Source organism: Labrys okinawensis (assembly GCF_047345005.1).
Taxonomy (GTDB): domain Bacteria; phylum Pseudomonadota; class Alphaproteobacteria; order Rhizobiales; family Labraceae; genus Labrys; species Labrys okinawensis.
Window position 1 is genome coordinate 223563 of record NZ_CP178864.1, and the last position, 57671, is coordinate 281233.

The 57671-nt window shown below is 58.0% G+C and carries 46 protein-coding genes and 7 pseudogenes (2 of these 53 cut by a window edge); 26 read left to right on the forward strand and 27 right to left on the reverse strand.

The features are described from left to right. Positions 1-1383, forward strand: partial view of an aspartate ammonia-lyase gene (locus tag ACMDCR_RS01135; protein WP_413990760.1) — the 3' portion only. Its footprint begins 18 nt before the window's first position; 1383 of the gene's 1401 nt are visible here — the last part of the coding sequence; the start codon falls outside the window, past its left edge; the stop codon is at positions 1381-1383. Positions 1384-1391: 8 nt separating this feature from the next. Continuing rightward, a complete protein-coding gene (locus ACMDCR_RS01140) occupies positions 1392-1592 on the forward strand; it encodes a transposase (protein ID WP_413990761.1) in 201 nt (66 codons plus the stop codon). Positions 1593-1837: 245 nt separating this feature from the next. Here ACMDCR_RS01140 and ACMDCR_RS01145 read toward each other — a convergent pair. After that, a pseudogene (locus ACMDCR_RS01145) lies at positions 1838-2469 on the reverse strand (dihydroxy-acid dehydratase). A 214-nt stretch (positions 2470-2683) separates the two neighbouring features. Here ACMDCR_RS01145 and ACMDCR_RS01150 point away from each other — a divergent pair. From ACMDCR_RS01150 to ACMDCR_RS01170, 5 genes are read left to right on the forward strand one after another with little or no spacing between them, the layout of a single operon-like run. Continuing rightward, positions 2684-3919, forward strand: a complete 1236-nt coding sequence (locus ACMDCR_RS01150; protein ID WP_413990762.1) for an ABC transporter substrate-binding protein — start codon at positions 2684-2686, stop codon at positions 3917-3919. A gap of 12 nt (positions 3920-3931) precedes the next feature. Further along, the gene (locus ACMDCR_RS01155) at positions 3932-4666 is read left to right on the forward strand and encodes an ABC transporter ATP-binding protein (protein WP_413990763.1); all 735 of its coding nucleotides are present in this window, start codon (positions 3932-3934) and stop codon (positions 4664-4666) included. After that, the gene (locus tag ACMDCR_RS01160; RefSeq protein WP_413990764.1) at positions 4663-5385 is read left to right on the forward strand and encodes an ABC transporter ATP-binding protein; all 723 of its coding nucleotides are present in this window, start codon (positions 4663-4665) and stop codon (positions 5383-5385) included. Before ACMDCR_RS01155 ends, ACMDCR_RS01160 begins: the two co-directional genes overlap by 4 nt. Further along, positions 5385-6248 carry a branched-chain amino acid ABC transporter permease gene (locus ACMDCR_RS01165; protein ID WP_413990765.1) on the forward strand — a complete coding sequence of 288 codons (864 nt, stop codon included), beginning with the start codon at positions 5385-5387 and terminating at the stop codon, positions 6246-6248. The genes ACMDCR_RS01160 and ACMDCR_RS01165 overlap by 1 nt, the downstream gene beginning before the upstream one ends. Beyond that, positions 6248-7219 (forward strand): branched-chain amino acid ABC transporter permease, encoded by a 972-nt coding sequence (locus ACMDCR_RS01170; protein WP_413990766.1) that lies wholly within the window; start codon positions 6248-6250, stop codon positions 7217-7219. The genes ACMDCR_RS01165 and ACMDCR_RS01170 overlap by 1 nt, the downstream gene beginning before the upstream one ends. Positions 7220-7886: 667 nt before the next feature. Here the strand turns inward: ACMDCR_RS01170 and ACMDCR_RS01175 are convergent. Together ACMDCR_RS01175 and ACMDCR_RS01180 are read right to left on the reverse strand one after the other, a co-directional pair. Continuing rightward, positions 7887-9200, reverse strand: a complete 1314-nt coding sequence (locus tag ACMDCR_RS01175) for a glutamine synthetase (protein WP_413990767.1) — start codon at positions 9198-9200, stop codon at positions 7887-7889. After that, the gene (locus ACMDCR_RS01180; RefSeq protein ID WP_413990768.1) at positions 9190-10083 is read right to left on the reverse strand and encodes a MurR/RpiR family transcriptional regulator; all 894 of its coding nucleotides are present in this window, start codon (positions 10081-10083) and stop codon (positions 9190-9192) included. Before ACMDCR_RS01180 ends, ACMDCR_RS01175 begins: the two co-directional genes overlap by 11 nt. 311 nt (positions 10084-10394) lie before the next feature. On the opposite strand from ACMDCR_RS01180, the gene ACMDCR_RS01185 reads away from it, so the two are divergent. The 4 genes and pseudogenes from ACMDCR_RS01185 to ACMDCR_RS01200 form a co-directional block, all read left to right on the forward strand. Next, entirely contained in the window at positions 10395-11702 is a 1308-nt protein-coding gene (locus ACMDCR_RS01185; protein WP_413990769.1) for a M20 family metallopeptidase, read from the forward strand. 140 nt (positions 11703-11842) lie between these two features. After that, on the forward strand, positions 11843-12646 hold the full coding sequence (locus tag ACMDCR_RS01190; protein ID WP_413990770.1) for an N-formylglutamate amidohydrolase: 804 nt from the start codon (positions 11843-11845) through the stop codon (positions 12644-12646). Further along, positions 12636-13301: an isochorismatase family cysteine hydrolase gene (locus ACMDCR_RS01195; protein WP_413990771.1), complete on the forward strand. Its 666-nt coding sequence runs from the start codon at positions 12636-12638 to the stop codon at positions 13299-13301. The genes ACMDCR_RS01190 and ACMDCR_RS01195 overlap by 11 nt, the downstream gene beginning before the upstream one ends. 61 nt (positions 13302-13362) lie before the next feature. Further along, a pseudogene (locus ACMDCR_RS01200) lies at positions 13363-13797 on the forward strand (ABC transporter substrate-binding protein); the annotation flags it as partial. Between the two features lie 132 nt (positions 13798-13929). Here the strand turns inward: ACMDCR_RS01200 and istB are convergent. The 6 genes and pseudogenes from istB to ACMDCR_RS01230 all read right to left on the reverse strand — a co-directional run bounded on the left by istB (position 13930) and on the right by ACMDCR_RS01230 (position 19492). After that, entirely contained in the window at positions 13930-14688 is a 759-nt protein-coding gene (gene istB, locus ACMDCR_RS01205) for an IS21-like element helper ATPase IstB (RefSeq protein ID WP_413990772.1), read from the reverse strand. Continuing rightward, positions 14685-16139 (reverse strand): IS21 family transposase, encoded by a 1455-nt coding sequence (gene istA, locus ACMDCR_RS01210; protein WP_413993798.1) that lies wholly within the window; start codon positions 16137-16139, stop codon positions 14685-14687. Before istA ends, istB begins: the two co-directional genes overlap by 4 nt. A 165-nt stretch (positions 16140-16304) precedes the next feature. Then, a pseudogene (locus ACMDCR_RS01215) lies at positions 16305-17333 on the reverse strand (TrlF family ATPase); the annotation flags it as partial. Between the two features lie 111 nt (positions 17334-17444). Further along, entirely contained in the window at positions 17445-18401 is a 957-nt protein-coding gene (locus ACMDCR_RS01220) for a DUF2971 domain-containing protein (protein ID WP_413990773.1), read from the reverse strand. A 24-nt stretch (positions 18402-18425) separates the two neighbouring features. Then, a complete protein-coding gene (locus tag ACMDCR_RS01225; RefSeq protein ID WP_413990774.1) occupies positions 18426-18842 on the reverse strand; it encodes a DUF5615 family PIN-like protein in 417 nt (138 codons plus the stop codon). Then, a complete protein-coding gene (locus tag ACMDCR_RS01230; protein WP_413990775.1) occupies positions 18839-19492 on the reverse strand; it encodes a DUF433 domain-containing protein in 654 nt (217 codons plus the stop codon). The genes ACMDCR_RS01225 and ACMDCR_RS01230 overlap by 4 nt, the downstream gene beginning before the upstream one ends. Positions 19493-19626: 134 nt before the next feature. Here ACMDCR_RS01230 and panD point away from each other — a divergent pair. Further along, positions 19627-20101 (forward strand): annotated as a pseudogene (gene panD, locus ACMDCR_RS01235) (aspartate 1-decarboxylase). A 455-nt stretch (positions 20102-20556) separates the two neighbouring features. On the opposite strand, the gene ACMDCR_RS01240 reads toward panD, so the two are convergent. Then, on the reverse strand, positions 20557-21009 hold the full coding sequence (locus ACMDCR_RS01240; protein WP_413990776.1) for an NUDIX hydrolase: 453 nt from the start codon (positions 21007-21009) through the stop codon (positions 20557-20559). 101 nt (positions 21010-21110) lie between these two features. Next, positions 21111-24086 carry a Tn3 family transposase gene (locus ACMDCR_RS01245; protein ID WP_413990777.1) on the reverse strand — a complete coding sequence of 992 codons (2976 nt, stop codon included), beginning with the start codon at positions 24084-24086 and terminating at the stop codon, positions 21111-21113. Between the two features lie 156 nt (positions 24087-24242). Between ACMDCR_RS01245 and ACMDCR_RS01250 the strand changes: the two genes are divergently transcribed. The 4 genes and pseudogenes from ACMDCR_RS01250 to ACMDCR_RS01265 form a co-directional block, all read left to right on the forward strand. Next, positions 24243-24836: a recombinase family protein gene (locus ACMDCR_RS01250; protein ID WP_413990778.1), complete on the forward strand. Its 594-nt coding sequence runs from the start codon at positions 24243-24245 to the stop codon at positions 24834-24836. An 801-nt stretch (positions 24837-25637) separates the two neighbouring features. Further along, the gene (locus ACMDCR_RS01255) at positions 25638-27032 is read left to right on the forward strand and encodes a dipeptidase (RefSeq protein WP_413990779.1); all 1395 of its coding nucleotides are present in this window, start codon (positions 25638-25640) and stop codon (positions 27030-27032) included. A gap of 174 nt (positions 27033-27206) precedes the next feature. Then, a complete protein-coding gene (locus ACMDCR_RS01260; RefSeq protein WP_413990780.1) occupies positions 27207-28565 on the forward strand; it encodes a CapA family protein in 1359 nt (452 codons plus the stop codon). 187 nt (positions 28566-28752) lie between these two features. Continuing rightward, a pseudogene (locus ACMDCR_RS01265) lies at positions 28753-29016 on the forward strand (transposase); the annotation flags it as partial. A gap of 107 nt (positions 29017-29123) precedes the next feature. Here ACMDCR_RS01265 and ACMDCR_RS01270 read toward each other — a convergent pair. Further along, positions 29124-29429: pseudogene (locus ACMDCR_RS01270) on the reverse strand (transposase); the annotation flags it as partial. Between the two features lie 81 nt (positions 29430-29510). Here ACMDCR_RS01270 and tnpA point away from each other — a divergent pair. Genes tnpA through ACMDCR_RS01290 form a run of 4 tightly spaced genes read left to right on the forward strand, consistent with a single transcriptional unit; the run spans position 29511 to position 32552 of the window. Beyond that, entirely contained in the window at positions 29511-29981 is a 471-nt protein-coding gene (gene tnpA / locus ACMDCR_RS01275) for an IS66-like element accessory protein TnpA (protein WP_413990744.1), read from the forward strand. After that, on the forward strand, positions 29978-30331 hold the full coding sequence (gene tnpB, locus ACMDCR_RS01280) for an IS66 family insertion sequence element accessory protein TnpB (RefSeq protein ID WP_018856625.1): 354 nt from the start codon (positions 29978-29980) through the stop codon (positions 30329-30331). Before tnpA ends, tnpB begins: the two co-directional genes overlap by 4 nt. A 50-nt stretch (positions 30332-30381) precedes the next feature. Continuing rightward, the gene (gene tnpC / locus ACMDCR_RS01285) at positions 30382-31953 is read left to right on the forward strand and encodes an IS66 family transposase (protein WP_413990745.1); all 1572 of its coding nucleotides are present in this window, start codon (positions 30382-30384) and stop codon (positions 31951-31953) included. Then, positions 31950-32552: a YecA family protein gene (locus tag ACMDCR_RS01290; protein ID WP_413990746.1), complete on the forward strand. Its 603-nt coding sequence runs from the start codon at positions 31950-31952 to the stop codon at positions 32550-32552. The genes tnpC and ACMDCR_RS01290 overlap by 4 nt, the downstream gene beginning before the upstream one ends. A gap of 114 nt (positions 32553-32666) precedes the next feature. Here ACMDCR_RS01290 and ACMDCR_RS01295 read toward each other — a convergent pair. The 11 genes and pseudogenes from ACMDCR_RS01295 to ACMDCR_RS01345 all read right to left on the reverse strand — a co-directional run. Beyond that, positions 32667-32861 (reverse strand): annotated as a pseudogene (locus tag ACMDCR_RS01295) (IS630 family transposase); the annotation flags it as partial. Beyond that, complete coding sequence (locus ACMDCR_RS01300) at positions 32789-33367, reverse strand: helix-turn-helix domain-containing protein (RefSeq protein ID WP_413990781.1); 579 nt, start codon at positions 33365-33367, stop codon at positions 32789-32791. The gene ACMDCR_RS01300 and the pseudogene ACMDCR_RS01295, both read right to left, overlap by 73 nt. A 632-nt stretch (positions 33368-33999) precedes the next feature. Continuing rightward, the gene (locus tag ACMDCR_RS01305) at positions 34000-35133 is read right to left on the reverse strand and encodes a M24 family metallopeptidase (protein WP_413990782.1); all 1134 of its coding nucleotides are present in this window, start codon (positions 35131-35133) and stop codon (positions 34000-34002) included. A gap of 161 nt (positions 35134-35294) precedes the next feature. After that, entirely contained in the window at positions 35295-36113 is an 819-nt protein-coding gene (locus tag ACMDCR_RS01310; protein ID WP_413990783.1) for a gamma-glutamyl-gamma-aminobutyrate hydrolase family protein, read from the reverse strand. Positions 36114-36164: 51 nt separating this feature from the next. After that, positions 36165-37514: a CapA family protein gene (locus ACMDCR_RS01315; RefSeq protein ID WP_413990784.1), complete on the reverse strand. Its 1350-nt coding sequence runs from the start codon at positions 37512-37514 to the stop codon at positions 36165-36167. Positions 37515-37593: 79 nt separating this feature from the next. Next, complete coding sequence (locus ACMDCR_RS01320) at positions 37594-38625, reverse strand: ABC transporter ATP-binding protein (protein ID WP_413990785.1); 1032 nt, start codon at positions 38623-38625, stop codon at positions 37594-37596. After that, positions 38622-39629, reverse strand: a complete 1008-nt coding sequence (locus ACMDCR_RS01325) for an ABC transporter ATP-binding protein (protein WP_413990786.1) — start codon at positions 39627-39629, stop codon at positions 38622-38624. Before ACMDCR_RS01325 ends, ACMDCR_RS01320 begins: the two co-directional genes overlap by 4 nt. Position 39630: 1 nt before the next feature. Then, complete coding sequence (locus ACMDCR_RS01330) at positions 39631-40509, reverse strand: ABC transporter permease (RefSeq protein WP_413993799.1); 879 nt, start codon at positions 40507-40509, stop codon at positions 39631-39633. A 4-nt stretch (positions 40510-40513) separates the two neighbouring features. Next, entirely contained in the window at positions 40514-41455 is a 942-nt protein-coding gene (locus ACMDCR_RS01335) for an ABC transporter permease (RefSeq protein ID WP_413990787.1), read from the reverse strand. Continuing rightward, positions 41456-43075: an ABC transporter substrate-binding protein gene (locus tag ACMDCR_RS01340; RefSeq protein WP_413990788.1), complete on the reverse strand. Its 1620-nt coding sequence runs from the start codon at positions 43073-43075 to the stop codon at positions 41456-41458. A 513-nt stretch (positions 43076-43588) separates the two neighbouring features. Next, positions 43589-44800 carry an IS256 family transposase gene (locus tag ACMDCR_RS01345; protein ID WP_413989139.1) on the reverse strand — a complete coding sequence of 404 codons (1212 nt, stop codon included), beginning with the start codon at positions 44798-44800 and terminating at the stop codon, positions 43589-43591. Positions 44801-44940: 140 nt separating this feature from the next. Here ACMDCR_RS01345 and ACMDCR_RS01350 point away from each other — a divergent pair, with 140 nt between their 5' ends. After that, complete coding sequence (locus ACMDCR_RS01350) at positions 44941-45549, forward strand: RES family NAD+ phosphorylase (RefSeq protein ID WP_413990789.1); 609 nt, start codon at positions 44941-44943, stop codon at positions 45547-45549. Positions 45550-45809: 260 nt separating this feature from the next. Here ACMDCR_RS01350 and ACMDCR_RS01355 read toward each other — a convergent pair whose 3' ends face one another. Continuing rightward, positions 45810-47156, reverse strand: a complete 1347-nt coding sequence (locus ACMDCR_RS01355) for an NAD(P)/FAD-dependent oxidoreductase (protein WP_413990790.1) — start codon at positions 47154-47156, stop codon at positions 45810-45812. Between the two features lie 289 nt (positions 47157-47445). Here ACMDCR_RS01355 and ACMDCR_RS01360 point away from each other — a divergent pair, with 289 nt between their 5' ends. The 4 genes from ACMDCR_RS01360 (at position 47446) to ACMDCR_RS01375 (ending at position 53135) form a co-directional block, all read left to right on the forward strand. After that, positions 47446-47655, forward strand: a complete 210-nt coding sequence (locus tag ACMDCR_RS01360; protein ID WP_413990791.1) for a hypothetical protein — start codon at positions 47446-47448, stop codon at positions 47653-47655. Between the two features lie 511 nt (positions 47656-48166). Next, positions 48167-50677 (forward strand): PAS-domain containing protein, encoded by a 2511-nt coding sequence (locus ACMDCR_RS01365; protein WP_413990792.1) that lies wholly within the window; start codon positions 48167-48169, stop codon positions 50675-50677. A gap of 206 nt (positions 50678-50883) precedes the next feature. Further along, on the forward strand, positions 50884-52416 hold the full coding sequence (gene tsaE, locus ACMDCR_RS01370; protein ID WP_413990793.1) for a tRNA (adenosine(37)-N6)-threonylcarbamoyltransferase complex ATPase subunit type 1 TsaE: 1533 nt from the start codon (positions 50884-50886) through the stop codon (positions 52414-52416). Between the two features lie 20 nt (positions 52417-52436). Continuing rightward, positions 52437-53135: a nucleotidyltransferase family protein gene (locus ACMDCR_RS01375; protein ID WP_413993800.1), complete on the forward strand. Its 699-nt coding sequence runs from the start codon at positions 52437-52439 to the stop codon at positions 53133-53135. Between the two features lie 66 nt (positions 53136-53201). On the opposite strand, the gene ACMDCR_RS01380 is transcribed toward ACMDCR_RS01375, so the two are convergent. The 3 genes from ACMDCR_RS01380 to ACMDCR_RS01390 all read right to left on the reverse strand — a co-directional run bounded on the left by ACMDCR_RS01380 (position 53202) and on the right by ACMDCR_RS01390 (position 56929). Then, the gene (locus tag ACMDCR_RS01380) at positions 53202-53492 is read right to left on the reverse strand and encodes a type II toxin-antitoxin system RelE/ParE family toxin (RefSeq protein ID WP_413990794.1); all 291 of its coding nucleotides are present in this window, start codon (positions 53490-53492) and stop codon (positions 53202-53204) included. Beyond that, positions 53493-53753 (reverse strand): type II toxin-antitoxin system ParD family antitoxin, encoded by a 261-nt coding sequence (locus ACMDCR_RS01385; protein ID WP_413990795.1) that lies wholly within the window; start codon positions 53751-53753, stop codon positions 53493-53495. It abuts the gene before it with no gap. A gap of 197 nt (positions 53754-53950) precedes the next feature. After that, positions 53951-56929 carry an NAD(P)-dependent oxidoreductase gene (locus ACMDCR_RS01390; RefSeq protein WP_413990796.1) on the reverse strand — a complete coding sequence of 993 codons (2979 nt, stop codon included), beginning with the start codon at positions 56927-56929 and terminating at the stop codon, positions 53951-53953. Positions 56930-57468: 539 nt separating this feature from the next. Between ACMDCR_RS01390 and gyrB the strand changes: the two genes are divergently transcribed. Continuing rightward, on the forward strand, positions 57469-57671 hold the 5' end (the start) of the coding sequence (gene gyrB, locus ACMDCR_RS01395; protein ID WP_413990797.1) for a DNA topoisomerase (ATP-hydrolyzing) subunit B. Its footprint extends 2224 nt past the window's final position; only the first 203 of its 2427 coding nucleotides appear in the window; it begins with the start codon at positions 57469-57471; its stop codon lies beyond the right edge, outside the window.

Below are 57671 nucleotides of genomic sequence, written 5' to 3' on the forward strand. Positions count from 1 at the left end.
TCCACGCGCATCGAAACAGACCTGCTAGGCGACAGGATCCTGCCGGCAGACGCCCTCTACGGAGTGCATACCCTCAGAGCCGTCGAGAACTTCGCCGTTTCCGGAACGCACCTGCACGATTTTCCGGAGTTGGTCGTGTCGCTTGCCATGGTAAAGAAGGCAGCGGCGGCAACCAACAACGAATTGGGCCTGCTCGAGCCAGACATCGCTGCCGCAATCGACGCCGCATGCGACAAACTTATTTCCGGCGAGGTTCTCAAGCCGCACTTCCCAATTGATATGATGCAGGGAGGCGCGGGCACCTCGACCAACATGAATGCGAACGAAGTTGTGGCCAATTTGGCGCTCGTCGGCATTGGCCGCCAGCCCGGTGAATACGACATGGTACACCCAAACGACCACGTCAACCTTTCCCAGTCGACGAATGATGTCTATCCGACGGCGATACGTCTGACTGTCCTTTGCGGCACTGAAGCCCTACTAAACTCGCAAAGGGCGCTTGTTGAAGCCCTGAGACGGAAAGGGGTTGAGTTCGCCAACGTCCTAAAGGTCGGCCGCACACAATTGCAGGATGCTGTGCCAATGTCGCTGGGTGAGGAATTCGACGCTTTTGCAGAGACAATTGAGGAAGACGTTGTCCAGCTTGAAAGTGTCGCTCGGTTGATGACTGAGATCAATCTCGGAGGGACGGCAATTGGCACTGGCGTCAATGCTCCGAAAAACTTCTCGACCTTAGCCTGCGCTCACCTTTCCAGGGTCTCGGGTATCTCCCTTAGCCCCGCGCGCAACCTGGTCGAAGCGACCTCGGACACTGGCGCGTTCGTGTCCGTGTCTAGCGTCCTCAAACGCATGTCAGTCAAACTGTCCAAACTCTGTAATGATCTCCGACTGCTTTCCAGTGGTCCGCGCGCCGGGCTTGGCGAAATCCGGCTTCCTGCCATGCAAGCTGGATCGTCGATCATGCCAGGCAAGGTCAACCCGGTTATCCCTGAAATGATGAACCAAGTAGGGTTCCAGGTTGTGGGTAATGATCTGACGGTCACGCTTGCCGCAAGTGCCGGCCAATTGCAGCTTAATGCAATGGAGCCGGTTATCGTGTTGAACATCCTGCAGTCCATGCGGTTGCTGGCTAACGGCATGAACATTCTTCGCGAGCGGTGTGTGGATGGTATTGAAGCGGACGCCGAACGCTGCCGTTCGCTCTATGACAACTCGCTAATTCTTGCCGCTTCTCTCAACCCAATAATAGGGTACAGCCGGGCAGCAAAACTCGCCAAGCGGGCCTTGGCTGAAAACGTGGGCTTGAAGCAGGTCGTTGAAGCGGAGGGGGTGCTGACGGCTACACAAATCGCGTTGCTGTTCGACCCGACGGAACACGCGTAAGCCAAGTCTTGTCGATCCGCGAGCACAATCCCGATGCGCCGGACCGCACTATCACGCGCGTCGTTTCCGACGAGAACCCAAAGGCAGCCTGGGCGGCCGGGAACGACCATGTCCGTCCGGGGGCGGTGCTGACCGCCGACGAACACGGTTCATACGATGATCTCATCGGGCTGGCGATCCTCAAGCGCGTGAACCACAGCAAGTCCTAGGAGGGAACCGACACAAACAGGATCGAGAGCCCGCGCCGAACGCGCGTAAGTCGGCGTTCATCACCGGTTCTCGGTCAAGTATCTCGAGTGGTACCTGGCAATGGTGGCCTGGAAGGAAGACAGCCGCTACATAGGCCTGCGGTGGCAACCCTCCGACGTGCTATGCACCGTCACCCACCGTACGCGTTCCACTCATCCGAGCATCCGAGATGCGAACCATGTCGCCGACGCCTTGTTTCACAAGCTTACTGGGAATTGGCATGCCATGCATGCCAGGTCCCCTGAGGTCCGGCGTTACGAAGGATGAGGACCGTGTCTTCTGTGACATCGAGATCATCGCTGTCGATCACAGCCTTCATCGCAGGGAAATCATCAAAGACCAGTGCGGGCCCGGTGTGCCGGAGAAAGCGTTCGCTACAGGCGCTCGGCTTGATGATGGCCCCGTTCTCGGCAAGATTGCCCTTGAGGACAGCGAGCGCACCCTCTGCGTAGATCGGGTTATCCAGGGGCCTGATGACATCGTCATTGTAGCTTCGGCTCCGGAGATGTTGTCGCCGACCGTGCGGCCGTTCACTGTGAGTTCGCTCAATTGAAGCCGATTGCCCAGCCTGTTCATGAGGGCAGGGAGCCCGCCTGCGTAATAGAAGTCCTCCATGAGATACTTGTCCCCGCTGGGGCGGACGTTCGCAATCACTGGAACGACACGGCTGGCGGCATCGAAATCCTCGAGGGTGATGTCGTGCCCGGCGCGGCGGGCCATGGCGACCAGATGGATGACGGCATTCGTCGAACAGCCCATTGCCATCGAGACGACGATCGCATTCTCGAACGCGGCGCGGCTCAATATCTTGGCTGGGGTCAGATCTTCCCAGACCATCTCCACGCAACGCCGATGGTGCCTATCAGCGTAAGTTCGCTCACACAGGGAAGAGAAAAAATATTAGCAAAATACCAAATAAAATTGACATTGCTGCAACACTTTCATAATTTTGATTTGCGTACGGTCGATATGACAAAGATTTGTCGAGGCCTTACGCAACGCGAGGCGAGCATTCCTCGACGTTTAAAAAAGCATAATAAAAGGGGTACAAATGATGATGTCAAAGAGAGCGCTCCTCGGGGCCGTTTCCGCTATCGCGCTGCTCGGGTCAACGGCCTTGGCACAGGCAGATGTGATCAAGATTGGCGTGCTTGCACCTGTGACCGGAGCAGCAGCAGCCGACGGTAACGAGATGGTCAACGGCGCGAAGCTGGCCGTAGACGAGATTAACAAGGCCGGCGGCGTCGGCGGAAACACCTTCGAAGTCGTGGTCGGCGATGTGGGCGATATGAATCCGGACAAGGTGGCGACCGCGGCGGAGCGCTTGCTCGGCGATTCCGAAGTCGGAGTCGTCGTCACGAACTACGCTTCCAATACGAATTTCGAAATCGAGATGATGGCGGAGCAGGATATGGTCTACATGATCGCCGCCAATTCTCAGCAGACAAAAGACATCATCGCGCCCGACGCGGAAAAGTTCTCCACGGTTTGGTCATTGACGCCTTCCTACGATGCTTACAACACAGGGATCGTCCCGGTCGTCGACAACCTAGTGAAGGACGGAAAGGTCAAGCTTCCGAACAAGAAGGTCGCCATTATCTCATCCGACAACCCTTATTCCAAGGGCATCGCGCAGGGCATGACCAAAGCCTTTACAGAAGACGGGTGGGAAATTACCCAGAATGACCTCGTTCCGTTCGGTGAAATCAGCGACTGGCGCGCCTTCCTTTCGAAAGTCCGGCAGGATCCTCCCGCTTTGTTGATCAACACGGACTATCTTTCGGGCAACGCAGCGACTTTCATGACGCAGTTCATGGAGAACCCCACCAACAGCCTCGTCTTCATCCAGTATGCTCCGTCGGTGCCGGAGTTCCTCAACCTCACAAAGGACAAGTCCACGGGTGTGGTCTACAACATGCTTGGCGGTCTCCTTTTGACTGACAAGTATCCGCGGGCGGCTGAGGTGGTCAATAAATACAAGGCTGCATACAACACCGAGCCGGGTGGCGCGGGGTCGATGGTCTACGAGCAAGTGTTGATCTACAAGGACGCCCTGGGAAAGGTAGGTGACTACACCAAGCGTAAGCAGATAGGCGTCGAAATCGGAAAGACGAGCAAGGACACCGCCATCGGCCACGTCCAATTCGATCCGAAGACCCACCTCTCCGTCCAGAGCGACGATGGCGTGCCTTTGCTTTTTTACCAAATTCGCAACGGTGAACGGGTGCTCTTCAATCCGTCGAAGTACGGCACGGGCGAATTCGTCCAGCCGGCTTGGATGAAGTAGGCTGGTGTGCCTGTGAGCGAGAACATCTTGGAAGTCTCCGAGGCCACCAAGGTTTTTGGGGGTCTCAGAGCGGTCAACGGGGTGACATTCTCCGTTCGACGGGGCGAGATGCTCGGTATCGCCGGACCGAACGGGTCCGGCAAGAGCACTCTTTTCAATCTCATCACCAGCGTGCCCTTTGGGCCTACAAGCGGGGAAATCCGCTTCAAGGGCGAGCGCGTAGATCGTTGGCCCGCGCACCGGATAGCGAGAGCAGGACTCCTTCGGACGTTCCAGAAAGACGCGGAGTTCCCAGACCTGTCTGCGAACGAGACGTTGGCGGTTTGCGCCACATACAACGCTCAGTTATCGCGTACTGCAGCTCTGGAAAAGGCCGAGGCGGCGTTGGCCACCGTCAAGTTCGGTCACGGCCGATCGCGGCTACCGTCACGCTATCTCTCAGTTTACGAAAAAAAGCAATTGATGATCGCCTCCGCGCTGGTGTCTGACCCGGCATTGCTCATGTTGGATGAGCCCGCTTCAGGATTGACGAAGCCGGAAATCGAGCAGCTTGACGACCTGCTTGTCGCGATCAATCGTTCGGGCGTGACCGTCCTCTTAATCGAGCATGTTCTGAGTCTCCTCCTGTCAGTGTCCGAGCGTCTAATCGTTCTAAACCAAGGCAAGGTCCTTGCCGAAGGAAAGCCGGTGGACGTGGTCGGCAATCCAGAGGTGATTACAGCCTATCTCGGAGGGCGAACCTCATGAATCGATTGCTTGACATATCGAGGCTCGACGCAGGCTATGGAGCCGTGCGGGTGCTCAATTCGATTTCGATTCACGTCGACATGGGGGAGTCTATCGGCCTATTTGGTCCGAATGGCCATGGAAAGACGACGATGCTGCGGGCGATCTCGGGGTTGCTCCGCCCTTCGACCGGGAAAATTACCTTCGACGGCAAGGACATTACGACCGCGAAGTCCCCGGCGATCGTGGAAGCCGGTCTCATTCACGCGCCTCAGGGCAACACGCTGTTTGGCAACATGAAAATCGCCGAGACGCTGGAACTCGCCGCTATCGGTCGGCGCGCCCGCAAGGATGCGAAAAAGCGTCTCGAAATGGTCTACGAGCTTTTCCCGAGACTTGGCGAGCGGAAGAGCCAGTTGGCCAAGACGTTGTCGGGCGGCGAGAGGCAAATGCTCTCGATCGGTTGCGCTCTGATGTGCGTGCCGCGTCTCCTGATGCTGGATGAACCGACCCTCGGTTTGTCGCCTCGCTTGAAAGAGGAACTCGCGGAAGCGATCGGGAAGATATCGAAGAACGGTGTTCCCCTTATCGTCGTGGAGCAGGACGTCGAGTGTCTTCTTTCTCTCACAGACAGACTTTATCTGATCGAACACGGGTCTGTTGTTCGCGAAATCAACCGCGACAACGCTCCCGATCATGCCGAGGTCATGAAGTTGTATTTCGGCGAGGGTGCGCACTGATGGATACGCTGATAGCAACACTTGTATCCGGCCTTGTGCTCGGATCGCTTTACGCTCTGATGGCTAGCGGACTGAGCGTCGTCTGGACAACTCTGGGCGTTTTCAATTTTGCCCATGGGGCGTTGATGATGGTCGGGGCCTATCTGGCCTGGACAATAAGCGAGCCGCTCGGGCTCGGCCCGCTGGCGGGCGTCTTGATCGGTGCCATCGGCGCTGGCCTTGTTGGTGTGGTGATCGAGCGCCTACTGGTGCGACCCTACTATAACAACAGGAACATGCTCCTGATCACCGCGATGACGACCTTGGCCGCTACCATTATTCTTGAGCGTGGCGCTCAGATGATATGGGGTCCTCGCATCAAGCAGTTACCGCGCCTTATTGGTGGCGAGGCGAACATCTTCGGCACCGTTATTTCGGCTCACGAGGCACTTCTAATCGTCCTGGCCCCCGCGGTTTTGATCCTGCTCTGGCGATTTACGGTGGTGAGCAATCGCGGTAGGAGCCTGAGGGCGGTCGGTCAAAATCCGGATTCCGCCGCGTTAATCGGTATCGACGTTCCGATCGCTTTCGCCATGGCGTTCGGCATCTCCGCAGCGCTGGCTGGTTTGACGGGCGCGCTACTCGGTTCGTTGCGGTTCATCACCCCAACAATGGGCAGCGATCCGCTGACCAAGGCCATGATCGTCGTTATTTTCGGTGGTCTCGGCAGCTTGGGCTCAACCGCTGGCGCGGCGTACCTGATCGGCTTTATCGAAGCGTTTCTGGTACTTTGGATTGGGCTGTATTGGACGCCGTTCGCGCTTTTTCTCCTAATGATCATGGTCCTTCTGCTGAGGCCAAACGGCATTTTCGGAGCACGATAATGAACAAGACAACTCTTTCCGTATTGGCGGTCGCGATCCTGCTGTTGGTATTGGTTCCCTTGGCGGTAGCTGATGGATACTGGCGTCATCTATTCATCATAGCCTTTATCTACGCAATCATCGCCTCGAACTGGAACCTAAGCCTCGGTCATACCGGAATCTTCAATTTCGGGCATCTCACCTTCTTTGGGATCGGCGTCTATACGGCGGCGATCTTCAGCAAGACCCTGGCAATCAACCCATGGATTGCAATTGTCCTTTCAGGCGGCACGGCTGCGCTGTCAGCACTTTTGATGGCGGCACCGGTGGCAAGGCTGAAAGGGATTTACGTCGTGCTGGTAACCTTCGCGGTGAATCAGCTCATGATGCAGCTCGTTCTCAGCCAGGCGAACATCACCGGCGGAGCAGACGGGATGGTACGTCTGCCATTCCTGTCGATCGGGGACTATAGCTTCCTCAAGGACTACAAGCTCGGCTACTACTATGTCGCGCTATTACTCTTAGTATGCTCTTCGCTGTTCCTGCTCTTCGTGACGAATTCTCCATTCGGAAAGTCTTTGAAGGCTGTGCGCGATGCTGAAGACTACGCCACCGCCCGCGGCATTTCGGTCGCCCGCCAAAGGATCGTTGTCCTGATCTTGAGCGCGATATTCACCGGCATCGCAGGCGGTTTCTACACAATCTACCTTCGCGTCGCTTCGCCGGAAGTATTCGGATTCGGCACGATGTCACTCGCGCTATCGATGGTCCTCATTGGAGGCGTGAATAGCGTACTCGGGCCAGTGGCAGCTGCACTTATACTTACATTCTCGACTGAAGCGATGACTGCGGTACAGGGGTTCGACGATGCTCGCTACATCGTGATTGCGGTTGCAATGATCCTAGTTCTTCGGCTTGCGCCCGGAGGACTGCTGCAACTGTTTGAACGGCTCACCATCCAGAGCCGCGAAGTCGCCCGCGCGAAGGGATGAACGTCCGCTTCGAAGCACAGTGAATTTCCTTGCGGAGGTCATTTTAATGCGTGCCGAGCATGCGGGCGTCCATAGACTCGAATTCGCGGCGGAGATTTCCCTTGGCCGCTGGGGCATAGCGCAGAGCACGGCTGAGAAGTCAGCCGACTTGTTCTTCGCACGGGATTCAATGTCGCTCGGGCTAGGCTATGGCAAATCGACCTTGTCGGTTTGAGTAGACTGATCAACCTACTCGCGCGAACAGCAGAGCTGACGTAAAGACTATGAAGAGCCCAGCCTTATACTCAATTGGCGGTGCTTCCCATTTTGTTTGGTTGGCTCGTCTGGAGTTGACCCATAAGAGCGTTCTTTTCCTCGCCAATACCTTTGACCGTAACCCATCCGCCATCGCCCGACAGAGTTACGATGCTCTCAGATGCGGTATCGGTAGGCGAAACAGTCCTCGGAATTATTTCGACGAGATAGCGCCCATTTTGATGGCCTGTGAGGCCTGATCGCCTAGTGAACCGGTCGAATACACGAAAGTCACAGCAAGCGCCGTCGGAACCCAGGTTCACAATTTCACGCCAAAGCTAAGAATACTGGAAAACCAAAAAGCATGGAGCACCCCGCTTCGCCATGTTCGCGGCAAGGTTAGGGCGGAGCCCAAACGGCTCCGCCCTCAGCGTCAGTAAACGCGTTCGTAGGCCGCACAAGCTGCTTGATCAGACAAGTCCTCGACATGTTTGATCTCGCGTTGCTTGTGTTTGACGTAGACGTCTGCGAAGCCCTTAGGGAACCACCCGGTCACTGTTTCATTTGCCGCGAACCGTTCGAGTGCGTCCGGCAGACTTTGGGGGAGACGTACGAGCCCGCGCGATGCCAATTCCTCGGTCGATAGCGCCGCAAGATCCTCAGCTGTCGCGTCAGGAACGGGCAGGTTCTCTTTGATCCCCTGGATACCAGCGTACACGAGCGCCGCCAGCTGCAGGTAAGGGCTACCAGTGGCATCCGCCGCGCGGAATTCGAAATTGAACTGCGACGCTTTGGAGATGTCGCTGATATCGGACACCGGGCAGATGCGGACCGAGGCCTCGCGGTCACGGAAGCCAAGATTGTTGAATGCAGCGCTCCAGCGATGGGGAGTCAGTCGAAAATACGAGACGACACTTGGTGCGGTGATGGCGATGATGCTGTCCAGATACTTCAGGATGCCAGCGACAAACTTGGCAGCGACAGGCGAGAGTTCGTGCTTCGAACTTCCGTCCCAAGTTGCAGGATTGCCTTCCTCGTCAAGGAAGCTGATGTGGATGTGGACGCCATTTCCAACGCCGGCAGGATCTCGGATGGGTGTGAACGTCGGCTGCCGTCCCAGCGCATTTGCAACTGCACCGACAACCTCGCGTGTGATAACGGAGTGGTCGGCTACTGTGACGCCCTTTTGCGGATTCATCGTGACTTCGTACTGAGCGGCTCCGAATTCCCGGAGGATCGTGTCCGGCGATACGCCAGCTTGGCGCATGGCGGCAATCACGGATTCGCAGAACTCACGTTCGGCACGGAATCCCGCCAGTGTGAAAGCGCCGTGGCCGTCGTCGCCCATATTGCAAAACTGAAACTCGTGCTCGAACGCGCCAAATAAGGTGAGCCCGCTGATTTCCTTCAACTTGGCAAGAGCGTCTTGCAAAATCGAGCGAGTGCAGAATTCCCAGGAGCGGCCATCGGTATACCGGATGTTCCCCAGCACGAATTGTTCCGGCGGAACGTTATCTTCTACATCGATGGAGACCTTGGTCGATGCGTCAGGAATTAGAACCAGGTCGCCGAGGGAGCCAAACGGGCTTTCTGCGATGACGTCGAAGCACGTGATCTGCACGTTCGTGGGTGTCCAGCCCACACCGCGATGAAGCCGCTTTTCGAATTGCGCCGCCGGGAAAGCCTTGCCCCGTATCTTGCCAGCGAGGTCGCTCGAGCAGGCAAGCATCATTTCTTCACGTTTCATTTGTTCCCTCTATTTCCATAGTTGAGTTTGAGTTTTCACCGGGGCTTGGTGAATCCAACCGGACCTCGTCCCACGCCCTGATTCTTTCCTGTGTAGACGCCCAGTCCACTTCTGACACCTTCACGATGAGCGCTTCTACGAAGGCGTTGGCTGCCGCCACCGTGTCCCAAGGCGTTCCGGCGTCGATCGGCAGTGCCACGATCTCGGTGCTGTAGCGGGCTATCGGCGACATCCATTTGTCGGTGATAAGGACTATAGTTGCCTGACGTTTGCGAGAGATCATCTCGGCCAATACGGCTAGATTGGGTTGGTACCGCCGGAAGTCGAAAAGCACGACTACATCCTTCTTCCGCATGCGGAGGATATGCTCCGGCCAAAACTCAGTATTGTCCGGTATGTGATATATCTGGCCGCGTACTTGTCGAAGGTGGATAGAAAGAAAGCCCGCCAGGGTGTCGGAAACCCGTCCACCGAGAAGAAAAATGCTTCGACCCGGATCTGCGAGAAGCCTGCAAATGTGATCGAATTGTTCTTGCGACACGGTTTCGGCCATCTCTCGCAAAATAGTGGAAAGACGGTTGGCATAATCTGCCAGAAACTCAGCTTCGGCAGGGGCTTGCCGGACCTTCAGATCCAGGGGTGACTGATTTCCTTCCTTCAACTCGCCGATTAGTTGCCGTTGAAAATCTTGGTAGCCGCCGCCACCGATTTTGCCGACAAACCTGGTGATAGAAGCGGAACTGACTCCCGTTCGGTCCGCCAACTCCTGGATTGGTAACAATCCGCTGAACGGATAGTCCGCAAGGATCGCTTGTGCGATCTTCCGCTCGCTAGCGGTGAGTTGCTCCGTCATCTTGCGAAGCCGAGCTCTGATTGTCAGCATTTTCCTCTCCATACCTGCAGATAAACTCTGCGAAAGTTTTTTGTCAATTTATTTTTATCTAGCTGTTTTGAGTGAAAATATTCACTCATTCCGGCTCGAAATTGCGATATCCCTAACATTATCAAGATTGTATGTCTCCCATTCGTCAACAGCTCAGCCCTAGCGATGAAAAAAATCCATCAAATTATATTTGCGTTGTTGACAATGATAAAAAATATTCGTTCATTAACGGGAAATCATGAGTTCGGGTAAGAGCCCGGCCGGGAACTGGCGCAGCTTGTTTTGCAGCTGCAGATGACTAGGAGATCACAATGAATTCCACGACCAAAGCTGTTTGGAAGTTGCTGGATGACGAGCAGGATTACGTCGTTGATTTAACGCAGCGAATGGTCAGGGTTCCCTCTGTGAACCCGAAGTTTGTAGTGATTGACGGCCAGAACAACGAGGCTGCCCTCCAGGATGTCGTTGAAAAGGAATTCGCCGACAACGGCTTCAAAAGTGATCGATGGGATGTATTCGAAGGTCGACCCAACGTAGTTGGGGATTGGGCCGGAAATGAAGAAAGGAGCCTGCTTCTATGCGGTCACGTAGATACCGTTCCAATCGGTGACGAATCCCAGTGGACCGCGGATCCGTTCGGTGGCGAACTCAAGCACGACCGAATCTATGGCCGCGGTGCCGTCGATATGAAAGCTGGCTTGGCGGCGTGCATCGCCGCGGCCCGTGCCATTCGGCGCGCCGGAATACGGCTCGATGGCCGACTGTCAATCCATTCGGTCGTGGATGAGGAAGCGGGGGGGTTCGGCACCATTGACGCCATCCGAAAGGGACATCTAGCCAAAGCCGCCATCGTGGCGGAGCCGACTTGGGGGAAGGTTCAGCCATGTGAGGGCGGGCTCTTTTGGGTGCGGATGACAGTTAAGGGCAAGCAGGGCCACGCGGGATGGCGGTTCAATGAAATCTGGCCGCAGCGTCACGTTCCCGGCCGTATCGTTCCTGGCGTCAACGCGATTGAGTTAGCGAGCAGGTTCCTGTGGGCCCTACGCGATTACGAGAGTATACGTTGCCGTACCACCTATCATCCTCTCGTGCCGCCGGGCCTTAACACGATAAGTCCCGGTGCACTACGAGCGGGTGCGGGCATGGGACCAGACGGTCTCCCGATCATCATGACCAACCCCGCGATCATTCCTGATCTTGCTGTAATTGACCTCGATTTCAAATTCCTTCCGAACGAAGACCCTGAGGCAGTGAAGAGGGAATTCGAGTCATTCGTTCATCACTTCTGCGCTCAGGATCGATGGCTTCGTGACAATCCAATCGAAATCAACTGGTCACTCGGCGATCTTTACTTCCCACCGATGGATACACCCGTTGACCATCCACTCGTTCGTTCGTTGGTGCAGCATAAGACAGCACTCGGAAACGAGCCGGAAGTCCGTGGCGTCGAATTTGTTACCGATGCCGCTCACTACGCCGGCGTTGGGGTTGCTCCGGTAATCTTCGGACCGAGCGGCGATGGGTTCCACGGTTACAATGAAAATGTCGAAGTGGCTTCCCTGCTGGAAACCACGAAAGTTATCGCGGCTTCGATCCTTGACTGGTGCGGCACGCGATAAGTGATCCTTGAAACGAGAATAGCTCCACTTCTGCGCAAGTAGAGGGAAGTCTTCCTATGGCAGGGATATGAAAATTCGACGTCAGAACGGGACCGGCTGAGAATTATGAAGAAAAATATACACATACCAGGGAGTTTTCGATGAGTGACCACGGCCGCTTTTGTTTGGCTGAAGGCGATCCCGAACCATTGGAAGTAGTGACGGACGGATCTGTCGGCGATTTCTTCCTGACATGCGAGCACGCAGGAAGGGCGATCCCGCGTTGCCTTGGCGACCTCGGCGTGGACCCCACCGAAATGGAAAGGCACATCGCATACGACATAGGTGCGGAAGCTGTGTCTCGAAAACTGTCGCACGCGATGGGGGCACCGCTTTACATTCAACGCTTCAGCCGCCTGGTCATCGACTGCAACCGGCCTTTGGATGCGCGGGACTCGATCCCAGAGGTAAGCGACGGAACGGAAATCCCGGCCAATATCGGATTGGATACTAACGCCAGACGGGCACGCTACGAGCAAATCCACGAACCTTATCATCAAGCGATCGCGAGAGCGTTGGATCAGTCGGGCGGGTCCGAACAAAGGCCGATACTACTTGCGATCCACAGTTTTACACCGGTTATGCGCCGTTCCGGCGAGGTGAGAGACTGCGAACTTGGCCTTCTCTTTCATCGTGATGGCCGCTTTGCACGCGCGATGCTGGCTGAGGTCAATGCGAGATACCCGGAAATCAGGGCATCGCTGAATGTGCCATATACGGTCGACGATATGTCGGACTACACAATCCCCGTCCATGGTGAAAAGCGGCGCATTCCCCATGTTCTCATAGAAATCAGGAACGATCAGATTTCGACGGAAGCCGGGCAATCGCGCTGGGCGGAAATTATCGCGGATACAGCGCAAGCTGCAGCCGCCAAAATGGAGCTGGAAAACAATGGATTATAATAAACTGACGACGCGTCTCGTGAAGGTGGAACCGGCCAATTCGGCTATTCTCTTCATCGATGTCCAGAACTTTTGCGTCAGGCGCGACGGTGGCGAATTCAAGGACACTCCCCAGAGCGAGATCGACACGAAATACGCGTATTACTTCGACCGTCTCTCGTCAGTGGCCGTGCCGAACATGCAGCGACTGCTCGCGAAATTCCGCGAATCCGGGATCGAGGTTTTACACACGACCATTGAGAGTCTGACCCTGGATGGGCGGGATCGCAGTCTCGACTACAAGATCACCGGGTTCAATGTTCCGAAGGGTTCGTGGGATGGCAAGGTGATCGACGAGCTAGAGCCCCTCGAGGACGAAATTGTCTTTCCCAAGAGCTCTTCGAGCGTTTTCGTCTCTACGCACATCGACTATGTGCTCCGGAACCTCGGCGTGCGACAGCTCGTCATCTGTGGTCTTCTGACAGACCAGTGCGTCGAATCTGCCGTCCGCGATGCATGTGATCTCGGCTATCTGGTGACCTTGGTCCCGGATGCATGCGCAAGCTACACGCGTGACCGCGAGCAGTTCTCGCTCAACGCCATCAAGGGCTATTGCCGTCAAGTCTCCACCGACGAACTGCTCGCGGAGCTTGCAGACGTAACGGCAGTAAAGTGACTTCACCGCCCGGCATTCGCCGGGCCTTATTTTAACTGCTGACAAAAGAAGGGGAATGACAATGAATAAGCTCAGTTTACTCTTGGCGGCGACATCCATCGTCGCGGCACTTGCTGGCGGAGCTGTTGCTGATGATGGCAAGATCATCATCGGTGGCGCGCTGTCTCTCACCGGGGTCCAGGCTCCGCTAGACACGCCCGGCTACAAGGGCGCGCAGGTTGCGGTCAAATATCTTAACGACAATGGCGGCATCCTGGGAAAACAGGTCGAATTCCTGAACATTGACGGGAAATCGGATGCCGTAACCGTCGGCAATGTTGCCGTCGAGCTGATCGAGAAGGGCGCTCAAGTCATAGTTGCACCTTGCGATTTCGACTTCGGTAGCCCGGCAAGCCGCGAAGCACAGACCGCGGGCCTCGTGGGTATTTCCACGTGTGCCTCCGACCCGCTTTACAGTTCTTGGTCCCTGGGCGACAAGCAATTCACGCTTTCGATGTCAACGGCGGAGTAAAAACCGTCCACGTGGCGGAGCAAAAGTCGGCCACTGTGGCGCCGGCCTGAGACCCCCGCTCGGGCTACGCCCTCCCGGGGGTCTCAGGCCGGCGCGGCGATTTTTTGAGGGAGCGTTTCAGCCGGCCTTTCGGGCGCGACTTTGAGCGAGACGATAGCTGTCGCCGTTCATCTCGAGGATGTTGACGTGGTGGGTGATGCGATCGAGCAGAGCGCCGGTGAGACGTTCGGACCCCAGTGTTTCCGTCCATTCGTCGAAAGGCAGATTGCTGGTGATCAAGGTGGCGCCGCGCTCGTAGCGTTGCGAGATCAACTCGAACAGCAGTTCCGCGCCGGTCTTTGATAGTGGCACAAATCCCAGCTCATCGATGATCAGCAGCTTGTAGGCGGCCATCTGCTTCTGGAACCGGAGCAGGCGCCGCTCGTCGCGGGCCTCCATCATCTCGCTGACCAGGGCGGCGGCCGTGGTGAATCCGACGGACAGACCCTTCTGGCACGCGGCTAGGCCGAGGCCGAGCGCGACATGCGTCTTACCCGTGCCGCTCGGGCCCAGCGCAATGACGTTCTCCCGGCGCTCGATCCATTCGCATCGGGCCAGTTCCAGCACCTGCATCTTGTTCAGCTTCGGAATGGCGGCGAAGTCGAAGCTGTCGAGGCTTTTGACGACCGGGAATTTGGCCGCCTTGATCCGACGTTCGACCTTGCGGCGGTCCCGTTCGATCATCTCCCGTTCGGCAAGCCGGAACAGGTAGCCGACATGATCGACGCCTTCGGTGGCGCATAGCCGGGCCAGCTTCTGGTGCTCGCGCTGGAAGGTTGGCAGCTTGAGGGTTTTGAGATAATGGGCAAGCAGGATGTCGGGCGCTTCGGTGCTCATGCCGCTTCTCCCGCATCAGACGACAGGAGGCGCATGTACGCCTTTGCTGACGTCTTCTCGACAGTCGCCCTCGGCAGGTAGGGATAGATCGCCAGGTCCAACCGCGGCGGCCGGCGCTCGACCCGGCACAGGATTAGATGCTTGACCGCATCGAAGCCGATCGCGCCGAGCTGTATCGCCTGCTTCACCGCTGCATGTAGATCGGCAAGGTCGAAGCTTTCCAGCAGGCGCAGAACCTGCACGTATTCTCGCCGCCCATGCTTGGCCATGCGGCCTTCCATCAGCCGGCGCAGCGTGGCGAACTCGTCTGGCAGATCCCAGCCCTGCAATGGAGCCGCCTGATCCAGAGAATTGAGCTTCCGCTCGATCAGCGGCAGGTAATGAACGGGATCGAAGACGACGTCTTCCCGTTCCCAGCATCGCGGATGACGCGCGATGACCTCGCCGCGGCAGCCGATCACCACCTGATCGACATAGCCCCGGACCCAGACGTCCTGATGGCCGTAGGCGACGGGTACGGAATAGTCGTTCGTTTTGTAGCGCACCAGCGACTGGGCTGTCACAACAGCGCTGGCCTGGTCACAGGCATCAAACGGCGACGCCGGCAAGGGACGCATGGCCGCAAGATCGCGCTGCAGCCGTTCGCCAATCGTCTCGCTCTCGCCCCGCAGCTTGTCGCGCTGGCGTTTGCGGCACTGCTCTTCCAGAAAAGCATTGAACGCATCCCATGTCGGAAACTGCGGGATCGGCACCATGAAGTTGCGCCGGGCATAACCGACAAGGCCCTCGACATTCCCTTTATCGTTGCCCTTTCCCGGACGGCCATAGCGATCCCGGATCAGGTAGTGGGACAGGAAGCCGCTGAACAGCGCTGCCCGCTTGCGTGTGCCGTCGGGCAGGATCTTTGCGACAAGGCAACGGTCGTTGTCATAGACGATCGACTGCGGCACGGCCCCGAAGAACGCAAAGGCGTGGACATGACCATCCACCCAGGCTTCGGCCACTGCCGCCGGATAGGCACGCACATAGCATCCGTCGCTATGGGGAAGATCCAGCACAAAGAAGCGAGCTTTCTGCTCGACGCCGCCGATCACTACCGTCGCCTCGCCGAAATCGGCCTGCGCATGGCCCGGTGGATGCGACAACGGCACGAACACCTCCTGGCGGCGGTGATCCCGCTCGCGCATATAATCCTTGATGATCGTGTAGCCGCCGGTGAAGCCGCACTCGTCGCGAAGCCGGTCGAACACCCGTTTGGCAGTATGCCGCTGCTTGCGCGGCATCACCATGTCAGCTTCCAGCCACTGCTCGATCGTCGAAACGAAAGCATCCAGCTTCGGACGCCGGATCGGCAAACGTCGCTGATAGCCGGGCGGCGTCGAATACGACAGCATTTTGGCCACGCTGTCGCGCGATACGTTGAAATGCTTTGCTGCCTGACGCTGCGTCATCCCTTCGGAAACAGCCAGGCGAACCCTCAGATAAAGTTCCACGGTGTAGATCCCCTGTCCCTCCTGCGATCATTGCAGAAAGGAAATAGGTGGCCGGATTTTACTCCGCCCGCGGCAGGACTATTCCGCCGCTACCGTGGCCGACTTTTCCACCGCCGCTCTCACCGCGAGTGCTGTCTTGCCTGAACCGCGTGCGCCGATAATTGCAACGAGGCCGGGGTTAAGAGGGATTTCAGGGGTCGTAGCCCAGGCTGCATCCGCGATGGAAATGTGTGAGATGACTTGCGAGGGCATAGCCGTTCGCGGTGGTTCCGTTCCCACATAGGCGCGACCTTCAGGATCGATGCATGCCTGTCGGAGGGCATCGAACTCGAGGCCGCCCTTAATCCACGAGAAGCGCTCTTCGACGGGCTGCCCCACAGTTTTCTGGTCGTGGGCGTCGCTGCCATGAAGGCATGGCTTGCAGCCATCGTAGTTCTCGCGCAGCTGTTCAACGCTGACGCCTTTCTTGCCGAACCAGAATTCGCGTTGCGCCGGGCTACTGGAGAAGATGATGTGAGCGAACCGCTCGATTTCCTGACGCATCGTCGCGTCGGCCGCCTGCCGCAGACCAGAGGTTCCGTCGCCGGCCGCACCGGCGACTGCAACGAGTATGTTGGCCTTTGCCCAGTCGCTCTCGCGCAGCACCCGGCGCAATTGGTCAAAATTGACCTTGAATTGCGTTGCGCCGTGGCGAAGGGCGGCGCCATCGTCGATAATGGAAGGGTCGGCACGCTTGCCAAGGGCGATGAGGTCATTGCGTGTGCAGTTATAGGTGTCGCCATGCGCCTGGAACTGCAGTCGCTGCAGAATGCGATGCAACTCAGTAACGTGGTTAGGATCCTCGGGACTGACAAGAAGATGCAGGTTCACGAAGCCTGTTTTGGCAGCGATATCCAGGCGCAATTCGACATTCGGAAAAACGAGCTGCACTTGGGGCAATCGCCCGGCCTGCTTTCGGCGTAAAAACTCCTCATAGGTATCGGTGACATAGTAGTCCGTGACAGCCACGGCCTCGATCGCTGGGCTGCAGCTTTCCAAGGACGTGAGATACGCTGCCCAGGGGTCCCCCCCTCCGAACTGATTGTTTAGGATAGTACCGGGCGCGTGGATGTGCGGCTCCCATCGCCGCCACTGCGAACCTCTGCCGATCATTGTGCCTCCGCTCGTACCGGCAGAAATAGATGCTCTATAGTCTGGCGGACTTCATATGTTGTGATAAAGCCAAGCCTTTAGCAGCCGGAGGTTGCTTTAAAGTGAAATTTTCTACGATGGTTCTTTTTGCGGGCATTCTATAATTTCGAGCAGCTCATGGATTGAGCGTGCTCGTCTCGGCAGTGAGGCCGCGAGTTCATCTGTGTCGAGAACGTATTTCTTGAGGCGGAATGTACCGGATAGCTCCCGCATCTCGAAAAAGCGCACAGGTCTTTCCCTGTTCGCAAGCGCTTGCACGATGGTGAACTTAACAGTCGATTTGCAGCGGATTCCGAAAATGACCTCTTCGAGCTCAAGTGGAGAATCCTGGACACCGCGTTTTCCTATCAGGCGCCATTCGCGTTCGTAACGCCAGCTTGCGGCCTTGCGAAGAAGGACGGCGTCGTCTACCCGGCGGCGGGCCTCACTGTCGTTGTCCATCACGGCTACATCGGTGGCCAGGACCTTACGACTGCCGCCATATGTGACCTTATGCAGATTGCCTTCTGCCTCCGGTGGAATGGAGTAGGCGGCGCAAATGCCGTTGTGTTGATCGCCATAATGGCTCCACATCAAGGGGCAAGTCGCACGGGAGCCGAAGGAGACGATTCCGCGATCGTAACGCCGAAGAAGTTCCTCCTCGAGAGACTGGCGCAAGAGCCATTGGAGCGGGTCGTCCACGTCATAGCTGGGATCTGTCGCGTGATAACGGATATCTTCAAGAAGCCGGCTGACTTCTTTCTGACTATGCCGTGCTATGTGGTCGATGGTTTTGGGGCCACGATATTTCAGCGATTTTGCGGCTGCCTGCATTTCGGCGAGGACACGCTGTTCGCGCAGGCGGCTGAGAGCCAGTTCCAATTGATCGTTGGGTAGGTCGGCATCGAGGCTCGGGCGACAATCGAGCGGGTCGTTGAAGTCGCTCGGATCCGAATAGTAGAGTTCATCTGCGACCAGCATGTCGAGAAGGCGTGGGCTGAACGCGCGATATTTAAACAGTAGTTTTGGTGGTTTGGCTGCTTCGCCCATATTTTCCCCACGAACGCCCTATGACTAGTCTCTCGGCAGGGCGTACCGGAGCACGCGCAGCTCTTCCTCGTCTTCGAGGGAAATTTCCAACACCCGATTGACGAGATCTTCGTCATCGTCGAGTTCGATCAAAGCCTGCTCGAACAGCTCAATCTGCATATCGAGGTCCATGCCTGGTGGGCCGTTGAGGCAGATCAGCCCGGCATGAATCGCGACATCGGCATATTGTCCCTTCGTCCCCGGCTTGTCTTTTGGTCCCCGGAAGTCGACCGAGTTCTTGGTGACGAACGTCCAGTCGCCGTCAAGAATGATCGGTTTGAGCTCCCAGTCCTTGAGGCCGCCCAGTTTCATCCAGACGACATGACTGGTTTCGCCGTAACCCTTTTCTATTGCCATTTTTGCCAGTTCAGGGCTGAGGCACTCATCGATCAGAAACTTCATCCCGTCTTCCTGCGGCGGGGGACGCGACGATCCGCGATGATGACCGAACCTTCGGGAAGGTCGCCGGAGACGCGCGGCCGGCCACGCAATGGATTGGCTTCCGCATAGATCGAAGCGAGTCTGACCTTGTCGGCGTCCAGGCTAGGCCAGGTTTCTAGGATGCGCTCCGTCGAATGGCCGGCGGCTACGGATGCGGCAACATCATAGACCGGAACGCGTGTGCCCCGAACGACAGGCGCACCGCCTAGGACGTCCGGCGAGGATGTGACAATCTCTCGCGCTGCGGCAAGGTCGTCCAACCGCTCGCTCGCGCCTCTCATGAACGGCATTAGATCAATCGTCAGAAACTCGTGACGCACGGTCCAGTCCTCGCGCAACAGCGCCGACCACGGGAGTGCGCGCGCTCTTGCCAGTCGGGCTTCTGCCGTCCGGATGGCAAATAGCCGTTCTTCCGAGGTAAGGCGGCGCGCGCTCTCGAAATAGAAAGCGATGAGCGAGCAAGCCCCTGCCAGCACATGACGACCGTTGTCGAGCGAGACGAAGGCTTCTGGTAGAATGTGCTCGTCGATGACGCGGTTGACGTCGCGCAGGCTCACGCGCGAGACAACAGCAGCCTCGCTTGCCTTCAGCATTTCCGCAACTGCGGGCATGTGGGGCCTCCATATTAATTCTTCCGATGTGTCGGAATATATAACCTGGAGACGGCGATTTCAAGGCTTGACGAGGAACACCTCGCCTTTGCAAGAAAGGCTCGGTCTGCGGCTTCCAGAAAAGGAATTATACTTTGGAAAAATACGTGAGCGCCAAACTCCACGGTATCAGGGTCACGGATTCGAAGCTCAACTATCACGGATCGATTACGATCGATGCGGACTTCTGCAGGGCGGTTGGTTTGAAGCCGCTGGAATATGTCGACATCTGGAACAAGATGTCGGGCGCGAGGATTAGTACCTACGTGCTCTACGGAGACGAGGGCTCCAGATTGCATTCTCAACGGGGCTGCCGCGCGCACGTGCCAGCAAGGCGATGAGATCATCATTGCATCCAGTGTTTTCGGTGAGGTCGACGATATCATACGTCTCAAACCACGCGTTCTTGTCTTCAGTCCGCAAAATGAGATCATCGACAGAATTTCCTACGAGGTGTTCCGCCGTCCGGACGGTTCGCTCGACATGACGGTGAACTCCGAAACCATCGACAACGACTACGGATTTCCTCGCTCGTTGACCGGCGCCAGCAGTACCATGGTTGAGAAATAAGGTGGGCCAGTGGCTGCCAGTGCAGTCGATCATTCCGGTTCGGGCGTCGTGCCCGTTGATGGTTTCGGTAGTTTCGCTTGCGAGGTGGTCCGAATCGCATATGTTCGGTTCATGGTAGTCCGGCCATGCCGTCCACAATGGCGAAGCCTCAGGGCAGGAACGACTGAATCAACCCGCAAGAACCTCTCTCCCAGGTGCACGGGCCAAGTGGACACGCCATAGATAGCACCGCTGGAGTGGTTCCATGCGAATTCAGCCTCCCGACCTTGATCGGCCAAAACAGGCCGCCAAATATCTTGTTCGTGCCGCGAACAATCTGAAGCTCTCATATGGGGGTCGGAACAAGATTTGCAGAAAATCGTACGCTAAGACGGAACGCAGCATGAACGCGTACCTACAGAGCGACGAAGCAACCAATAAATGTTAGAACAGCGGCTGGACGTCGGAAGCGGACGTCAAACGCTGCTACCTGATAGGAGTGCCTTCAACCCTTTGGGATAAAGGCTCGGTGAGCCGGGACGATCAAGCTCTTCCAAGGCGTACCACCGTGCGACACCGGATGTTCCGTCACTTTCACTGAAGGTGATCGTTTCGTGATGTCGATAATCATTGGAAACAAACTCGATCTCGAACACGAACATTATCTCGTGGCCGTTCTCGCCTTCAAAGACGTATAAATTCTCAATGACCAGTGGGCCCGACAGAACCTTCACTTCAGCCCCAAGCTCTTCAAGGAACTCGCGCTTTAGAGCTGTTTGGGAGCTTTCGCCGAACTCCACCGTTCCCCCGAGCGGACGAACGCCAACGACGCGCCCCTCGTTATCGTAAACTTCGGCGGCGAGGAGGCGACCGTCTCGCCAATGAAGGCCGAGAGCTTTCACATTGATATTTGAACGCAGAGTGCTCATTGGTAACGGATAGTATAGCCAACCGATGATCGCAATGGGCCTAGTCCAGCCAACAGAGCCGTTGCGGCGCCATATTGTTTTCGAATGGACGAGGTCAACTGTTACGCCGCGCGAAGAAGTCGGCCGGGAAGCCGCAAGGGCCGGAAGCCTTCCGGCATCTGCTGCTCGGTATCCCAGGAATAGATGCCAGTGAGATTTATGTGCTCCCAGCTGAGCGGCGAGACGTGCTTTAGCAGTTCGTCAGGAATATTCCGACCCTGCTGGCGCAGGTGGGTCGTGGCCCGGCTGAGATAGACGGTGTTCCAATGCACGATGGCGCTAACCACCAGGTTGAGTCCGGAAGCACGGAATGCTTGGCTGTCAAAGGAGCGGTCACGGATTTCGCCGCGCTCGTGGAAGAAGACTGCGCGCTTGAGCTTGTGCGCGGCTTCACCCTTATTGAGGCCGGCCTGACAACGCCGGCGAAGTGCCGGCGTCGAATACCATTCGATCATGAACAACGTACGCTCTATGCGCCCGAGTTCTCGCAATGCCCTGGCCAGCTCGCTGGATTTCGATGAGGCCGACAACCGCTTGAGGATCGCTGACGGCGCTACCGTGCGCGTGGTGATCGAGGCGGCCAGGCGCAGGAGCTCGTCCCAATGTTCCATGATGAGCGTGGTGTTGATCGGCGCGCCGATGTGGTTCGCCAATGTCGGATAAGCATCGGCCTTCTCGAAGGTGTGGAATTTTCTGTCCTTGATATTGCGGAGGCGTGGCGCGAAGCGCTTGCCGATCAGGCAGAATAGCGCAAAGACATGATCGCTCGCCCCGCCGGTATCGGTGAACAGCTCCTCGATTTCCAAAATGGTGTCGTGGTCGAACAGACCGTCGAGCACATAGACCGCCTCGCTTTCAGTCGGGCTGATCGGGAGGATGCTGTAATAGCCGTATTGATCGGAAAGGCCGCTGTAGAATTTCGTGCCGGGCTCGCTGCCATAGTGGAGATTGATATCGCCGCGTCTGGCGGCCCGGTCGCTGGCGCGGAAGAACTGCCCATCGGATGACGCTTTCGTTCCGTCACCCCAGATTTGTGAATGCGGATGGCGCGTATGGGCATCGGTCACGCAGGCTTGTGCGGCCCGGTAGGTTTCTGAGCGGGCGTGGAAGCTGCGCATCCAGCCAATCTGGTGAGCGGTGATGCCCTTCGACGCACCTGCCATACGTTTCGGCCCGAGATTCGTGCCATCGGCAAGCACGCCGGCCAACATGGCGGCGATGTTCTGTGGCGCATCTCCCGTCCGGACATGGGTGAACTGGTCGGCAAATCCGGTCCACTCATGCACTTCCCGTAGTAGATCGGGCACCTCGACCAGAGGATACATTTCCGTGATTTCGGCACTGAGGGCTTCTGCCGCGGCCGGTACATCGCTGGTAAGCGGCGTCACGATCAACGTGCCGTTCTCCATCCTCACACCATCGAGCTTCCCGAAACGGGCGCGCCAGGCCAGTTGTTTAAGATTGGCATCCATCATCTGCCGGACCTCGGAAAGCCAGGTAGCGCAGTCGGCCTGGACACCGAGCCCGAGTTGATCTTGCTCCTTCAGGACGGCAAAGGCTGGCTTAGGCATAAGATTTTCGTCGATCGGCCGGAACGAGCGGCTGCCTTCGACCCAAATATCCCCCGAGCGCAGCCGGTCACGCAAATGAGTGAGCGTGGCGATTTCATAAAGCCGCCGATCCGGCTTTCCATCCTCAAAAACCAGTTTCTTCTCGGTTGCACCAAGATGGCCGACCGGCACACGATCCGGAAGAACACGACGCCCTTCGACATAAAGCGCTTTCAGGGTCGCGACCGCAGCAAGCAGCGGATCGTGCCGACGGCGCGAATGGAACGTGAATGTCTGAAGGAAAGCACCGGCGAATTTGCGGATGTTTCCATGTTGCTCGGCCGCCAGAACTAGCGGCGGAGTGTGGGCGCTCTCCACCATCGCCTCAAGGCCGGGTTTGATCTGAAGCAGCCGATGCCAGCCGACTTGCCGGTTTACCGTCACAAGCGCATCTTCGTCAGTGTCATTGGCTGCCTGCAGGGCGACAATCGTGTCGAGGAACAGCCGCAGCGCCTTGGACGTTTCGAGGCGGGCGTTCATGTGACGCTGCTTTTTCCTGTTGTTCGCCTGTGAGAACAGCCGACCCATCAACTTGATGAACATCATCACCGCATCGTCGGTGAGCTTCTGGCCAAGCTTGATGACCTGCGCCACGATCGTCGCGCGTCGACGGCTGGCGCCGAAGTCTCCGGCAAGCCACGCCGGCGCCGCATCGCCTTCCCGAACCATCTGGTCCCATCGTCCGGAGGGAATGCGCGCCTGTAATCGGGGATCGATCCCCAGCGAGCGCAGGAACGCGATGCGTTCCGTCAATCCGATCAGGTTGTCTGCGCCCGGTGCGTCGGGAGCAGAGCGCAGCCAGTGAAAGCGCGTCTGTCCGATCGCCGGATCAACGTCCAGCAATGCATCGAGGGTTTCGAGCTTTTCCAGATCGATATCCGAGAGTAATGCGCGCTCGGCGCGACGACGGGCAATGCGGCGGGCTGCCAGTCCCAAGTGCTCGATTGTATTGATTGCCGGCAACAGAACCCGACGCTCCCGAAACGAGCCGACGATTGCTTTTGCGATGGCCACTCCTTTATCTGTTGTCGCCGCAGCATCGATCCCCGCCAGCAACGCGGCGCGCCGATCCTGGGTCGTTGCACTTTTCATCCCCAGATATCCGAGAAGGTAAGCGGTATGGTCGCGGCGGGTTTCCTCGCGCCGAGCATAGAACTCGAATAGCCGGGGGTCGGCGTTTAACTGCCCGGCGACATAATTGAGCATCGCACCTGGTGGGGTCTCGTTCGGCAGCAGCGTCCGACCGGGATAACGCATCAGGCAGAGCTGCACGGCAAAACCGAGCTGGTTATGTCCTCGTCTGCGAAGTTCGACTTCCAGCCGATCTGCCGGCGACAGAGAGTAGTGCCTGATCAGGCTGTCCTCATCGGTCGGAATGTCGAAAAGCTCCCGCCGATCCTGAGCATTGAGAAGTGTCCGTCGGGCCACCGTTTTTACTCCTTACAATATGCGCTGGGTGGCCAAACCTCTGTCCGGAAACGGACGATTTCGTACAGGGGCAAAACGACCTGTCCACAAATTATCTTGACAGGCTTTCGAACAGTAGAGATATTTCGGACAGCCTATTCGGACGAAATTGACGCCATGCCACGCACCTTCGCCTATGTCCGCGTCTCGACAACCGGACAGACCACCGAAAACCAGATACAGGAAATCGAGGCCGCCGGCTTCCAAGTCGAGCCGCGCCGGATCGTCACCGAAACGATCTCCGGCAGCACCGCCATCGCGCAGCGCCGTGGCTTTTCCCGGCTCATGGAGAAGCTGGAGTCAGGCGACATTCTAATCGTGACCAAGCTTGATCGGCTCGGCCGCGATGCGATCGACGTCAGCACCACCGTCAAGGCGCTCGGGGAAATGGGCGTGAAGGTCTATTGTCTCGCACTCGGTGGCGCAGACCTCACCAGTTCCTCTGGCATTATGACCATGCAGGTGCTCAATGCCGTAGCGCAGTTCGAGCGTGATTTGCTGATCGAACGGACGCAATCTGGCCTGAAACGTGCAAAGTCTGAAGGCAAGATCCTTGGCCGTCCCTCGACGCTCAACGATGAACAAAAGCAAGGCGTGCGTGACGATCTTGCAAAAGAGATGAGTGTTTCGGCCATCGCCAGGAAATTCAGGACCAGCCGCCAGACCATCATGCGCGTCCGCGATGAAGGTTCACGGTCCGTTCGAGCTTAGCGTACGATTTTTTGCAAATCTTGTTCCGACCCCGAATTCGGAGAGGGCTTGTAGAAATTCGATGTGGTTGGGATTGCCGCTGGTGAGCCATCCGGTCAGCCACCTTCCCGGTCGCGCTATCGTCCGGTAGGACGATAGCTGGTTCGGCTTCAGCCCATAGCCTTCCAGTTGGTGACCGTGACCTCAGGCCGAAGGTTTTCCAGAACGATCCGAGCTTCGCCTCCTGCCAACGGCGACGACCAGCTTGGCCGGCTTCCCGGATGTGAGAATTACCGACGTACTCGCCATCGAGCAACTCCCTTCGCTCGTTCATGGAAAGCCGATCACGGCGAAACTAGGGCAACGTGCAGGGCAGAGCGCGCGGTCACGACAAATTGCTGCGATTTTGCGTTCACCCGTCCGCTGATGTCTGGATATGACAAGCGCTTCAAGGAATGTGCTTTCAGTTTTTCGCTCCAGTGCCGAGCACGGCATATGTTTGAGTTCCTCTATCGGTGAGCAATCCGCGCCGAAATCGCAGTTCCTGACGGTCTCTTCCCATGGCCCAAGACGATAGATTGCATTGGAATGCACACGCATATCAAAACAGCGCAGTTTCTGCAGAATCTCTGCAATATCTCTCAAATTTTGCATTCGTTCGGCGCGTTGCTTCGCTAGATTGCCGTATCAACATGCCGATCTCTCGGCGCAATCATTCGATTGCGAGTGCCTGATAGAACAGGTGCAGCTGCAGTGTGTTGGGTGCCTTGGCTTTAGCGTCACCATGGTTCGGCCATAACCAAATTGGGAGTAACGAAAAACATGACTGGTCGTTTATCCGCAGTCCTTGAAGCAATTGACAACAACAAAGACGCTGCCTTGAAACGGCTTTTTGAAGTCTTGCGCTTTCCCAGCGTCTCCACAGATCCTGCCTACAAAGAGAGTTGCAGGGCAACCGCAGAATGGTGTGTTGCATCAATTCGTGACATGGGATTTGAGGCGGGCTTACGGGAAACCAAGGGGCATCCAATGGTGGTGGCTCACGATGGCAACCGGGATGGAAGACCGCATATTCTGTTCTATGGTCACTATGACGTGCAGCCGCCCGATCCGCTTGAATTGTGGACGACACCTCCGTTTGAACCCAGGCTGGACCATGAGCCGGGCAATGGCAGTGTAATCATCGCTCGCGGCGCGGGTGACAACAAGGGTCACTTCTCCACTTTTCTTGAGGCTTTGCGGGCGTGGAAAGAAACGGGAGAATTGCCGGTCGCTGTAACTGTTCTTCTGGAAGGCGAGGAGGAATCGGGATCGGAGAGCCTGCCCGAATTTTTAGCTCAGTATGGTGCGGAGCTTGCTTGTGACGTGGCCTTTATCTGTGACGTCGTGCAGTGGGACAAAGATACGCCCGCTATAACCTCCCGACTTAGAGGCATAGTTGGCCTTGAGGTATTTCTAACAGGGCCAAGCCGCGATCTGCACTCAGGGCAGTTTGGAGGGCCGGCACTTAATCCTATTCAAGCGCTAGTGCATGTGCTTGCTGGACTCCATGATATTGATGGTCATATCACGGTTCCTGGGTTTTATGATGGGATTCTGCCGCTTACCGCGGAGCAAAAGAAGCAATGGGAAGACCTCAAGTTCGACGCGGGCGCGTTTCTTGCTGATATTGGCCTTACCACCGTTGCAGGAGAAAAGGGATTCAGCGCCCTTGAGCAGCTTTGGGCGCGGCCAACATGCGAGATAAACGGTATCACGGGCGGGTACCAAGGTGTGGGTAGCAAGTCAATAATACCCTCTCGGGCATCTGCGAAAATTTCATGCCGTCTGGTTCCAGGACAGGATCCCGAGAGAATTCTCGCAGCTCTTCAAGAGTTCATTGAGCAGCGTATACCAGCGGATTGTAAAGTAGAGTTTGGCATAACTGAGGGCAAACATCGAGCCTTCACCATAGATCCACAATCACCATACTTGCGCGCAACGGCTGAAGCTCTTGAGGATGAGTGGGGGCGCCCGGCTGCTCTCATGGGAGCGGGTGGATCCGTGCCTATCGTGTCGTCGCTCAAGAATTCACTCGGCATTAACTGCCTGCCAGTGGGCTTCGGATTGGATGATGATCGCATTCACTCGCCGAATGAGAAGTTTAACCTGACGAGCTTTCACAAGGGAGCGAGAAGCTGGGCCCGGATCATCGACCGTTTGTCCCGGCCTGTTTAGGCGTGCACTCAATCCGAGTTCAACGCGATGCCCGCAGACCAGCATGATTCAAACGTCAGCACCGAATCGAAGTTTGCTGATTAAGTGATTCGCTTGCTTGCAGTGACATGCAGTCAAGCCATTTAGTTCGAAGCAGATGAACACAGACCCAAATATCAGACATGGAGAATGACGTTGGCTTACGACCCTTCGACAGAACCAGTTGAAGATGGCGCCGATCCAAGCTCGGCTTTTCAAAAGAAAATGAAAGAGGTCCTTGAGCGAGCAATAATTTCCCGCGAATGGGATTATCCACTTGCAACGGCCGCGACCGACGCGGCTGAAATGGACCACGTGGATTTTGCATACTGGTACTATAAAATGGAAAAGCCGACGCTTAAGGCGGAAGAGGGGGTTCTTTCTAGGCTATTCTCGAACAACAAATCATTTGTGAAGTTGCCTGAGGGTTTCGAACGGTCAAGTTTCCTAACCCTTAGCGCTTCTGGGGATCTCATGCCGATGGATGGCATCGAGGCCTCCCAAGACAAAATTTATGAAAACGTCAGTGATATTCTTTTTAACTTCGACATATCGTTTGCGAACTTGGAAGCGCCTGTTACAAAATACAAGTTTGAAGGCTCTGTGATCGAACCTAGTGACCCGGAAAACTGCACTATTCTTCGGAGTTCTTTTGCTCAATTCGACGCTCTGGTTCGGCACAAAGATTTAGGCTTCAACGTTCTTAACTTCGCTACCAATCACACGTTTGACCTTGGCCTTGAGGGCCTCGAAACCACCCAACAACTTCTTGTAAACAGAAAGATAGTCTGCCTTGGAACCCCTAAAAGGCCCCAGGATTTCGGTAAAGCAACTATCATTACGAAGGCAGGAATCAGAGTCGGGTTTATTTCCGCAACGTTCGGCCTTAACAATCGGCGACTGCCTCAGTCCGAAGCTTACCGTATTCACACATCGAGGCTCGTTTCGAAGTATGTTGAGCCGGAGCTGGAACTTCTCAAAGAGCAAATCCGTGATTGCAAAGCGCAGGGTTGTGATTTTGTCGTCGCCTCCATGCATTGGGGCTTCGAGTTTGAATTCTTCCCGCGGTCTAAGCAAATCGACGCTGCTCACGAGCTAATCGAGCATGGTGTCGATCTAATCATCGGGCACCATCCACATGTTGTGCAGCCTGTCGAATACTATCGGACCCAGAGAGATCCTCAGCGGATCGCGGTTATTGCCTATTCACTGGGTGGGGTAACGTATGACGCGTGGGACGCTGCTGCGCATTTGGCGCTTAGCTTCGTTCTCAACATGAAACTCTCGAAGGGCCGGGTAGTCGGTGGGGCAGAACGCACTTACATCGAAAGCGTAGAGGTGATTCCGGTCCTACAGCATATTTCTAAACAGGGCGACACGAGGCTCATTAGCATTGAGAAGCTGGAGGAACACGTCCCAGTACTTTGCGCCCAGCAACCAGATGATTGGAGCAAGCGCGTTGAACAATGTCAGATCTATGCCGATCTGGTTTTGGGCAATCAGGGTGCGAACTAGGTGAGCGGTAAGCTCCAATAGCAGCAGTTCCGCGGGCCGCATCTGCACCCTGGCGATGTTGGTCGAAGCGAAGGCAAATGGCCGCTGGTTCCTCGATTTCGTCCACGATCAGTTTGGTCGGCTTGACCTTGCCCCGTTGAAATAATCCATTTTGAAGTAAGCTCTGGCCCATTGAGAGGACCAGAGAATGAAGCGCAACCGTTTCACAGACGAAGAAATTATCAGCATTCTGAAGGAGCACGAGGCGGGCACGCCGGTCTCGGAGCTTTGCCGCAAACACGGCGTCAGCGATGCCAGCATCTATAAGTGGAAAGCCAAATACGGCGGGATGGAGGTGTCCGAAGCCAAGCGGCTGAAGACGCTTGAGGAGGAGAGTGCGAAGCTGAAGAAGCTTTTAGCGGAGTCGATGAGGGACGTGTCGACGCTCCGCGAGATGCTGGCGAAAAATGTATGGTCCGCCTCCTCCGTGCAAGGGTCGTGATCGTTCCTGACGGTTCCAGTCTGCATAAATGATCCGGCCTCTCGCGAGTGGGCTGTTGTTATACCAACGTGCACGGATCATGACCGATGCGCCCAATCGCGCATTCCGATGGACATGATCTTCCACGGCTGATCGACGAGCCTGTTCCAAGCGCGGCAGCATTGATCGACGATGTCGTCGTAGTCCTTGAAGACGCGGTTCGACAACCAGTTGTCCCTCATGAACTGCCAGAGGTTCTCGACCGGGTTCAATTCCGGCGACCGCGGCGGCAGGAACATCAAGGTGATGTTGTCCGGCACCTTCAGGTTCGGCGTGACGTGCCATCCCGCCTGGTCGAGAATGAGCACGGCATGTGCTCCGGGATCGACGGCGTTGCTGATTTCGGCGTAAGCATTGCGAGCGCCCCACATTTTATTGAATTTCAGTTCGCGCATAATCCCATCCTTCGAGATTGAGAGGTGGGAATGATGGATCTGGGGCCATTCGACGGCGAGGAGAAGGCTGTATCGCATAGTGCTGATGACAGTCATCAGCACTATGCGCAAGGTGCTGCAGAGCGGGCTCGATCGGGTCCGCGTCGTGTCGAGGTTATCATTGGCGGAGATCGCCGCCGTCGATGGAGCCCGGAGGACAAGGCAAGGATCACTGCGGCGAGTTTTGTGCCCGGCGCCAATATCTCTGCGGTCGCGCGTCAATACGGCGTCAGCCAAGGCCTGTTGCACTACTGGCGGCGCTGCGCCCGCGAGAGCTTATCGGATGCGGAGGAGATGCGTTTCGTGCCGATCGTGAAGGTTGGCGACGAACAGCCTCAACCATCTCTCGGGAAGACGCTGACCGTTCGAGTTGAGATGAACGGTGCTTGTGTCGTTATCGAAGGCGGCGTTGATGAGCGTACGTTGCGGACGGTGTTCAGCGCGATACGGGGTTCGGCTTGATCACGCTTCGATCGGATTTACGGATCCTGATTGCTTCCAAGCCGGTCGATTTTAGGAAAGGCATAAACGGTCTGGCGGCGCTGGTGTCGACCGCGCTTGGCGCGAACCCTTATTCGGGCGACGTGTATATCTTCCGCAGCAAGCGCAACGATCGTTTGAAGATGGTGGCTTGGGATGGCAGTGGCATGGTGTTGTTGACCAAGGTTTTGGAAGATCGTCACTTTACCTGGCCTGCCGTTCGTGATGGGGCCGTTCATCTCAGCGCAAGCGAGATGGCGCTTTTATTAGATGGTCTGGACTGGACAAAGGTCGAGCAGAAGCCCGTGAAGCGCCCTACAAAAATAGCGTGATCTTATTGTAATCCATGGACATTTTAGCTGTTGTGCGGTAGTGCTTGGTCATGCTCAACCGTGGCCAACACTTGCCTCGGGACCCGGACATTCTGGTCTGCATGGTCCTGGAAAGAGACGCTGAAATCGAGCGTCTGAAGGGCATGTTGAAGGCGGCCAACGCGCAGCCTTTTGGGCAGAAGTCCGAAAAGTCCATTACGGTTCTTGAAGGGCAGATCCGTCTCGATCTGGGGGACGCGGAGCTTGACGTTGCGGTGGGTGCGGCCAACGATGAGCCAAAGCCGGCTCAGGCGCCGCGCCAAGCAAGCTCCAAATCTCAACCTCGCCGCAACCTCGGTGCCCTCCCTGAACATCTTGAACGCGTCGTTGAGGTGATTGAGCCATCATCCTTGGAATGTGCCTGCTGCCAGGGGCGACTCCATCGCATTGGTGAAGAAGAAAGCGAGGCCCTCGCGTCACGGCCGGCCACGCTTTATGTTCTGCGCACCGTGCGACCGAAGTATGCCTGCCGGACTTGTGAAACCGGCATTGTTCAAGCCAAAGCGAAACCGCGTTTGTTCGAGGGCGGCTTGGCGACGACGGCGATGATCAGCAATGTGGTCGTATGGCGATATGCCTGGTACCTGCCACTCAACCGCCAGGTCCAGATGCTGAAAGGACAGGGCGTCCGTTTGGACACATCGACGCTTTGCGGTTGGGTGAAACGGTCAGCCTGGTGGCTGAAAACGCTCTACGACAAGCTCTTGGCTTACATTCACAGCCATAACCGGGTGTTTGTGGACGAGACCCGCATGCCTGTCCTGAAAAAAGGCCGGAAACGAGCCAAGGTCTGTCAATTCTGGGCGCACGCGGTGGACGATCGACCATGGAACGGTCCCGCGTATCCCGCGGTTGCCTATGTCTTTGCCCAAGGTCGAGGCAAGGCGGAAATCCAGTCGCAACTGGCCAGCTACAACGGGCTCCTGCAAGTCGATGCGTATAAAGCTTATAAGAGTTTGACCCGGCCCGGTCGTAAAGCCGGAACGATTAAACTCGCCTATTGTCTGGCTCACGCGCGTCGCAAGTTTGTGGATGTCTATAAGAAGTACAAATCCGAGCTGGCCAAAGCGGTGATCGAGCGCCTGGCCGAGATCTATGCGATTGAAGCCAGAATCCGCGGCACGAGCGCCGAGCATCGCCTGTCGGTCCGTCAGACGCAAACCAAAGGCCTGATGGCTGATCTCAAAACGTTGCTGATGGATACGCTCAAGAATATATCCGCCAAAGACCCGGTCGCATCCGCCATCAAGTACACTCTGGGGCTCTGGTCTGGGCTAACCCTATTCCTGGATGACGGCAGGCTTGAGGTCGATTCCAATACCGTCGAGCGCAATATGAGAAGTATTGCGCTTGGACGCGTCAACAGTCTGTTCGCCGGCAGTGATGGCGGCGCCGAGACGTGGGCCATTTTGGGTTCGTTGCTGACCACAGCAAAGTTGAACGGCCTCGATCCCTATACGTGGCTCAACGACGTGCTTGAACGCATCGTGTCGGGCGAGATAAAGTCGACCTCCTTGGAGCGTTGCCTGCCTTGGCATTGGAAACAAGAACATGCCAAAGTGAATATGGCGGTAGCAGCGTGAAACGACCCAGGCGTGCGAAACTTCTGACCCTCGAGCAGCTGGAAGCCTGGTTCGACAAGGCTGAGCCGGTGCCGCCTTGTGGCGGCGTCTCGATGATGAATGGCTTCCTGACCGGTTTGGCGGCTGGCCCGGTCTTCCTGCTGCCCAATGATTGGATGTTCCATGTCATCGGCGATCACGAGAAAAAAGCGCTCATCGGCAACAAGATCCAGGCGGTGATCGATACGATCGTCGATCATTACAACCTCATAGCCCATCAACTGACGGCGCCCGGCCGCTATGCGCCGATGTTAATGCGGACTGACGAGGGCGAAGTGCTTGCGGGCGACTGGGCCGACGGGTTCTTCGGCGCCATTAGCCTGAACCTAGAAGGTTGGGCACCGCTGTTCGCTCAAAAGCAGACCGGCGAACCAATCATGGGCATCCTCATTCAATGCACAAAGCCCGATCTGATCGAAACGATCTCGACGGCGTTTCCCAAGCCGACTGAGGCCATCCTTAAAGACGCCTGGCGTACGCTCCCATTCGCGGTCGAGAGCATTTACGCGCGTTGCAAGCCGATGCGCTTCAACCCAGGCGCTCCCGCCAACGACGCTTAGTCCAGGTTGAGGATCGGCGTCACGCCCATGCCTGTGGGGTGCTCGCAACGGATACATTTCGGCAAGATGTTCCTGCATCGCCTCGGTGTCGCAATAGGGAAGGACGAGGCCAGCCCCCTTGCCCTTTTTCGGGCAGATCGCGCCGAAGATATAAGCCCACATGGTGCGCTGGTCGTGCGGGGCCGACGGTCGGGTTCCCCGGCGTGCCCAGCGGCGCGTGATCTTGTTCTTTTGCCCTATTCTGGCTTCGTCGGCCCACCAGATTTCGATGTCCGTGTCGGGCGGGCATTTCGCCCTGATCTCTGCCAGCGCGGCGGGGAAATCTTTTTAAAAACCTCACGCTCCAATTCGTTCTGGGCGTAATGGCGCGGGCGAGCGGAAAGCTTGGCAAAGCCGAGCGTCTTGAGTTCTCGCCCGACCGTCGTCTCGTCGACTGAGACCCGAAACTCCTGGAACAGCCACTGCACGAGGTCCTTACGTCGCCAGCGGACCACGCCGTGAACGGCGGGGATCGGACCGCTTTCGACAATCTTCGCCAGCGCTTGGCGCTGCGCGTCGTTTAGCTTGGCCCGGCCGCCCGGTGCTTTTGTGTTGATCAACCCGGCGGGGCCGCGTTCGTTGAAGCGCAAGACCCAGTCGCGGACGATCTGCACCGTCACCCCGCCGATCTCCGATGCATACTGCCGGGAGCCGCCATCATAAATCGAAGCCAGCGCCAACAGCCGCCGGACCTGGGCGGCATCCTTTGCCTTCTTCGCCAGCCTCCTGAGGGCTGTTCCGTCGTAATCTACCCGCAACGATATCGCCTTCGTCATGCCAAACCTCCGTTTGGCACAATGAGTCAGAATTCCTCTGATTTGGGAATCCCATCACGAGTCGGCGTCATTGCTCGTTGGTATAAGCCCTCAATAACCAATCGCGGTCGTTGATGGACACCAAGGATCGCGAAAATGCCCTCATCCAAACACCGCGAGTCTGCGGTGAGTACCACGATGCTTTTGTTGTCTGGCAAGATGGAAAGCAGCCAGGGAAGCATAAGTAATACATCCCATACATGAGGTTGTTGCTCCCCTTGGCGGATGCGACGATCCGCCTTGGTTGTCGAAGACCTTAGAGAGCAGCAACCTCATGTATGGGATGTATAGGCCATCAACGCCCTATCCTACAGGCGGTAACAATCGGAGGGTTACGGAACAACGGTTACTGCACATATAGTGGTTACTGTGACGACGGGTACGCGTGCCTTCTGAACCCCTGCCGAATGTACGCAGGTCGGTCGATTTCGTTAACGACCAATTTACGCATGGCCGCCGCTGCGTATCTTCAACGTGATCGACAACGTTACCAACGAATGCTCGGCTCCGGTCGCCGATACCTCTAATCGGATCGTAGGGTTGCCCGATAATTGGACTTGCTAATCGGCCCACCAGCGAAGCCCGACCTAGTGCTAAAAAAAGAGTTTACGCTCCAATTTCGTTAAGCGCTTGCCACCTTTTGGTGTGACCACAACCGTTTCGCTGATGGGAATCCCGCTGGCCGAGGTGTACATATGAAAGACCTGATTTTCTTCTAAAATCCAGTCGCTCTCCGGTAGAAAGACGCGCGTAAAGTCACTAGTGCGCGGAGGACACTTCAGGCCGAGTGTATACCCCGTAATATTTGTGTAGTTATCGCGCAAGCCGGCGGCCACCATTCCTTCACGCAATATACGATCGACATCCTTCGCCGTTATGCCAGCCTTCATGGCTTCGATCTGATCGTCTTGGATTTTAATCATTTGCTCGCTTACGCGAAGTTGTTCACCAGTCGGCTCTCCAATCAATTTTGAACGCATAATCCGGGCAGTATAGCCTCGGAAGTGCGGGACAGGCTCCACAAATACGACGTCTCCTTGTTCTAGCACGCGACCGCTGAGCGAAGCGTGGAAGGATGTCGACGGCCCAGCCGAAATGACGGCAACTTGGGCATTGTCCGCGCCATTCCGCCACGCTTCTCCGGTCATCGCTGAAAAGACTTCACGCTCATCAACGCCCGCACGCGCCACATCGAAGGCTGCCGCAGCAGCTCGGTCGCAGATGTTGGCAGCCACCTCTAGGCAGGCAAGCTCCAGAGGTGACTTAACCAGCCGCATTTCCCACATGATATGGGAAAAATCAACGAACTGTACGTCAGCTAACAATCCTTTTAGTTCCAACAGGCGATTTATGGTGAGGAAATGACTATCCTGCTCAATCCCTATCATTGACTTGCCAAAACCGCGGGCTTTGATCGTCTCTGCCAAGACCTTGATCGGATTTTCATTGTCCGCAAAAGGGACGTAATCACTAAATCGGCTGGCCTTGTTGAAGGTCGGTGTGTCAAGTCCGCGGATCACCGCTACCGGCTCTTGATCCAATGGGATCAGCAAAGCTTGATACATCGCCGCCGTGGACCAGTAACCGCTGAAATAGGCCCTGTGCTCCAATTGATCCACGATAAGTAGATCGATGCGGCGCTCGGCCATGATCCTGCGCAATGCCGCGAGACGCGAATTGTACTCCTCAACTGGAAACGGCGGCGGAAAAAATAGAGGATGTGTCATAAGTTTAGTCCTGTCTGGTTCTTTTTCTGTCGGCCGGCACTTCACGGTTCATTGACCGCGACTGCTCCGCGAATGAGTGCATTTAAATCGCTATGAGAGTCCAATTGCCGCACGATATGGCTGGAACCGATCAGACTCGGTCGTGATAATTAAATCACAGTTTAAACGGCATTCATCCTTTCGTCCGCGTGAACACGAACGGCATCTCCGAATGCTTGAAAAATGCGCGCGGAATGCTCATCGGACTTTACCCAGTATTCCGGATGCCATTGAACACCTAGCGCAAACGCACTAGCCCGCCTGACAGAAACGGCTTCCACCGTACCATCCTCTGCCACGGCTTCGACCTCGAGCTGAGCACCTAATTGGTCGATTGACTGACGATGCACAGAATTAACCTTCGCCAAGTCGGTGCCTAATATCTTGGATAGAAGGCCGTCAGGCTTAAGGGTTATGTTTTGGCGGATTGCGAACCGTTGATCGCGGCTATCGCTCACCGGCGCCCGGTGGTCGAGGATCCCGGGGAGCTCGTGAATTTCTGTTGCAAGATTCCCGCCGAGTGCGACATTCATCTCTTGTAGGCCGCGGCAGATGGTAAGGAGCGGAATCCCCTTTTCGATCGCTGTCTTGATCAACGGAAATGTGGTGGAGTCGCGCGCCCGATCATAAGGCCCGTTTGCTTCGCTACCATCGCCACCATAAAGAAGTGGATGGACGTTCGAAGCTGAGCCTGTGATGATGACGCCATCGACTGAGCCGAGAAGGTAATCGAAGTCCAGTCTATTGCCTAACGACGGAACCAAAACCGGAAAAACACCGGCGCCTTCTACTGCAGCCTCCAAATACTGCATCGGCGTCGCCGACCACCGGTAGCCGTGGAGGTCGCATACGTCTGTCGAAACCGCTACTAGGGGCTGGTTTGAACGAGCACTGTGAATTACTGCTATACTCGATGCTTCGTCGTGTTTTTTATGCTTCATTTGAGTCACTTTATACCTTCCGGCTTCGCGGGTAATCCCCGCCAGAAAAGGTTAGCTAAAAGAATTTCCTAGCACGAGACGGGCATATGCATCGATTTGTTCAATCCGCCTTCCCCACTCCTCTGAATGGGAACGGCGGGCTCGAACATGTTCGGCCAGCGTTTCAACGCAAATGAATCGGTTGCCATCCTGGCTCAATACATTCTGTAGAACGGGAACCACGTCTATACTTGCAACGTAGGTACGATCCGCATCATCGAGTGTTCCCTTAGAGAGCTTCATTCTTAGGATAAGGCTTAAAGCCACATGCGGGGCCATATCCCATGCGCCCCAAGTCAGACCTCCCATTGAATAGGCAATCACTGCAATGCGGTTCGGGTCCCGCTTTGTGCGGTAATATTCGACAGGTTGGATAACATGAGGATGATGTCCCAAGATCAGATCCACGCCCTGCTCAATCAGCAAATGCGCAGTCTCAAGCTGGCTTGCTCTCGGGAAAAATTCAAACTCGTGACCCCAATGCAAGGAGGCAACGATGAAATCGCAGTTCTGGCTTTTGCAATGCTCGATCTGCTTGTTTAGCAATTCCAAGTCTGGTTCGACGTACTTCGAGACAAGCTTTGCCGTATGAATGCGATATTTTTCGTTCTCTGGCAGCGCGCGGTTATTGAGGCCGAAAGTGGCCGATATGAATCCGATCTTTATATCGGATCTTGTAATAAATGTCGCACGACCGTAGTCCTCTGGCGTCGCTGGCGTTCCAATTCCGACAATGTTTCGCTCTGCGAAAAGACGTTGGGTTGTCTTGATCCCATCAAGACCGAGATCAAAGGTGTGATTATTGGCGAAATTTAGAACAGAAAACGTCTGTTGCTTGTGTCCCACAAGAGCTGCGAATTGAGCTGGGGAACTTCGCAGGAGCGTACAATTTTCAGGATCAACAGGTGCGACGAAGCAACTGTCAAAATCTTGTGTCGTTACTGCGGCTTCCAAATTCGCAAACGAGATGTCTGCATCGAAGATAACGTCGTTTACCTTGGTATAGAGAGTGTCTTTCGACGCCTCAATCCCGTTCATAGCTGTCAAGTCACCCGATGCACTCATCGTAAGCGAAGTTGACCGTATGAACCTATCAGGCAATTGGATAAGGGATTTGTCGGTCGCGAACAAGGCTTCCCTCACACCACTTTCGGCCTTGATCGTTGGACTTTCCTTTTTGTAAAGCCAGTATGCCCAATCGACGTGATTCATCTCCGCTGCGTCAGTGGCCGAGTCAGCGAGAGGGAAATCCCATTCACCGGAAACTTTAGCTAGATCTAGAGCCTCCTGGACCTTTATTTCAAATGATGTCGGTGCTTTGCTCCCTAGATCGGTAGCATCACCGATAGGCTTCTGTTCCAAGACTTTTCTCCCTTTCTTGCTAGGTGGTCTTGCAGTTATCGGGGGTCAAATAGCCGCCGCATTGCTTTCGACGCGCCGGTTAAGGAACTGCACGCTGTAAATGTTCGTCTGCGGCAGTCGGCCCGGCGAATCCCTCTTCCGCTGGTGCGCGTACGTGACAGGCGACGAAACGACCATCCGTCATTCTGACCAGACGAGGAACAGAAGTCCGGCATCGTTCGATTGCAAGTGGACAGCGCGGGTGAAATGCGCATCCCGACGGGGGATTTATAGGACTTGGAACCTCACCTTCAACGGGCACCTCCGAACGTACCCTGGTAGGATCCGGCAGCGGAGCAGCCGCAATCAGCGCTTCGGAGTATGGATGGACAGGCGTCTTGAACAGCTCCTCGCACGGAGCAAGCTCCACTATTCGCCCCAGGTACATAACGGCCACCCGATGACCAATATGCTCGACAACGCTAAGATCGTGAGAGATGAAGACAAAGGCGATCCCCGTCTCCTGCTGAAGATCCATGAGCAAGTTGAGAATCTGCGCCTGAACGGACACATCAAGTGCAGATACCGCCTCGTCCGCAATGATGAGTGATGGATTAAGTGCGAGAGCGCGCGCAATGCCAAGTCTTTGCCGCTGTCCACCCGAGAATTCAGATGGGAGTCTATGCATCGCATCGGGCGAGATTCCGACTTTTGTTAAAAGTTCTCCTGCGAGAGCTTCGCGCTGCTTGCGTCCAAGCCGCTCGAAATTCTCAACGGATTCGGTGATGATCTTCGCCGCCGTGAGACGAGGGTTCAAAGACGAATAGGGATCTTGGAAAACCATCTGGATCGACTTGCGACTGGCGCGCAACTCGTCACCCCTTAAACCTGCTATATCTGTTCCGTTTAAGAGCACATGACCGGCTGTCGGCTGGACGAGCCCCATTAGAAGCCGCGCGACTGTGGATTTGCCGCAGCCAGATTCACCGACGATACAAAAGGTCTCACCCTTCTCCACTGAAAACGATACATCCTCCACGGCTCGGACCAGAGGAATGCTTTTCTTCAGGAAACCGGTGCCAACCGCATAGTGTTTTGTAAGATTTTCTACGTTCAACAACGGCTTATTCATAGACTCATTACCTCCTCGGCGCGCCAGCATGACGCAGCATGATTCGGCTCGATCTCACGCAGCGAAGGCGTCTTCGTACGACATATCTCAACGGCGTGAGGGCATCGTGGCGCAAAGCTACACCCAACGATTGGCTCGCGAAGGCTAGGAACAATACCTGGAATCTCCGCAAGGCGATTCTGCCGGCCACGCCGCGGGTCCGGCATCGAACGCAAAAGTCCTTGCGTGTACGGGTGAGCGGGACGTGAAAAAAGATCCACTACATTCGCCTGTTCCACAATCTGCCCAGCATACATCACGATCACGCGCTGACACGTCTCAGCTACAACGCCCAGATCATGCGTTATAAACATAACAGCCGTACCGGTACGCTCTTTCAAATCAACGACGAGTCGAAGAATCTGCGCCTGGATTGTGACGTCAAGCGCGGTCGTCGGTTCATCAGCGATCAACAGTTTCGGTGTACAAGCAAGAGCCATCGCGATCATAACGCGTTGGCGCATACCGCCTGACATCTCGTGGGGATAGTTAGTGAGGCGACGTTTGGGGTCCGCGATGCTAACCAGATGGAGCATCTCTTCTGCCTTCGCCATCGCCTCCGATCTGGAGGCTTTCGTGTGAATTTCGACAGCTTCAGCAATTTGACGCCCGACAGTGTGAACCGGGTTTAGGCTCGTCATCGGTTCTTGAAAGATCATGGCAATTTCGTTGCCGCGAACGTTGCGCATTTCGCCTTCAGAGAGCTTAAGAAGGTCGCGGCCTTGAAAGTTGACTTCACCGCTGACCGTCTTCGCAGAGCGTTTAGGAAGCAACCGGAGTACAGAGAGGGCCGTGACACTTTTACCACATCCAGATTCGCCGACAATTCCGAGCGTTTCCCCGCTCTTGACCTGGAAACTTACGCCTCCCAAGGCGCGAGTTACGCTATCTTCACCAAAAAAATGGGTCTCCAATCCCCGAACATCAAGAAGATTTTCACCTCGCATCATCGTTTCAGCATTCATATCAGTGTCTCCCCTTTGAACGAGGATCGAACAAGTCCCGCAAGCCATCGCCAAGCAGGTTGACGGAAAGAACTGTGATGGCGAGGCAAACGCCGGGAGCAAAAACAGTTAGCGGGCTGATCGCGAGATACAGGCGAGAGCTTGATATCATGTTGCCCCAACTCGGAATATTGGGCGGTACGCCTACGCCAAGGAAGCTTAAGCCGGCCTCTGTCAAAATTGCAGTCGCGCAGACAGTGGCGCTCTGAACCATAAGCGGCGGTATGGTGCTCGGAAGAATGTGGCGCCACAGTATCTTGGGGAGCCGTGCTCCGCCACAAATTGCGGCTTCCACATATGGACGCTCTCGAACGCCCAGAACCACTGACCGAACCAGTCTGGCGACGCTCGGCGTTTCAGCAATGGCTATTGCGAAGACAAGGATAGTTACGCCAGGTCCTGTCAAAGAGATTAGTGCGATTGCCAGTAGAAAGGTTGGAATCGACATCAGCCCATCCATGATCCGCATGGCGATATTGTCGAAACCGCGGTTGTAACCCGACACAAGGCCTACGAGAAGTCCTGCGAGCACTGCTAACGCTGTCGCGGTCAAGCCAACGACTAGAGAGATGCGTCCGCCGAACAGCGTTCGGGCAAACACGTCGCGGCCCAAATTGTCGGTTCCGAACCACATTACGTCCGAAGGCGGCTTCAGCCGCTTGAATGGGTCCACACCCGACGGGTCTCCGGCGTAAAGCGGAGCGGTTACCACGAGCGTAATCAGCAGCACTAGGAGGGCGCAGCCAACGAAAATCAACGGTTGTCGCCTCACAAAAGCGATAGCTTGGGGGAGACGCTGTCGGATCGCTGAGGGCGACTGGGTTTGAACAGAAAATGCCATCATATCAGTACCGAATGCGAGGATCGATCATGGTGTAAGCAAGATCGATAACAAGATTGAAAAGAACGTACACGCCTGAAGTGAGTAGTAGAACGCCCTGAATAACTGGATAGTCACGATTGTTGATAGCGTCGACGACCAGCCGACCAACCCCAGGCAAGTTGAACACAGTTTCTGTGAGGACCACGCCTCCCAACAGATATGCCACGCCTATCCCAATTATGGTCAGGATAGGTACGCCCGCATTCCTGAGAGCGTGATGGAAAAGCATGGAGTATGATGACGCACCCTTTGCAGCAGCAGTACGCATATAATCTTCCGATAGAACCTCAAGGATGCTTGCGCGAGTGACCCTTCCGATCAAAGCGATAAAGGCGACGCTCAATGTGATGCTGGGAAGCATCAAATGCCTGAACCATAGTTCCAAACCTTGACTGATAGGCTGATACCCTTGGACCGGAAGCCAGCGCAAATTGATCGCGAGCAGGTAAATCAGCGAATAGCCGAGGACAAACACCGGGACCGAATATCCAAAAGAGGAGAATGCAGTCAGCAACCGATCGATGATACCTCCAGATCGCCACCCCGCAAAAATGCCAAAGGTTATACCCACCGTGACGGATAGAGTGGTGGTCACCACGGCGAGTGATATCGTCGGCTCCAAGCGCTGTGAAATGAGACCGAGGACTGGCTGGCCACTGAACATGGAAGCCCCGAAATCCCCTGCTAGAATATTGCCGGCCCAGTGCAGGAATTGCAGCGGCAGCGGATTATTCAGACCGATCTCCTCGCGGATCTCGGCCACTCTTTCTGCTGTCGCATTGTTGCCAGCGATGATAGCCGCGGGATCGCCTGGAGCCAATCGAAGAAGCAAAAACACGAAGACTCCGACCATCGCCATAACAGCGATGGCCGAAATCACCCTACGAAGGGCGTAGTATACCATTTATCCAGCCCTCTTCTCGATATTCCACAACGGCATCATGCCCTGGGTCGGGAGGAGAATGCCGGAGAGGGATTTTCGATAGGCGATTGGCGCATTAACGCTTCCTATGAACACTACACCCACGAAATCCCACCAAAGCTGCTGCATTTGTCTGGCCAGCGCTTTGCGGTCATCCATCGTCGTGGTATCCGCCCATTTCGCCCGGAGAGCCTCGTACTCAGCGTTTGTTGGCCAGCCATACCAAGACTTATCGCCAGCGGCAGTCAAAAGCGGATTTCCGATAGGATCCCCAATGCTCGAGTTAGGCCAGTTCGTGATGAAGATACTCCAACCGCCCTCCTCAACGGAAGTTTTCTTCATGCGGCGGGCTGCAACTCCGGCCCATTCGCTTGCTGCAAGCTCGGCGTTAACACCAATCTTTTGAAGTTGGCTCGCCAGCAATTGCGCAGAAATATTTCCGGGTTCCCAATCAGTAGGAGCGAGGATGACCACCTTTTCACCCGCATATCCCGCTTCTTGAAAAAGCTGTTTGGCCCTTTCTGGGTCACCGCCTTTCTTGAACCATCCTGTATTTGCATCATTTGAATATGGGGTTTCGTTCCCAAACATGGAAATCAAAGGATGGCTGTATGTGGGATCGGGAGACAAAAGCTGAAGAAATGCATCTTGGTTGACTAGGTGAAGCATTGCCTGCCGCGCTTTCACATTGTCGAACGGCTTCTGCAGAAAGTTCATCCGCAGAAAGAAATCTTGCGCGCTCCAACGCGACGTCGCCAGTGTCAGATTTGGATCAGATTGGATCGCCGCATAGAAGTCCACCGGCGGCAACTGAAGCAAATCGATCTCCCCGGCCTGCAGTGCCGACAGTGCCGTTTGCTGATCGGAGACATTCTCCCAAATAAGGCGATCTAATTTGACCACTTTCCCGCCTGCAAACCTAGATGCGGGCTCTTGGCGCGGCACGTACCGCTCATTGCGGTCGTAGGTAAAGCTGGAGCCAGGCTTGGCTAGATCCTGATTAAACTTATAGGGGCCCGATCCAATGTTAGCCGTCACCTGTTCGGTGGAAGGGCGACTTGCGTCACGTTCGCGCATCATTATAAGTGGCGCATTTGAAACTGACCCCATAAGGTCAGTTAGCAGCGCGAGCGGCTCCTTGAGCGTTATGACAAAGGTTTTGTCGTCTTTCTTTGAAATGTCGCCGGCTCGCTCCATGATCAATTTGCCACTAGGATCCGCAGATCCCCAGCGACGAATTGATGCAACGCAATCTGCTGCCGTGACTGCGGTACCGTCATGCCATCCGAGCCCATCTCGAAGAGTGAACGTGTAAGTCTTTTTGTCGTCTGAAAGGCTCCACTTGTCGACCATCTGGGGCCGCGAAACCCCGTTGTCATCTGGGGCAAATAGAGTGTCATAGACTACGAGCGAGTGAATTAGCGTCGGGTTAGAGCCCGAGAAAATGGGGTCGAAAGCTGGCGGCATAGCGCCCATCACGATACGCGCGGTCCGCCCGGCGGCTGGCGTCGATGCATTTTGAGCTCGCGAAAGCGGAGGCATCGCGAGAAACGATCCCGCAGCCAGACCCGCCTTCATTAGGTTGCGTCTTGAGATTGTCATATTTAGTTCCCTTCTGTGCGAGGCGCAGTTAATCCGCGCTTAGGTGCAATCACGCTATCCTGAGAGCCGCTCTAATTGGCTCTCAGTCGATCTCCCTTCCTTGCGGACGTCTTATGGACTCCGGTCCAGTGGCTTCGCCCTCTGTGACAACTTCAATATATGACGTCTTTGCATCATGTTCACTGCGATTGCCGTGTCTTGATGCAGCCTTGCTGCATTCGCGGGGCAAGTTTCGCAGAATTGCTGCAACTGGGGGCTCTTTACGACGGGTGATCGGCGACATCCCGGGCCATCGGTCTACCGCGCGCGTGGGTAGCGTACAGCCGTATCTGCAGGGATTTGCATTGCTCGCCGTTGTCATCGAACTTCAGTTCCGTTCCATCGCCTAATCGGCCGGGCCATGCAGAGCCGCCAAAACACCGACGTTGTACTGCAAGCTTTTCTTTTGGTTGTTTGGCGAGATAGCGTCCGTCAAGATGGTGTAATTTCGAGTGTGGAACCGGGCCGTCATGATCAGGCGGCTTTCGGTGTAATCTGAAGCGGTTTGTCCTCCTCGATTGGCTGCGGGTTGAGATCGGCCATGGCCTCGACCTGCATGTATCGGTGCTGAAGCTGCCATTCGTCGTTGGCTTCGAGCAGCACGGCTCCGATCAGGCGGACGATGCTGTCTTCGTTCGGAAAGATGCCGACGACATCGGCACGGCGCTTCACTTCCTTGTTCAGACGTTCAAGCGGATTCGTCGAATGCAATTTCGTCCGATGCTGGGAAGGAAAGGCCATGTAGGCGAGCACATCGGCTTCGGCGTCATCCATGAAGGTTCCCAGCTTCGGCCATCGGACGCGGAGCTGGTCGGCGACATGCCGCCAGGTTTGGACGGCATTGTCGTGGTCGGGCTGGATGAAGGCCTGGCGGATCGCGGCGGCGACCATGGTGTGCTGTCCCTTGGGAACGTAGGCGAGCGCATTGCGCATTGCATGAACGCGGCATCTCTGCCACGTCGCGCCGAGGACGCGGGTGATGGCGGCCTTCAATCCTTCATGAGCATCGGAGATGACGAGCTTGACGCCGGTAAGGCCCCGGCGCACCAGATCGCGCAGGAAGCCCGTCCAGAAGGGTTCGGCCTCTGAGGGACCAATGTGCAGGCCGACGATCTCTCTCTTTCCGTCCGTGTCGACCGCAACCGCAATTATCGCCGCCACGGAGACGATGCGCCCGCCCTCGCGCATCTTCAGATAGGTGGCGTCGAGCCACAGATAGGGCCAGTCCCCGGACAAAGGACGCTTGAGGAAGGCGTTCACCCGCTCGTCGATGTCCTTGCACAGCTTCGACACCGACGACTTCGATATGCCGGTCATACCCATGGCCTGCACAAGCTCATCGACCTTGCGTGTCGACACACCGTTGATCCAGGCTTCCTGAATGACCGCGACGAGCGCCTTCTCCACCGTCTTTCTCGGCTCCAGGAAGCCCGGAAAGTAGGCTCCCGTGCGCATCTTCGGTATCTTCAGGTTCAGCGTTCCAAGCCGGGTGTCCAGCGTGCGATCACGGTAGCCGTTGCGCCAGGTCTGGCGACTTTCGCCACGCTCGTAGCGGCCAGCGCCGATCAGGCCGTCGACGTCGGCCTCCATGATCAGTTGCAGCACGCTTTCGGCAATGGCGCGAAGAAAATCCGGATCGCCGCTCTTCGCGGCAAGCTCGGCAAGAGGTAATCTGTCGTCGGTCATCGGGTGCTCCGTTTCGGTCAGGTTGAAGTCTCGCAACTCCACCTTCTCTGACGGGCCCGGTGCCCACCTGACGTCTCGCGAAAACCGCAGCGTATTCTCCACCGCAATCCCCACTCAAAACGCCTCCGAAATTACACCACATGCGCGGACGCTATCTGGCGCCGCCTGATCCCGGCCCGCTGCCTCCACCCGATTTCGCCACGCGCCACCTGCCGACCGAAACGATTGCAGCAGGATCACGATTGACACGGATCCATCGCAGCAACGTTGGCCCCCTGTTCTTCGGATCGACCGGCGGAAATCGCTTCGATGACCCCGCCAGGACCTATGGCGTCTGCTATTTTGCCACGTCCATTGAAGGAGCCTTCGCTGAAACCTGCCTGAGAGCAGTTGGCGTGCGTTTTGTAGCGTTGACCTTTCTCGAGGAGCGCTCCTTTGCCGATATTGAGGTGACCTCGCCTCTCCAGGTGGTCAGCCTTCATGGCCCGGGCTTGGCGCAGCTCGGCGCGACGGGCGTCGTCAGCAGCGGACCTCACGCCCTGGCGCAGCAATGGTCGCAAGCCATTCATGATCATCGACAGGCACCCGACGGCATCACCTATCGCTCGAACCACGACAATGGCGAGCAATGCGTTGCGTTATTCGATCGATGCCAGGCGAATCTCCATATCGCCGGTTCGCGACCGATCATGGCAGATCGCGCGGCCCTGGCGGCCCTCCTCAATCGCTACAATGTCGGCCTTGGGTAGGATCCGGTCGGCGACCTTCACCTGGGTGAGCGGATCGGCGATGTCTTCCAGGCTCGTGCCTTCGGAGTTGATGCCGCAGATCAGGGCGACGACGCAGCCAGACCGGCAGGATCCAGCAAGCGCAAGATATCCAGATTCAGTACCTTACCGCGCTGGCGGGCGCCGACATTAGCCTCAAGTCAAGTTGATCGTTTGCCTGAAGGGGCGCCGCAGCCCTGCCTTACGAGTGACGTTGGGTGGGTTTGGCAAGGGGTTTCTTGCTACAGCCTGTCGCCGAGCCATTCCTTGATGCCGTAACCGGCATAAACCAGGGCAAGCGCGGGACGGCGCAGGCCCGCGAGGGGGAATCGGGGCGGCAGACCGGCCAGCGGCGCGGGCACGTCCACCTCGCCCGAACCGCCGATCGCCCGGGCCAGGTATCGCCCGGCAAGCGGACCGGCGATCACGCCGGCGCCGTGATAGGCAAAGCCGTAATAGACGCTTGGGTCGTCGGGCACGCGGCCGACCGAGGGGGCGAGCTTCAGCGAGAGGGCGACGAGGCCACGCCAGAAATAGTCGGTGCTGACGCCCTTCCAGGCCGGGAAGAGTTCGCCGATGCGCCGCTCCATCCAGGCGCGCATGGCGGCGGCCGCCTGCGGCGAGCCGGAGGTGTCGCCGCGGGCGCCGAACAGGAAGCGCCTGTCCGGCAACAAGCGATAGTAGAAAAGCAATTTTCGCGTGTTGGAGACCGGTGTCTCCGTCACATAAGGCGCCGCCTTGAGCTCGGCCTCGGTGAGCGGCCTGGTCACCACGATATTGGAGAGCGCGGGCCAGACCCGGGCGTCGATGCTCCTGTGCAGCCCGTCCGGCGTCCAGCCATTGGTGGCGAACACCACTCGCTTGGCTGTGACGACGCCGCCGGGCGTGATGAGACGATGCAGCACGCCCTGTCGCTCCCAGCGCTCCACAGGGGACTTCGCATAGAGACGCGCACCGTGCCGCTGCGCGGCCAGCGCCAGTCCCATGGCATAGGCGAGCGCATGCAGTCCACCGCCGCCATCGACATGCAGGCCGCCGAACTGCTCGGTGCCGCCATGGCCGATCTCGGTGAACTCTTCCTTGGTATAGAGCCGGGTGCGGATACCGACATGCTCATGCGCCTCGGCTGAAGCCTTCAGGCCCTCGAAGGCATGGCGGTTGTGCGCGGCATCGAAGGTGCCGTCGCCCTGCAAGCGGATATCGAAGCCTTCCTCGGCGGCGATCTGCCGGGGATAATCGGCGCCGGCGCGAAGATCGGCGAAGAAGCGCCGCGTCTCCTCAAGGCCATAGCGGGCGATCATCTCCCTTATCCCGAGCTTGCTGGGCGGAAAGGATAGGAAACCGCCGTTGCGGCTCGAGGCACCCCAGGCGATCGGTCCGGCCTCCAGCACGGCCACCTCGATGTTGTAGTCCTTCGCGAGATGATAGGCGCAGGCAAGGCCGGTATAGCCGCCGCCGATGACGGCGACGTCGCATGGGACTTCGCCGCGCAGCATCGGGAAATCGTGCCGCATGGCCGTCGCCTCCCAATAGGAGGGCTGCAGCGTGGTAGCGTCATAGAGGGAGGGGTCGAAAACGGGCGTGAACATGATACCGGTACTATGGCAGAGGCCGGCCCGGGAAATAAAGGCCTTCCCCGATGCCTTTTTTGCCAATGCGAGACTGGCGGTCTCAGAATGCCGGCGGCGCCGGATTTTCATTCGCGGATTAGTTCCGATTATTTCGCGAATGTTTCCGTTGATCGCGATTTCGTCAAATGGCCATCACTTTAATTTCAAACCGCTTCGTCTCGCTTTGTGTTGCGGCCATGAGGGCCGAGGCGTACAAAACGTGGTGTGCTTGATGGATTGAAGTTGTGACTTTCTAAGGAGAATAATCATGAAAAAACTCGTTATTTCGGCGATTGCCGCTGCCGGTCTGGCCCTTTCCGCTTCAGCCGCCTTCGCTCACGGCCATGTCGTGACCGGACCCGACGTTTACGCCGTTCCTGAGGCCGCTGCCCCGGCGCCGCAGGTCGCCCCCGCCGTCCACAAGACCCGGATTATCCGTCATGCCGCACACGCGCCCCGCGTGAACACGGCGTCCTGATCCGTCGAACTCAAACCTCCATCCACTTTCGACTTCAGCGAATTTCAGTACCAAGGCGTTCATCAGGCTTCCTCTATTTCTTTCAATGAATGACTTAAGTCGTAATGAACGCCGCCCCATCCAGTTGGGGCGGCGTTCTTTTTGTTGGGGCTTTGCTACCGTCGCGAACTCTTTCCCCGTCCAATTGCTGCACGTTAACAGCCTGGTAACCATGATCGGTGCCATGATGGGTTGTGCGCTCTCACGGCACGATCTCGAAATTTCCTTGAATAGCTGCCGCAAGGACTCTTTCGGCGGGAGTCAGGGGGAGAGTAAAGTGAACTGATTCGGGGAACGGGGTCGGCGGCACTCTCTGGCCGGGCGATCCGGATTTCCGCGTAAGACGAAGCTGCGGGCACGTCCGGCTTTTGCCGCCCCGCACTGCCGTCGTCGCGTTGCGTTTCAGGGTGAGTGGAACGTCAGGCGCCGGCTCCTCGCCGGCACCGAGGGGATTCGGATTCGTCGAGAGAAAATGCGGCAGGACAAGCATACAAAGCGCGATTCCTCCGGCAGCGGCCGGACTCTGCCTCTCATGCGCGTCGGCCTTGCCGCCGCCGGCACCCTCTGTGTTTCTACGGCCATGGGCGCCGATACGGCCTCGTCTGGCGTCAGCTTCTTCGGCGATCTCTCCGGCGCCGACCGCCGTATCCTCGCCATGCTCGCTTTGTTCGCCGGCCTGCTGATTCTGGCAACAGGCCTGGCGATCTTCTATCTGCGCGCCCGCAATGCATGGCTGGCGCGCGACCGTGCCGCCAAGGCCGAGATGTCGACGCTCGCCGCCCGGGCCGAGCGCGCCGAGGAGTTGCTGATGGCGGAGCCGCAGCTCGTGGCGGTGTGGTCCGGCACTGACGATCTGCCGACGCTGTCGGGCGAACTTCCGGGCGTCACCATCTCGCCCTCCAGGCGCGGGCTGATCGGCACGGGCTGGCTCGACTATCACGACACCCGCAATCTCGAGGAGCAGATCCGCGCCCTGCGCGAACGTGGCGAAAGCTTTCATCTCGTCGCCCGCTCCCGCCATGGCGGCTATATCGAGGCCGAGGGCCGCGCCATCGGCGGCCGCGCGGTGCTGCGGCTGCGCGACGTCACCGGCGACCGGCTGGAGCTTGCTCGCCTCGCCGACCGGCACCGCCGCGCCAGTGAGGAGATCGAGGCGATCCGGGCCCTGCTCGACGAGGCGCCGGTACCGCTCTGGCTGCGTAACGCCAATGAGAAGCTGACCTGGGTGAACAAGGCCTATGCCAGGGCAGTGGATGCGCAGGATGAGAACGACGCCCTGTCGCGCGACATCGAGCTGCTCGACCGGCCCGCCCGAGAAGAGGCCGGCAAGGCGCGGCATGACGGCAAGGCCTTCCTCAAGCGCGTGCCGGCCGTGGTGGGGGGTGCCCGCCGGACGCTCGACGTCATCGACATCCCCTCTTCGCGCGGCTCGGCCGGCATGGCGATCGACGTCTCCGAAGTCGAGACCATGCGCGCAGATATCGGCCGCCAGATCGAGGCGCATGTCCGAACCCTCGACCAGCTCGCCACGGCCGTGGCGATCTTCGACGCCGACCAGCATCTCACTTTCTCCAACGCCGCCTTCGCCGCGCTCTGGCAGCTCGACCCCGCCTTTCTCGACGGCAAGCCGACCGACAGCGAGATCCTCGACCGCCTGCGCGCCCAGCGCCGCCTGCCGGAACAGGCCGATTTCCGCGTCTGGAAATCGAAGCTGCACGAAGCCTATCGCGCCCTCGAGCCAGCCGAGCACTGGTGGCATCTGCCCGATGGCCGGACCTCACGCGTGGTGACCACGCCGAACCCGGCCGGCGGCGTCACCTATCTCTTCGAGGACGTCACCGAGCGCATCGACCTGGAAGCCCGCTACAAGGCGCTCTCCCGGGTGCAGGGCGAGACGCTGGAAAACCTCAAGGAAGGCGTGGCCGCTTTCGGTTCGGACGGGCGGCTGCGTCTCTCCAACCCTGCCTTCGCCCGGATCTGGTGCCTGCCCGCGGAGATGCTGGAGCAGCGCCCGCATATCGACGATGTGGTGGCGCGCTGTTCGCTGCTGTTCCGCGACGAGGGCATCTGGCAAGGCCTCAAGAACGCCATCACCTCGATCGGTGATGCCCGCCGCTCGATGGACGACCGCATGACGCGGGTCGACGGGAGCGTGATCGAGTTCTCCACCGTGCCCCTGCCCGATGGCGGCACGCTCGCCACCTTCACCGACGTCACCGACTCCGTGAACTTCGAGAATGCCCTCCTGGAAAAGAACGAGGCACTCGAGGAAGCCGGCCGGCTCAAGAACGACTTCGTACACCATGTTTCCTATGAGCTGCGCTCGCCCCTGCAGAATATCATCGGCTTCGTGCAACTCATGGCCGATGGCGCCGCCGGGCCGCTGAACGAGAAGCAGCGCCAATATGCCGGCTACATCAAGACCTCGTCGGACGCGCTCTACGCCATCATCAACAACATCCTCGACCTTGCCACCATCGATGCCGGCGCCATGACGCTCGACCTCGGCAAGGTCGATATCCGCGAGGCCATGCAGGGCGTCGCGGAAGCCGTGCAGCCGCGTCTCGCCGAGACCGGCGTCCGGCTGGAGATGAAGGCGAGCCAGCAGATCGGCGCCTTCGGGGCCGACGGCCAGCGCGTGCGCCAGGTGCTGTTCAACCTGCTCTCCAACGCCATCGGCTTCTCCCCGCCCGGTGGCACCGTGACCCTCTCGGCCCTGCGCAAGGGCGAGGAGATCGTCTTCCGAGTCGAGGATCGCGGCCGTGGCATCTCCCAGGCGGTGATCGATCGTGTGTTCGACCGCTTCGAATCGCATGGCGGCGGCAGCGGCCACCGCGGCGTGGGCCTCGGCCTTTCGATCGTGCGTTCCTTCGTCGAGCTGCATGGCGGCAGCGTCGAGCTTGTCTCCGAAGAAGGCCGCGGCACCATCGTGACCTGCCGCTTCCCCGTCGACGCCTCCGCCCACCAGGAGGCCGCGGAATGAGGGGCGCGAGCCATCCTCAGCTCACATTGCGCACCCGCGGAGCGGATGCCCGATGTGAGCGTGGACAAGGCGCAGCGCAATGCGGTGCGCCGCAGATCCGGGACCGTATCGATGTAAGCTTTATCCGTCTTGCGGTCCCGGATCTGCGGCGCAACATTGCATGTTGCACCTTGTCCGGGATGACACCTATCCGAAGGCCCTAGCCATTGACCGATCTTCTGACCCACCAATGGACCCTCGACCTTCCGAGCGAGGCCGCTACCGACATGCTGGCGCGCGACCTCGCGCCCGTGCTGAAGGCCGGCGATCTCGTCACTTTGTCGGGCGATCTGGGAGCCGGCAAGACGGCCTTTGCCCGTGCGTTGATCCGGCAGATCGCCGGCGATCCCGAGCTTGAAGTCTCCAGCCCCACCTTCACGCTGATCCAGCTCTACGACACGCCCTCCTATCCGGTGGTGCATGCCGACCTCTATCGCATCGGCCATCCCAGCGAGCTGGAGGAACTGGGCTGGGACGAGGCGCCTGACGGCGCGCTGGTGCTGGTGGAATGGCCGGAGAAGGCGGGCGATGCCCTGCCGCCCGACCGGCTCGACATCCGCTTCGTGCATGCCGGCAAGAGCGAGACGGCGAGGCGCGCCACGCTGGTCGGCACCGGCGAATGGTCGCGGCGCCTGCGCCGCATCTCGCAGATCGGCGATTTCCTGCGCGGCGCCGGCTGGCAGGACGCCACGCGCGTGCACATCCAGGGCGATGCTTCCACCCGCACCTATACGCGCCTGATCCGCGGCAAGGCCACGGCGATCCTGATGAATTCGCCCGCCCGCACCGACCGGGTGCCGGTACGCTACGGCAAGACCTACAGCCAGATCGCCCATATCTCGCAGGACGTGAAGCCCTTCGTCGCCATGGACCGGGGCCTTGCCGAGCGCGGCTTTTCCGCCCCGCAGATCATCAAGGAAGACCTGCTGCACGGCCTGCTGCTGCTGGAGGATTTCGGCTCCACCTTCATCGCCGAGAGTAGCACGCCGCTGCCGGAGCGCTATGGCGCCGCCATCGACATGCTGGCGCATCTCCACGCCCTGGAACTGCCCGACACGCTCCCGGTGACGCCGGCGATCACCCACAAGATCCCGATCTTCGACTATGGCGCCCTCGATATCGAGGTGGAGCTCCTGATCGAATGGTACCTGCCGCTGATCGGTGCGCCGCAGCTCTCCCAGCGCAACCGCGATGCCTTCACGGCGTTGTGGCGCGCCGCGCTCTCGCCCGCCGTCAAGGGCGAGAAGAGCTGGGTGCTGCGCGATGTGCACTCGCCCAACCTGATGTGGCTGCCCGAGCGCGAGGGCATCAGGAAGATCGGCCTGCTCGACTTCCAGGACGCCATGATCGGCTCGCCCGCCTATGATGTCGCCGCGCTCTGCCTCGATGCCCGCGTCACCGTTTCCCAGCCCCTGGAGCTGCAGCTGCTGACGCGCTACGTGAAGGCCCGCAAGATCGCCGATCCCGCCTTCGAGCCCGCCGAGTTCGCCCGCGCCTATGCGGCGATGGCGGCCCAGCGCAACACCAAGATCCTCGGGCTGTTCGCCCGCCTCGACAAGCGCGACGGCAAGCCGGCCTATCTCAAGCACATCCCACGCATCCGCGGCTATCTCGACCGGGCGCTTGCCCATCCCTCGCTTACCGAGCTGAAGGAATGGTTCGAGACCTTCGTCTTCTCGATCGAGGCGAGGGTGTCGTGAGCAGGTCCTTCAGCACCGCGATGCTGCTCGCGGCGGGGCTGGGCAAGCGCATGCGCCCCTTGACCGACCACAAGCCCAAGCCGCTGGTCGAAGTCGCCGGCAAGACGCTGATCGACCATGTGCTCGACCGCCTCGCCTTCTCCAATGTGGAGACGGCGGTGGTCAATGTGCATTACTTCGCCGAGCAGATGGAAGCCCATCTCGCCGGGCGCCAGCACCCGAAGATCCTGATCTCGGACGAGCGCGCGGGCCTGCTCGATTCCGGCGGCGGCGTGCGCAAGGCCCTGCCCCTGCTGGGCGAAGCGCCCTTCATCGTCTGCAATTGCGACAGCTTCTGGATCGAGGGGCCGCAGGTCAATCTCGATGCCCTCAAGGCGCACTGGGATCCCGCGCGCATGGACATCCTGATGCTGGTCGCCGCCACCGCCACCAGCGTGGGCTTCGACGGACGGGGCGACTACCAGCTCGACAGCCACGGCGCCCTCGCCCGCCGGCGCGAATGCGAGACCGCGCTCTTCGCCTATGCCGGCGTGCTTCTGATCAAGCCGGAGCTGTTCAAGGGCACGCCCGAGATCTTCTCGCTGAACAGGCTGTTCGACGAGGCCGAGGCCAGGGGCCGCCTCTTCGGCAAGCGCCTCGACGGCATCTGGCTGCATGTGGGGACGCCGCAGGCGGTGGTGGAGGCGGAGCGGAAAATCGCGCTTTCGCCGGTGGAGTAGGTGGGAGCGCGGCCGCCTCGTCCGCCTCTTGGAAACGACAACCACACAGGAAAGGCGAGACGGCCGTCAGAGCCTGAGCCGGCTTACTGCCCGTCCGTGAATGATGGCCAGAACAACGATACCCTCCATGTCCTCCTCGTAGAGAATGACATGGCTGGCATGTTCATGCCGGCGAATATCTCGGCCAATCGCTGGCGCAAGGCGGCCAAGATGCGGATTCTCAGCCAGTAGTCCAAAGACCCAACTGAGTTCTTTCTGATAGTTTAGGGCTTGGACTTCCCCGAAGATGTCGATTCCATAAACAAAAATGTCGAAAAGATCGCTATCAGCCTGGTTGGTAAGACGATAGCTCGACATTCAGCGCCCGCGCGACCTGACGGATTTACGGGCCGCCTCGAAGATCTCCTCGACACTGCGGTTGCCGATACCACTCGCTTTGGCGTCGGCTACGAGTTTGCGAAGATCTTCCAGCGTCATTTCCTCGTCGCGCCGCTCACGATCGCGCCGGATGAGGTCGCGCACATAGTCGCTGACGCTTGCATAGTCACCCTGGCCGACGACATGGCCTTCGATCCATTCCTTCATCGGGTCGGGCAGGGATACGGTCATCGTCGCCATTAAGAATCTCCCCGGATCAGCTCAGTCGGATTGTAGAGCAATCTCAAAATTTCACAAATATTGTTATTTATTGATGCGCAGGCGCTTGGCTCGCCCTTGAACCACAATCTCAAAGAAAAGGGCGCTGACCTTTCGGTCGCGCCCATCTTCATCCATGTCTCGTATCAAAGAGGCGGACAGGATGTCCGCGCCCCCAGTCACCCCGCATAAGGCCCGCGCAGTCCCAGCCTCTCGGTCAGCGCGGCATAGCGGTTGGTGTGGCGCACCAGCGCCGCGCCGTGGCGTTGCATCAGTGTGGCGCGGCGGTCGGGATCGGTGGTCGAGGACAGCGCGCCCCAGATGGCGGCGAGTGCTTCCGCCGCTTCCCGCGCCTGGCGCAGGGAGGCTTCATCCGCCACCGCGCGGGCCAGCGTGCCGCCCGTTACCGCACCGATGCCGTTGACGGTGCGCGCGCCGGCATTGACGTAGCCGGCCGGCAGGTCGCCCTTCAGATTGGTGACGACGCCGTAGTGGATGACGTCGAAGATCTGGTCGACCGCCTGCATGGCGCCCTCGACGCGCGAGGGATGGTCGGTATCGGCGGCGGCGTGTGGCAGCAGCTCGAGCTTGCCGGGATGGCGGCTTTCGAGCGCGCGATAGGGCACCATCGGGCCGGACAGCGTGCCGTCGGCTGCGTTGCGGAAGAGATCGGCATCGATGCAGGCGTAGGAGACCCTGCCTGTGGTGAGCGCGGCATCGAGGGCATCGGCATCGACGACCTCGCCGCGGTCGTAGTTGATCAGCACCGCGCCATCGGCCAGGCGGTTCAGGATGTCGGTGTCAACAAGCGACTGGTTGGCAAAGCGCCCGCTCCCGGCGTCGACCGGGCCGAGGCCGGTATGCACGGTCAGGATGTGAGCGCCCTCGGCAGCCTGCTCGGCGGTAGCGGCATATTCGAAGCCTTCCGACTCGATCCAGTCCCTATGGTGCTCGCGGGCATGGATGGCGACCTTCATGCCGAAGGCGCTGGCGAGCTTGGCGAGCTCGCGGCCGATATTGCCGTAGCCGATCACGGCGATGCGGCGCCCCTCGAGCTTCTCGGTGGGAAAGTCGCGCAGGTGCTTGCCGGTGTCGAACTCGCCGGCGACGACGCGGCGATGCAGTTCGTCGACCTTGAGGTCGGGCGCCACCTTGAGCAGGGCCTTGAAGGCCATCTGCGCCGTCGCCCGGCTGTTGAAGCTCGGCGTGTTCATCAGGGGCGCCTCGCCCCCGACGCCGCTGCCGCCACCCCAGGAGGCCGAGCCCATATTGCCGGTGCCGGCGCCGATGCGCACGCCGCCGAGAGGGAACACCGAGTTCTTCGGCAGGAAGGTCGCCGCGGCGATCACCGCGTCGTACTGGCCCTTGTCGGTCTGCGGCAGGATCTCCGCCTCGGTCGAGAGATCGGGCTGGTAGAAGAAGTGGATGCGGCCATTCTCCAGCGCTGCCTCGTCCTCGATCGGTCCGAGATGGAAGATGCCGCCCTTGGCTTCGACATGGCGGCGCACCTCCTCATGATCAGGCTCGCCGTCGCCGTTGAAGCGCATGCCGACGAGATCGGCGACCAGCACCTTGTAGGCACGGTCGGGATCATCGCGCCGCACCCGTTCCTGGCCGGCGCCAACGCCAAGCGGGAAGGTCTCGCCGAGCTTGGCGAGTTCCTCTTCCAGCACCACGATCTTGGCGCGCAGATACGCGTATTGGAGATTGTCGAGCAGGGCGTCGATATCTTCCAACGGCCGGATGCCGCCGATCCAGGCGCGATAATCGCCCGGCGTGCCCGGGAAGGCGTTGACATAGCGGGCGACGTCGAGGCCGCGCTCATGTTCGCCATTGGGATGGGTGACGCCCTCATAGGCCAGCACCTGCTTGGAGCGGGCGATGATCCGGGCGTGGATCGCGGGATCCGTGATATCGGCATCCTTGATGCGCAGCAGCGTCACCGCCGCACCACGCCGTTCAGGATCAACAACCCCGAGCTCGAACAGGGGATGCTTCGCCACCCAGTCGTTCACGGCGGCGCGGTTGCGCACCGAGCGCTGGTAGAGATCCGACACCGAGCCGAGGCGCTTTTCCGAGCGAAGCAGGCCGAAGGTCGTCTCGGCGAAGGCGAGGGTGGAATAGGTGTTGATCACCCCGCCCAGCATCTTGTCCTGCGCGGGATCGTAGATCGGGCCGACATTGACCGTGCGCTCGCCGGTGAGAGGACGCTTGGGATCGACAGGCGCCACGATCTTGAGCTGGCGCGGGATCGCCCAGGACGGCGACTTCTGGTTCTTCTCCACGAGGTCGAGCGCCTGCGGCGTGAAGGACACGACAAAATAGCCGGAAATGCCGCCGATCGCCTTCTGGAACGGCATGAACATGCAGCATTTGGCGATGAGGCTGTCCACCGCCTCCGCCCCCCACGGCATGGCGCCGAGCATGGAGGTGGCGTCGAGCACGGCATGATGCTCGGCGGGATTGCGGTCGAGCCATTCGAGGAGATTGGCGATGTCCCCAGCCGTGTAGGTGGTGGCGCCGGTGGTTTCGTGGCCGACGCCGATGAGGAGCTTGACGCCCATCTTCTCGAGAGCATCGGCGCTGGGAATGGCGCCTTCCTCCTCGGCGAAATGGATGCGGCTCTCGTCGCCCTGATGGGCATAGCGGTGCATCTCGATGAGCTGCGCACCCCAGGACTGGCGGAAGAAACCGCCGGCCTTGGCGGCCTCGGACTCGGGCCGGAGCGTGTCGACATAGACATGCTGGGCAGGGTCGTTGGCGGTGACGAGATGAAGGGCGCAGACCGTGAAGCCGCTGTGGCCGCCGCCGAGGCCCACCGCCATCTTGTTAGCCTTGGGGAACTCGAAATAGCGATGGATCTCCCGCATCATGTCGGTGAGGAACTTGTCGGCCGGATAGCCGCGATGCATGCTCCGCCCGACCTCGGCGGTGGTGAAGGGACCGAGATCCGCGCCGCGGTCGTCGAGCTTGCGGTAGTTCTTCTCCAGCCAGTTGTCGAACTCGAAGCGCAGAAGGCGCGCATCGGCCTCGTCGAGCGTTCCGTCGGTAATCGGCCCGACGCCGAAGAAGGAATTGGAGGTGCGCGCCGGCGGCCCGGAGCGCGTCAGTTCGAGGGCCTGTGCGCGCTGTGCCTTCAAGATCTCAGCATTCGCCATGATGCGGGCTTCTCCTGCCGGGTGGATGCGGTTTGTTTTATGGGAGCTTTATCCGGCCTCGGCCCGCGCCATGTCTGTCTTTGACGCGACCGCCCCTTCGCCGCGTTACGCGGTGTACCTGGGACCGCCGGCTTTCCAGCCGGCTTCTTCCCATCGGGTCGCGCGCCCTCATCGGCAAACAAGAGCCGGCTGGAAAGCCCCTGCGCCCGGCGCTATAAAGCCGCTCCTCCAGGAGCCTGTTTCAGGCTCGCGCCTTGTCTCTAAATGCGCCTTGGCCCTACAACATCGCCTAAATCTCAAAGCGATCGTACACATCAAGCTCAGTGCCAAGCATCGGCAAGTCGCGCCATGAAATGAGACGCTCCCAGCAAGAAAGTCCTCTTGATAAACTTGCGTCGAATATTGGCTTCTACCCTTGCCATGCTCCCCTGGAGGCCCTCTATAAACCTCTGAAAAACAACAAAAATGTGCCGCTTGGGGAATGAAATTTACCGAGGGAATGCCTATATTCCCTATCGAATCACAAAAAGAGTCTCTGTATGTCCGATCCCGCCTTCTCCGAAGCTCCCGAAAATGCCTATGGCGCCGATTCCATCAAGGTCCTCAAGGGCCTGGATGCCGTGCGCAAGCGGCCCGGCATGTATATCGGCGATACGGATGACGGCTCGGGCCTGCACCACATGGTCTATGAGGTGGTCGACAACGCCATCGACGAGGCGCTGGCCGGCCATGCCGATATCGT

Excerpts from the sequence above, each read along its gene's own strand:
- ACMDCR_RS01150 (WP_413990762.1), top strand. The coding sequence starts at position 2,684 with ATGATGATGTCAAAGAGAGCGCTCCTCGGGGCCGTTTCCGCTATCGCG.
- ACMDCR_RS01160 (WP_413990764.1), top strand. The coding sequence starts at position 4,663 with ATGAATCGATTGCTTGACATATCGAGGCTCGACGCAGGCTATGGAGCC.
- ACMDCR_RS01165 (WP_413990765.1), top strand. The coding sequence starts at position 5,385 with ATGGATACGCTGATAGCAACACTTGTATCCGGCCTTGTGCTCGGATCG.
- ACMDCR_RS01170 (WP_413990766.1), top strand. The coding sequence starts at position 6,248 with ATGAACAAGACAACTCTTTCCGTATTGGCGGTCGCGATCCTGCTGTTG.
- ACMDCR_RS01175 (WP_413990767.1), bottom strand. The coding sequence starts at position 9,200 with ATGAAACGTGAAGAAATGATGCTTGCCTGCTCGAGCGACCTCGCTGGC.
- ACMDCR_RS01180 (WP_413990768.1), bottom strand. The coding sequence starts at position 10,083 with ATGCTGACAATCAGAGCTCGGCTTCGCAAGATGACGGAGCAACTCACC.
- ACMDCR_RS01185 (WP_413990769.1), top strand. The coding sequence starts at position 10,395 with ATGAATTCCACGACCAAAGCTGTTTGGAAGTTGCTGGATGACGAGCAG.
- ACMDCR_RS01190 (WP_413990770.1), top strand. The coding sequence starts at position 11,843 with ATGAGTGACCACGGCCGCTTTTGTTTGGCTGAAGGCGATCCCGAACCA.
- ACMDCR_RS01195 (WP_413990771.1), top strand. The coding sequence starts at position 12,636 with ATGGATTATAATAAACTGACGACGCGTCTCGTGAAGGTGGAACCGGCC.
- istB (WP_413990772.1), bottom strand. The coding sequence starts at position 14,688 with ATGAGCACCGAAGCGCCCGACATCCTGCTTGCCCATTATCTCAAAACC.
- istA (WP_413993798.1), bottom strand. The coding sequence starts at position 16,139 with ATGACGCAGCGTCAGGCAGCAAAGCATTTCAACGTATCGCGCGACAGC.
- ACMDCR_RS01220 (WP_413990773.1), bottom strand. The coding sequence starts at position 18,401 with ATGGGCGAAGCAGCCAAACCACCAAAACTACTGTTTAAATATCGCGCG.
- ACMDCR_RS01225 (WP_413990774.1), bottom strand. The coding sequence starts at position 18,842 with ATGAAGTTTCTGATCGATGAGTGCCTCAGCCCTGAACTGGCAAAAATG.
- ACMDCR_RS01230 (WP_413990775.1), bottom strand. The coding sequence starts at position 19,492 with ATGCCCGCAGTTGCGGAAATGCTGAAGGCAAGCGAGGCTGCTGTTGTC.
- ACMDCR_RS01240 (WP_413990776.1), bottom strand. The coding sequence starts at position 21,009 with ATGAGCACTCTGCGTTCAAATATCAATGTGAAAGCTCTCGGCCTTCAT.
- ACMDCR_RS01250 (WP_413990778.1), top strand. The coding sequence starts at position 24,243 with ATGCCACGCACCTTCGCCTATGTCCGCGTCTCGACAACCGGACAGACC.
- ACMDCR_RS01255 (WP_413990779.1), top strand. The coding sequence starts at position 25,638 with ATGACTGGTCGTTTATCCGCAGTCCTTGAAGCAATTGACAACAACAAA.
- tnpA (WP_413990744.1), top strand. The coding sequence starts at position 29,511 with ATGATGGATCTGGGGCCATTCGACGGCGAGGAGAAGGCTGTATCGCAT.
- tnpC (WP_413990745.1), top strand. The coding sequence starts at position 30,382 with ATGCTCAACCGTGGCCAACACTTGCCTCGGGACCCGGACATTCTGGTC.
- ACMDCR_RS01300 (WP_413990781.1), bottom strand. The coding sequence starts at position 33,367 with ATGACGAAGGCGATATCGTTGCGGGTAGATTACGACGGAACAGCCCTC.
- ACMDCR_RS01305 (WP_413990782.1), bottom strand. The coding sequence starts at position 35,133 with ATGACACATCCTCTATTTTTTCCGCCGCCGTTTCCAGTTGAGGAGTAC.
- ACMDCR_RS01310 (WP_413990783.1), bottom strand. The coding sequence starts at position 36,113 with ATGAAGCATAAAAAACACGACGAAGCATCGAGTATAGCAGTAATTCAC.
- ACMDCR_RS01320 (WP_413990785.1), bottom strand. The coding sequence starts at position 38,625 with ATGAATAAGCCGTTGTTGAACGTAGAAAATCTTACAAAACACTATGCG.
- ACMDCR_RS01325 (WP_413990786.1), bottom strand. The coding sequence starts at position 39,629 with ATGAATGCTGAAACGATGATGCGAGGTGAAAATCTTCTTGATGTTCGG.
- ACMDCR_RS01330 (WP_413993799.1), bottom strand. The coding sequence starts at position 40,509 with ATGGCATTTTCTGTTCAAACCCAGTCGCCCTCAGCGATCCGACAGCGT.
- ACMDCR_RS01335 (WP_413990787.1), bottom strand. The coding sequence starts at position 41,455 with ATGGTATACTACGCCCTTCGTAGGGTGATTTCGGCCATCGCTGTTATG.
- ACMDCR_RS01340 (WP_413990788.1), bottom strand. The coding sequence starts at position 43,075 with ATGACAATCTCAAGACGCAACCTAATGAAGGCGGGTCTGGCTGCGGGA.
- ACMDCR_RS01345 (WP_413989139.1), bottom strand. The coding sequence starts at position 44,800 with ATGACCGACGACAGATTACCTCTTGCCGAGCTTGCCGCGAAGAGCGGC.
- ACMDCR_RS01350 (WP_413990789.1), top strand. The coding sequence starts at position 44,941 with ATGCGCGGACGCTATCTGGCGCCGCCTGATCCCGGCCCGCTGCCTCCA.
- ACMDCR_RS01355 (WP_413990790.1), bottom strand. The coding sequence starts at position 47,156 with ATGTTCACGCCCGTTTTCGACCCCTCCCTCTATGACGCTACCACGCTG.
- ACMDCR_RS01360 (WP_413990791.1), top strand. The coding sequence starts at position 47,446 with ATGAAAAAACTCGTTATTTCGGCGATTGCCGCTGCCGGTCTGGCCCTT.
- ACMDCR_RS01365 (WP_413990792.1), top strand. The coding sequence starts at position 48,167 with ATGCGGCAGGACAAGCATACAAAGCGCGATTCCTCCGGCAGCGGCCGG.
- ACMDCR_RS01375 (WP_413993800.1), top strand. The coding sequence starts at position 52,437 with ATGCTGCTCGCGGCGGGGCTGGGCAAGCGCATGCGCCCCTTGACCGAC.
- ACMDCR_RS01380 (WP_413990794.1), bottom strand. The coding sequence starts at position 53,492 with ATGTCGAGCTATCGTCTTACCAACCAGGCTGATAGCGATCTTTTCGAC.
- ACMDCR_RS01385 (WP_413990795.1), bottom strand. The coding sequence starts at position 53,753 with ATGGCGACGATGACCGTATCCCTGCCCGACCCGATGAAGGAATGGATC.
- ACMDCR_RS01390 (WP_413990796.1), bottom strand. The coding sequence starts at position 56,929 with ATGGCGAATGCTGAGATCTTGAAGGCACAGCGCGCACAGGCCCTCGAA.